Origin of the sequence: Vibrio sp. 1457 (assembly GCF_033340195.1) — a bacterium.
GTDB classification, from domain to species: domain Bacteria; phylum Pseudomonadota; class Gammaproteobacteria; order Enterobacterales; family Vibrionaceae; genus Vibrio; species Vibrio alginolyticus.
Window position 1 is genome coordinate 1 of the sequence record NZ_JAWOWA010000022.1, and the last position, 57671, is coordinate 57671.

At 43.3% G+C, this 57671-nt stretch carries 48 protein-coding genes, 1 pseudogene and 1 riboswitch (1 of these 50 running past the window's edge); of the genes and pseudogenes, 19 read left to right on the top strand and 30 right to left on the bottom strand.

The window, feature by feature from the left end:
- Positions 1-927 (bottom strand): annotated as a pseudogene (locus R7Z41_RS18785) (RTX toxin); the annotation flags it as partial.
- 152 nt (positions 928-1079) lie between these two features.
- Positions 1080-2516, bottom strand: coding sequence for an arylsulfatase (locus R7Z41_RS18790; RefSeq protein WP_225478180.1), 1437 nt, complete (start codon positions 2514-2516; stop codon positions 1080-1082).
- A gap of 247 nt (positions 2517-2763) precedes the next feature.
- On the opposite strand from R7Z41_RS18790, the gene R7Z41_RS18795 reads away from it, so the two are divergent.
- Positions 2764-4281, top strand: coding sequence for an arylsulfatase (locus R7Z41_RS18795; RefSeq protein ID WP_005377761.1), 1518 nt, complete (start codon positions 2764-2766; stop codon positions 4279-4281).
- A 107-nt stretch (positions 4282-4388) separates the two neighbouring features.
- On the opposite strand, the gene R7Z41_RS18800 is transcribed toward R7Z41_RS18795, so the two are convergent.
- The 3 genes from R7Z41_RS18800 to R7Z41_RS18810 all read right to left on the bottom strand — a co-directional run bounded on the left by R7Z41_RS18800 (position 4389) and on the right by R7Z41_RS18810 (position 8026).
- A complete protein-coding gene (locus R7Z41_RS18800; RefSeq protein WP_225478179.1) occupies positions 4389-5387 on the bottom strand; it encodes an HAD family hydrolase in 999 nt (332 codons plus the stop codon).
- Between the two features lie 162 nt (positions 5388-5549).
- Positions 5550-6647, bottom strand: coding sequence for a hypothetical protein (locus tag R7Z41_RS18805; protein WP_065274487.1), 1098 nt, complete (start codon positions 6645-6647; stop codon positions 5550-5552).
- A 53-nt stretch (positions 6648-6700) separates the two neighbouring features.
- Positions 6701-8026: an anaerobic sulfatase maturase gene (locus R7Z41_RS18810; RefSeq protein ID WP_065274486.1), complete on the bottom strand. Its 1326-nt coding sequence runs from the start codon at positions 8024-8026 to the stop codon at positions 6701-6703.
- Positions 8027-8264: 238 nt separating this feature from the next.
- On the opposite strand from R7Z41_RS18810, the gene R7Z41_RS18815 reads away from it, so the two are divergent.
- Positions 8265-8993 (top strand): formylglycine-generating enzyme family protein, encoded by a 729-nt coding sequence (locus R7Z41_RS18815; protein ID WP_372081184.1) that lies wholly within the window; start codon positions 8265-8267, stop codon positions 8991-8993.
- A 45-nt stretch (positions 8994-9038) separates the two neighbouring features.
- Here the strand turns inward: R7Z41_RS18815 and R7Z41_RS18820 are convergent, their stop codons facing one another.
- Positions 9039-11369: a tetratricopeptide repeat protein gene (locus R7Z41_RS18820; protein WP_206970117.1), complete on the bottom strand. Its 2331-nt coding sequence runs from the start codon at positions 11367-11369 to the stop codon at positions 9039-9041.
- Between the two features lie 389 nt (positions 11370-11758).
- Here R7Z41_RS18820 and R7Z41_RS18825 point away from each other — a divergent pair, with 389 nt between their 5' ends.
- Positions 11759-13324, top strand: coding sequence for an arylsulfatase (locus R7Z41_RS18825; RefSeq protein ID WP_005377767.1), 1566 nt, complete (start codon positions 11759-11761; stop codon positions 13322-13324).
- Positions 13325-13512: 188 nt separating this feature from the next.
- On the opposite strand, the gene R7Z41_RS18830 is transcribed toward R7Z41_RS18825, so the two are convergent.
- The 7 genes from R7Z41_RS18830 to R7Z41_RS18860 form a co-directional block, all read right to left on the bottom strand.
- The gene (locus R7Z41_RS18830; protein ID WP_005377768.1) at positions 13513-14934 is read right to left on the bottom strand and encodes an aspartate kinase; all 1422 of its coding nucleotides are present in this window, start codon (positions 14932-14934) and stop codon (positions 13513-13515) included.
- An 86-nt stretch (positions 14935-15020) separates the two neighbouring features.
- Positions 15021-15407 (bottom strand): ectoine synthase, encoded by a 387-nt coding sequence (locus tag R7Z41_RS18835; RefSeq protein ID WP_005377769.1) that lies wholly within the window; start codon positions 15405-15407, stop codon positions 15021-15023.
- Between the two features lie 14 nt (positions 15408-15421).
- Entirely contained in the window at positions 15422-16687 is a 1266-nt protein-coding gene (ectB, locus tag R7Z41_RS18840) for a diaminobutyrate--2-oxoglutarate transaminase (protein ID WP_017820939.1), read from the bottom strand.
- A gap of 34 nt (positions 16688-16721) precedes the next feature.
- Complete coding sequence (ectA, locus tag R7Z41_RS18845) at positions 16722-17255, bottom strand: diaminobutyrate acetyltransferase (protein ID WP_005393379.1); 534 nt, start codon at positions 17253-17255, stop codon at positions 16722-16724.
- A gap of 314 nt (positions 17256-17569) precedes the next feature.
- A complete protein-coding gene (locus R7Z41_RS18850; RefSeq protein ID WP_005377772.1) occupies positions 17570-19228 on the bottom strand; it encodes a BCCT family transporter in 1659 nt (552 codons plus the stop codon).
- Between the two features lie 193 nt (positions 19229-19421).
- The gene (locus R7Z41_RS18855; protein ID WP_225478177.1) at positions 19422-20171 is read right to left on the bottom strand and encodes a 3'-5' exonuclease; all 750 of its coding nucleotides are present in this window, start codon (positions 20169-20171) and stop codon (positions 19422-19424) included.
- Positions 20168-22048: a DUF294 nucleotidyltransferase-like domain-containing protein gene (locus R7Z41_RS18860; RefSeq protein WP_225478176.1), complete on the bottom strand. Its 1881-nt coding sequence runs from the start codon at positions 22046-22048 to the stop codon at positions 20168-20170. Before R7Z41_RS18860 ends, R7Z41_RS18855 begins: the two co-directional genes overlap by 4 nt.
- 438 nt (positions 22049-22486) lie before the next feature.
- Between R7Z41_RS18860 and proV the strand changes: the two genes are divergently transcribed.
- The 6 genes from proV to R7Z41_RS18890 all read left to right on the top strand — a co-directional run bounded on the left by proV (position 22487) and on the right by R7Z41_RS18890 (position 28903).
- The gene (proV, locus tag R7Z41_RS18865; RefSeq protein WP_005377777.1) at positions 22487-23674 is read left to right on the top strand and encodes a glycine betaine/L-proline ABC transporter ATP-binding protein ProV; all 1188 of its coding nucleotides are present in this window, start codon (positions 22487-22489) and stop codon (positions 23672-23674) included.
- Positions 23675-23678: 4 nt separating this feature from the next.
- Entirely contained in the window at positions 23679-24764 is a 1086-nt protein-coding gene (gene proW / locus R7Z41_RS18870) for a glycine betaine/L-proline ABC transporter permease ProW (protein ID WP_005377778.1), read from the top strand.
- Positions 24757-25764 (top strand): glycine betaine/L-proline ABC transporter substrate-binding protein ProX, encoded by a 1008-nt coding sequence (gene proX, locus R7Z41_RS18875; protein WP_005385703.1) that lies wholly within the window; start codon positions 24757-24759, stop codon positions 25762-25764. The genes proW and proX overlap by 8 nt, the downstream gene beginning before the upstream one ends.
- Positions 25765-25958: 194 nt before the next feature.
- Positions 25959-27908, top strand: coding sequence for an LTA synthase family protein (locus tag R7Z41_RS18880; protein ID WP_318136394.1), 1950 nt, complete (start codon positions 25959-25961; stop codon positions 27906-27908).
- 146 nt (positions 27909-28054) lie between these two features.
- On the top strand, positions 28055-28420 hold the full coding sequence (locus tag R7Z41_RS18885) for a VOC family protein (protein WP_005377781.1): 366 nt from the start codon (positions 28055-28057) through the stop codon (positions 28418-28420).
- 99 nt (positions 28421-28519) lie between these two features.
- The gene (locus R7Z41_RS18890; RefSeq protein ID WP_005377782.1) at positions 28520-28903 is read left to right on the top strand and encodes a hypothetical protein; all 384 of its coding nucleotides are present in this window, start codon (positions 28520-28522) and stop codon (positions 28901-28903) included.
- Between the two features lie 89 nt (positions 28904-28992).
- Here R7Z41_RS18890 and R7Z41_RS18895 read toward each other — a convergent pair whose 3' ends face one another.
- On the bottom strand, positions 28993-29727 hold the full coding sequence (locus tag R7Z41_RS18895; protein ID WP_017820934.1) for a chromosome segregation ATPase: 735 nt from the start codon (positions 29725-29727) through the stop codon (positions 28993-28995).
- 31 nt (positions 29728-29758) lie between these two features.
- Positions 29759-29917 carry a hypothetical protein gene (locus tag R7Z41_RS18900; protein ID WP_005377784.1) on the bottom strand — a complete coding sequence of 53 codons (159 nt, stop codon included), beginning with the start codon at positions 29915-29917 and terminating at the stop codon, positions 29759-29761.
- A gap of 527 nt (positions 29918-30444) precedes the next feature.
- Positions 30445-30544, top strand: a riboswitch (glycine riboswitch).
- A gap of 123 nt (positions 30545-30667) precedes the next feature.
- Between R7Z41_RS18900 and R7Z41_RS18905 the strand changes: the two genes are divergently transcribed.
- Positions 30668-32044, top strand: coding sequence for an alanine/glycine:cation symporter family protein (locus R7Z41_RS18905; protein WP_225478174.1), 1377 nt, complete (start codon positions 30668-30670; stop codon positions 32042-32044).
- 118 nt (positions 32045-32162) lie between these two features.
- Here the strand turns inward: R7Z41_RS18905 and R7Z41_RS18910 are convergent, their stop codons facing one another.
- Both R7Z41_RS18910 and R7Z41_RS18915 read right to left on the bottom strand, forming a co-directional pair.
- Positions 32163-32729, bottom strand: a complete 567-nt coding sequence (locus R7Z41_RS18910) for a threonine transporter RhtB (RefSeq protein WP_318136395.1) — start codon at positions 32727-32729, stop codon at positions 32163-32165.
- Positions 32729-33364 (bottom strand): LysE family translocator, encoded by a 636-nt coding sequence (locus tag R7Z41_RS18915; protein ID WP_017820932.1) that lies wholly within the window; start codon positions 33362-33364, stop codon positions 32729-32731. The genes R7Z41_RS18910 and R7Z41_RS18915 overlap by 1 nt, the downstream gene beginning before the upstream one ends.
- A 223-nt stretch (positions 33365-33587) precedes the next feature.
- Here R7Z41_RS18915 and R7Z41_RS18920 point away from each other — a divergent pair, with 223 nt between their 5' ends.
- Entirely contained in the window at positions 33588-35060 is a 1473-nt protein-coding gene (locus tag R7Z41_RS18920; RefSeq protein WP_005377788.1) for a carboxypeptidase M32, read from the top strand.
- 70 nt (positions 35061-35130) lie between these two features.
- Here the strand turns inward: R7Z41_RS18920 and R7Z41_RS18925 are convergent, their stop codons facing one another.
- The 3 genes from R7Z41_RS18925 to R7Z41_RS18935 form a co-directional block, all read right to left on the bottom strand.
- On the bottom strand, positions 35131-36081 hold the full coding sequence (locus R7Z41_RS18925; protein ID WP_085569628.1) for an LpxL/LpxP family Kdo(2)-lipid IV(A) lauroyl/palmitoleoyl acyltransferase: 951 nt from the start codon (positions 36079-36081) through the stop codon (positions 35131-35133).
- A 420-nt stretch (positions 36082-36501) separates the two neighbouring features.
- Positions 36502-36837, bottom strand: a complete 336-nt coding sequence (locus tag R7Z41_RS18930) for a DMT family transporter (protein WP_169644527.1) — start codon at positions 36835-36837, stop codon at positions 36502-36504.
- Between the two features lie 123 nt (positions 36838-36960).
- Positions 36961-37347, bottom strand: a complete 387-nt coding sequence (locus R7Z41_RS18935; RefSeq protein ID WP_005377791.1) for a DUF6559 family protein — start codon at positions 37345-37347, stop codon at positions 36961-36963.
- A 340-nt stretch (positions 37348-37687) separates the two neighbouring features.
- Between R7Z41_RS18935 and metA the strand changes: the two genes are divergently transcribed.
- From metA to R7Z41_RS18970, 7 genes are all read left to right on the top strand, one after another.
- Complete coding sequence (metA, locus tag R7Z41_RS18940) at positions 37688-38629, top strand: homoserine O-acetyltransferase MetA (protein ID WP_158159640.1); 942 nt, start codon at positions 37688-37690, stop codon at positions 38627-38629.
- 179 nt (positions 38630-38808) lie between these two features.
- Complete coding sequence (gene pilW / locus R7Z41_RS18945; protein ID WP_225478173.1) at positions 38809-39534, top strand: type IV pilus biogenesis/stability protein PilW; 726 nt, start codon at positions 38809-38811, stop codon at positions 39532-39534.
- A gap of 267 nt (positions 39535-39801) precedes the next feature.
- On the top strand, positions 39802-40731 hold the full coding sequence (locus R7Z41_RS18950; RefSeq protein ID WP_053303129.1) for a phosphate/phosphite/phosphonate ABC transporter substrate-binding protein: 930 nt from the start codon (positions 39802-39804) through the stop codon (positions 40729-40731).
- Positions 40731-42887 (top strand): GGDEF domain-containing phosphodiesterase, encoded by a 2157-nt coding sequence (locus R7Z41_RS18955; protein ID WP_225478172.1) that lies wholly within the window; start codon positions 40731-40733, stop codon positions 42885-42887. Before R7Z41_RS18950 ends, R7Z41_RS18955 begins: the two co-directional genes overlap by 1 nt.
- A gap of 156 nt (positions 42888-43043) precedes the next feature.
- The gene (locus R7Z41_RS18960; RefSeq protein ID WP_225478171.1) at positions 43044-46241 is read left to right on the top strand and encodes a response regulator; all 3198 of its coding nucleotides are present in this window, start codon (positions 43044-43046) and stop codon (positions 46239-46241) included.
- A gap of 9 nt (positions 46242-46250) precedes the next feature.
- Positions 46251-46727, top strand: a complete 477-nt coding sequence (locus R7Z41_RS18965) for a hypothetical protein (protein WP_017633987.1) — start codon at positions 46251-46253, stop codon at positions 46725-46727.
- 1 nt (position 46728) lies between these two features.
- Positions 46729-47820, top strand: coding sequence for a sulfate ABC transporter permease (locus tag R7Z41_RS18970; protein ID WP_225478170.1), 1092 nt, complete (start codon positions 46729-46731; stop codon positions 47818-47820).
- A 146-nt stretch (positions 47821-47966) separates the two neighbouring features.
- Here R7Z41_RS18970 and R7Z41_RS18975 read toward each other — a convergent pair whose 3' ends face one another.
- The 4 genes from R7Z41_RS18975 to R7Z41_RS18990 form a co-directional block, all read right to left on the bottom strand.
- Entirely contained in the window at positions 47967-48278 is a 312-nt protein-coding gene (locus tag R7Z41_RS18975) for a hypothetical protein (protein WP_130546067.1), read from the bottom strand.
- Positions 48279-48480: 202 nt separating this feature from the next.
- Entirely contained in the window at positions 48481-48915 is a 435-nt protein-coding gene (locus R7Z41_RS18980) for a DUF962 domain-containing protein (RefSeq protein WP_005377800.1), read from the bottom strand.
- A 120-nt stretch (positions 48916-49035) separates the two neighbouring features.
- Complete coding sequence (locus R7Z41_RS18985) at positions 49036-49389, bottom strand: MmcQ/YjbR family DNA-binding protein (protein ID WP_017633985.1); 354 nt, start codon at positions 49387-49389, stop codon at positions 49036-49038.
- Positions 49390-49412: 23 nt separating this feature from the next.
- On the bottom strand, positions 49413-49895 hold the full coding sequence (locus R7Z41_RS18990) for a MarR family winged helix-turn-helix transcriptional regulator (RefSeq protein ID WP_017633984.1): 483 nt from the start codon (positions 49893-49895) through the stop codon (positions 49413-49415).
- 110 nt (positions 49896-50005) lie between these two features.
- Here R7Z41_RS18990 and R7Z41_RS18995 point away from each other — a divergent pair, with 110 nt between their 5' ends.
- On the top strand, positions 50006-50893 hold the full coding sequence (locus R7Z41_RS18995; protein WP_064376927.1) for a DMT family transporter: 888 nt from the start codon (positions 50006-50008) through the stop codon (positions 50891-50893).
- 132 nt (positions 50894-51025) lie between these two features.
- Here R7Z41_RS18995 and R7Z41_RS19000 read toward each other — a convergent pair whose 3' ends face one another.
- From R7Z41_RS19000 to R7Z41_RS19025, 6 genes are all read right to left on the bottom strand, one after another.
- Positions 51026-52348: an EAL domain-containing protein gene (locus tag R7Z41_RS19000; RefSeq protein ID WP_318136396.1), complete on the bottom strand. Its 1323-nt coding sequence runs from the start codon at positions 52346-52348 to the stop codon at positions 51026-51028.
- Between the two features lie 519 nt (positions 52349-52867).
- Positions 52868-54139 carry a 4-aminobutyrate--2-oxoglutarate transaminase gene (gene gabT / locus R7Z41_RS19005; protein ID WP_206970059.1) on the bottom strand — a complete coding sequence of 424 codons (1272 nt, stop codon included), beginning with the start codon at positions 54137-54139 and terminating at the stop codon, positions 52868-52870.
- 14 nt (positions 54140-54153) lie between these two features.
- Positions 54154-55581, bottom strand: coding sequence for an NAD-dependent succinate-semialdehyde dehydrogenase (locus tag R7Z41_RS19010; RefSeq protein WP_206970057.1), 1428 nt, complete (start codon positions 55579-55581; stop codon positions 54154-54156).
- A 54-nt stretch (positions 55582-55635) separates the two neighbouring features.
- Positions 55636-56718: an agmatine deiminase gene (gene aguA / locus R7Z41_RS19015; RefSeq protein ID WP_017633979.1), complete on the bottom strand. Its 1083-nt coding sequence runs from the start codon at positions 56716-56718 to the stop codon at positions 55636-55638.
- 12 nt (positions 56719-56730) lie between these two features.
- Complete coding sequence (aguB, locus tag R7Z41_RS19020) at positions 56731-57597, bottom strand: N-carbamoylputrescine amidase (RefSeq protein WP_206970055.1); 867 nt, start codon at positions 57595-57597, stop codon at positions 56731-56733.
- A gap of 17 nt (positions 57598-57614) precedes the next feature.
- Positions 57615-57671 carry the end of an NAD(P)/FAD-dependent oxidoreductase gene (locus tag R7Z41_RS19025; RefSeq protein ID WP_206970034.1) on the bottom strand. It continues 1221 nt past the right edge of the window, so only the last 57 of its 1278 coding nucleotides appear in the window; the start codon falls outside the window, past its right edge — the gene reads right to left on this strand; the stop codon is at positions 57615-57617.

The following is a 57671-nucleotide window of genomic DNA, read 5'->3' on the forward strand; positions in this document are numbered from 1 at the left end:
ACCTTCAGACAATCCAGAAAGGTCAACGTCGTCCAGAGACCAACTTCCACCAGTCACCACCGTTTCTAAGTTTATGATCGCTCCTAACGAGTCGGTTACCGTAACTTGGATACGCTGGCCATCTTCAATGTTTTCAATCGTTCCTTCGAGGCGAGTAGTCGCGATTTCGTACTGATTTAAATACTCATCCCCTCCACCATCAAAATTGACATTCACCGTTGCAAGCGTATCTTTAATGGTCGTATCGACGGCGTTCAGGTTGTTGCCATAAATGTCAGAAACCACAGAAGTCACCGTAAGCGGCCCTTCGGTAAGGGAAGACAGATCAACGCCTGATAGGGTATAAGCCTCATTCTCTACGGTCGTTGTAACAGTAATGGAATTATTGAGGCTGTCGGTAATGGTGATAGTAACAAGCCACTCATTGCTTATCTTGAGTGCGTCACCTTGAATCGTGACACTAGGAACTTCAAACTGGTTTTCGTATCCATCACCGCCATCAAGAATATCCACCGTTAATATAGCATCGGGATTCAACCGCTCAGGAGCCTGAGTCTCAGAAGTTGGGTTCTCTCTTTCTTGCACTGCTGGCCTAGTAACATAGCCATTAGAAACGAGTTGCTCAGGTAAAACAGCGCGAATATAGGCAACAAAACTTAACCCACCAGAAGACTCACTAAAATCTCGAACGCTCTGATTAAAAGTGGATTCAATACCGTTTTGAGATGCAATTAAAAGATCATTCGAACTCGATTCATCCTCACTTGTTGAATCTTCATTAAATGCAATATCGAGAATGTCAGTATTAAGAACAACCACCTCTACTTCTGGAACTAATTGTTCGTTAGGCAACATTTGGATCCAAGAACCGTCACTTAAAACCGCCCAAAGAACATTACCGACTTGAATGTAGAGTATTGGCTGCATAATTCGCCCCATATGAAACAACGAAGTTTAAGTATGGTCGACGAATGTGACTGTTCAAATGAAACTAGAAAAAACATGGCCCTAAATGGCTCTAATGAGATATTGAACCAAAAACATACCTCATGCATGCGAGAAAGAGCCATTGGGGTAAACTACTTCTGGCGTAACCCATCCACTGGAAATTGATTGAAATTCCCCTTGCTACAATCGGGCTCATATCCAAATGGAGCAGGGAAAGGAATCGTATCGCAGCTTGTTGAAACGGAAGATTCAAACTTTACTCTCTTTCCTATCATGATAGGAAATAACCATGTGGCATTATTTCTTAAATCAAACTCCTCTTTAGGGTCATCAATCAAATTGTATATTTCAGGGATCTGTAATGGGCGCCCTTTCTCCGGCATGATATCTTGATCAATAAAGTGCATCTTGTAATTTTCCCACTTATAAGCGTAGGTTTCAGATCCATTGTTAACGATGAAACCATCTCGATTAGACTTTTCACTATCTCCCTTTAAAAAGGCCCACTGATCAATACTATCTATTGTTCTATCGCTTGGTAATTTGTATCCACCGACATGAGAAAGTGAGGCAAATAGATCCACAACATGGATAATTTCATCACTCACTCTGCCCGGTTTGATGTGGTTAGGCCAAGAGGCAATAAATGGTGTTCGGAGAGAGCCTTCAAGAGCCGTAAAGTACGCACCACGCCATGGTCCGCTAGAGCCTTGGTATGGCATATGCCACTCTGGACCGTTGTCAGAAAACCAAATCACTAGTGTATTATCTTTAATTCCTGCTTTTTCTATTGCACCAATAACTTGCCCAGCTCGAAAATCTATCTCAGCTAACACATCTGAGTAATTTCCTTTGCCTGTTTTACCAATAAAATCAGGATGAGGTAGCGTCGGTAAATGTGGTTGAGTAAAAGTAATTACAGAGAAAAATGGCTTATTCTCTTTCACATTTCGATTTATAAAATCTGTGGCATGTTCAACTAGCTCACTGTCAATCGTTCTACGTGAGTCCAAATTATATTCTTTGACCCCTTTAGGATCCTGCCCTGCTCTAGCTGAAAGGATTTGAGGTTTAGGTAATATAGCTTTATAACCGGGTTGAGAGCTATATTCTGACTCATCCGTCGTATTTGCAATGCCATACCATTCATCAAAGCCTTGATCCGTTGGAAAGCGCCCTTTTTGGTCTCCCAAATGCCATTTCCCGTAAAGGCTCGTGTTATATCCTTGTTCCTTAAACTTCTCTGCAATGGTTATCTCCCAGTTCACCATACCGTAAGGCACTCCCCAAACAACCTTATCTGTCCCAGATCTAAGCGCTCGCCTCCCCGTCATGAATGAGGAGCGAGTTGGCGTGCATTGCGGTTCCACATTAAAATTAGTAAGGCGTACACCTTCTCTAGCAAGTTGATCTAAGTTTTTAGTTTCAACACCTCTGGTACTCCCATAGGAACTTAGTTCCCCCCACCCAAGGTTATCAACCAACATTACCACGACATTTGGTGTCTCTTCCGCAACCACTTCTAACGGGATACATAGAAACAGGATAGTTGCTAGTTTATTTTTCATAGTGTCGCCTTTCATTGAAATTCAATCCTGTAAGTGCGTCTTATCACACTTAAAACACACTAAAGTCTAGTCCATGTTAGTTAACATTTTTGAAAAACAGGGATTACTTGGAAGCAACAAAAAACCTCTACTATATTCAACTGACTACATTGTCTCATTTGGTGTCATCTCACTCGACTTCGCCATGATGAACACAATTAGTAACGTTATATAACGATAATGGATTCATTTATCGCGGAGGATTTTCATGCGAAACTCGATTAAAAAGGTAATGGCATTGGTCGGTACATTAGCTGCGTCCACAGCCTTTGCTGCCGATAAGCCCAACATCCTTGTGTTCTGGGGTGACGATGTAGGTGTATACAACATTAGTGCATATCACAATGGTATGATGGGAGGGAAGACTCCTAACATTGATAAAATCGCCAATGAAGGTGCCATTTTCACAGACGCTTACGCACAACAGAGTTGTACTGCCGGACGAGCCTCATTTATTCTGGGTCAACATCCGTTTCGTACCGGTCTATTGACTATTGGTATGCCCGGCGCAAAAGAGGGTATTCAATCGAAAGATCCTACTATCGCAGAGTTACTTAAAAATCACGGCTATGTGTCTGGTCAGTTTGGTAAAAACCACCTTGGTGATCAAGATGAGCACCTACCAACTAACCATGGGTTTGATGAGTTCTTTGGTAACCTATACCATTTAAACGCGGAAGAAGAGCCTGAGTCTGAGTTTTATCCAAAAGATCCAGAGTTTCGTAAAAAATTCGGACCTCGAGGCGTGTTGAAGGCGACTGCGGATGGCAAAATCGAGGACACAGGTCCCCTTACTCGTAAGCGTATGGAAAACGTAGACCGAGAGTTCATGGATGCTAGCTTGGCCTTTATGGAAAAAGCAGTAAAAGAAGACAAACCATTCTTTATTTGGCATAACTCAACCCGTATGCACGTCTGGACACATTTGAGTGAAGAATATCAAGGGAAGTCAGGTTACGGCTTATACGCCGATGGCATGATGGACCTAGATGATCAAGTAGGTGTCATGCTTGATAAACTTGAAGAGCTAGGCGTAGCAGATAACACCATTGTTGTTTTTAGTACTGATAATGGCGCTGAGAAATTTACCTGGCCAGATGGTGGTACTACACCGTTCAAGGGCGAAAAAGGTACGACTTGGGAAGGCGGATTCCGCGTTCCGATGATGGTACGCTGGCCTGGAAACATTAAACCAGGAACGGTTATCAACGATATCTTTTCACAAGAAGACTGGATGCCAACTCTACTCGCAGCTGTGGGCGAACCTGATGTGAAAGAAAAACTATTGAAGGGTCATAAAGCAGCGGGCAAAACCTTTAAAGCACATTTAGATGGCTACAACCAACTTGATCTGCTGACTGGTAAAGCTGATGAAGGCGCACGCAAAGAAATCTTTTACTTCGATGCTGGTGGTAATTTAAACGCCGTTCGTTATAAAGACTGGAAGATCCACTTCAGTATTATGGAGGGTGCCATTAATGAGGCATACCGCAAAACACCTAGTTGGCCTTTGATTGTAAACCTTCGTATGGATCCATTTGAGGTCGGTCCAGATGCAGCACTTTACGTCAGACATTTTTACGCTGATCAAATGTGGATGTTCGTTCCTGCTCAAGCTATCGTGCGTAAGTTCCTAGAGACATTTAAGGAGTTCCCTGCAACGAAAGGTAGCTCGTTAAGTATTGAAAAAGTGGTAGAAACAATGACACAGCAACCTAGAAACTAGACCCTAGGTATCGAAGCTATTGTGGAATTAACTAAGGCCTCAATTGTGAGGCCTTTTATTTCGTTGCAATTGTTTGGTTGCAGCAAGTTATGGTCAAACAAAGATTATCATTTAGTGCTCTCTTTAAACACTTGATTCCAATCTTGTTTCATATCGACAAATAGCCAACCTTGCTCTTCACCTACTTTAAACGATTTATCTAACTTACCAACATGCGAATCTTTATCATACGCCCATTCACGCTTGTCATCCGTGTGATGGATAATCGCAGAAAATCTTGGACCTGAACCTGCTTTCGTCCACTCTAACATCTGTAAATCACCATCAGAATTACCAAACGCCATTACCGGACGTTTGCCAATGAAGTTTTGAATCGTCACAGGCTTTACTGCTTTGTCATTGACAAAGTCTATTTCCGGCATGCGTTGGATGGTAGGTTTTCCATCAACACTTTGATATTCCGCCTTTAACGTCGTTCCCACGATGTTTTGCGTTGGAATGCCGTATACTTCCGGCGCCCAAACGCGCATAAATTCAATTCCGCCTCCAGAAACGATGTAGGTCTGATAGTCGTTCGCTCTTAAATAGTCGAGCAGTTCGAGCATAGGTTGATAGACCATTTCAGTGTATGGTCTACCCGTTGTTGGATGGACAGCCGTTTTCAACCATTCCTTAACTTCTTGATGAAACTGTTCAGTAGACATTCCAGAATGGGTTGCCATAACAAGCTTCATTACACCTTCGAGTCCTTGTTTACCAATCCCCTCCATGTCATCTTTTAATGCGGAAGCAAAGGGTTCGGTTGTCTTCCAATCAGGATGCTCAGAGGCCATTTCTTTTACTCTATCGATCGCAAAAAACAACTGTAGATAAACAGGCTTTTCTGCCCAAAGTGTTCCATCATTATCAAACGTCGCGATTCGTTGGCTTTCAGGAACATAGGAATCCGAACCTTGGGTCGTTGTTTTCGTAACAAACGCCATAATAGCTTGCTTAGCGTCAGTGTTGTTCCATGACGGAAGTGGATCTTGCATATCAGCAGCAACAGCGTAACTAGACAGAGCAAAACCTGTTGCTAAGACAATCGTCTTTAACTTTATAGCCATCTTAATTCCTTATATTGAGGTGCTAGGTGCGAATCCAATCAAAAGTATAGTTCAATTGAAACAGGCGCATATTGAACTGAAATATGCAACGGCCACCAAAAAGTGACAATGTCACCAATCTAGTCCACTATTTTATTAAAATAGAAACATGGAATTTAACGATTAGAGTTTAAATTCATTGGCTTCAACTGATGTAGGGGCACTTTTACGTCCCTTTTTCTGATTGAGCTCTTCAATAACATAGTCGGGAGCGACCTTCGTTAGCTCTGTTAAACAGTCATCCGTTTTAGGGTTGCCGTATCTAACATAGATGTCACACACGGCATACAATTGTTCTGGAGCACCGGATATCAAATACGCTTGCTCAAAAGCGTTGACAGACTTCTTCAAGTCTAACTCTTCTTGCAGAACACCATTTAAGTACCAAAAGTAACTGTTCGTCTTTGCCATCGTCGCAGCTTTGTCTATTTCAAACGCCGCTTCTTTCTTTTTGTCTAATCTAACCAAAGCGAGAGATTTAGAATAATGCAGCGAGGCATCTTCTGAATTTAGCTTGATACCCTCGTCAAGCACGTTGATAGCTTTTTGGTCTAGCTGTTGCGCTCGGAAGTTGTCTGCATAGCTTAACCAAACTTGAGGGTTGTTTGGCTCAAGCTTAGTTAACTCTGGGTATATCAGCGCCGCTTTATCCCAATCACGATGCCAACGGTAAACGTCTGCAAGTAATAACTTGGAAACATTATCGTTCTTACTGGACAAGTGTGCTGTCAGCTCTGAAACAGGCCCCTCAAGTGACTGCTGTTGCTCCGAACTCAAATTGGCGTAATCTCGAACGAGGTTAATCGCTGCTGTAATTCGCACCATGGCGGCGTCATCACTCAATAATGGTGAAATCAAACGCCAACGGTGCTCAATCATATATGGCTGTGCTCCCACGATCGCAGCTTCGCGAATACCTGCATCTTCATCCTGCAACCCACGGGCAACTGCAACCAATGCATTTTGGCTTGGATAGTTGGCTAACTCACGTAAAGCATCAATACGTTTTTCTGAAGACAACTTTTTATTTTGCGCATCATAAGACAGCTTTTCGACTCGTTGCGCCGGTGTCATTTGAGCTTCTTGTGGAGTGACAACCGTTGTCGGCGATACCTGGTCTGGGTCTAGCAATGTTGTTTCTTGTGCCACTGCTGTTTGACTCGCAGCAATGCCGATCGAGATCACGAGTAATGATTTAGAGAGCAGCTTAATTTTTTGCATTCAATAACCTATATTCTTTCATTTCCGGGCCTGTAGCAGGCGTAGTGACTATCTTAAAACTTCGTTTCAAACACAGTCTGTGTTTGAGTAGCTTGCTGGCGTAGAATCTGGTCACTGTATTTACCGTGAACCACTGGGTTACCTGTCGCTCGTAAGATGTACGCCATCGACTGATCAACATGGGTAAAAAACTTCTTCCAACCCGCGCAGAGATAATTAAGACCAGGCTCACCTTGCCTAGTACGGATAAAACGGTTTTTGGGACATTCTCCAAAACATGCAAATTGATAATCACATTGAAGGCACTGTTGGGGCAGCGTACGACTTTTAGCAAACCCAAATTTCTGCTGCTCAGAGCTATAAGCGAGCGTATCGAGCTTTTCGTGATGAATGTTTCCAACCTTATATTCTGGGTACACGTAATGATCACACGCAAACACATCACCATTAGGCTCCATTGCTAAGCCCTTCCCGCAGATTTCACCTAACGTACACAGTGGGTTTTTTCTGCCCATCCAGGTTTCGATACTGGCTTCAAAGTACTGCACAAACACGTTGCCGATATCGTGTAAAACCCATTCATTGAAAATCGCGATCAGAAAATTTCCCCATGCTTCATCCGCAACGCAAAAAGGCTCAATAACGGCATCTTTATGACCTGGGATCAACCGTTTATCTCCTTGCTTTAGTTGCTCGTTTGGCTCCCAAGTTTGAGGGGCGGTTGTTCTGAATGTTTTCTGCTCAACTATTGGAATAAACTGCATTTGAGGGGAGCGTACTTCATCTCGCAAGAATCGGTACACTTCAAGTGGGTTACGTCCGGTCAAGTTGTTAACACAAGTGAGCGTAGCAAACTTTACTTCGTGCTTATGTAATAATTCAACCGCATTCATAACTTGCCGGAATGTGCCTCTACCAGCTCGGTTTGTTCGGTAAGCGTTGTGCATCATTTCTGGGCCATCAATGCTTAAACCGACGAGAAAGTTGTTCGCCTTTAAAAACTCACACCATTCATCGTTAAGCAGTGTGCCATTAGTCTGGAGATCATTGGAGATCGTAATGCCATCGGGACGGTATTTATTCTGTAGCTCAACAATTGTCTTGAAATAATCCAAACCTAGCATTGTCGGCTCACCACCCTGCCAAGAGAAAATGATTTCAGGTGTATTCTGTCCCGCTATATATTGACGGATATAGGTCTCTAGCGTTTCCTCATCCATGACTGGTGAGCAGCCTGGCTTGTACTCAAGTAAATCTTGTTTGTTTAGGTAATAACAATAGGTGCAATCGATATTGCACACTGCACCGATAGGTTTCGCCATGACATGTAATCGCTTGGATGCTTTTCCATTGAACTGCGGACCTTGAGTTATGTGCATTCATCACCTTCTTAGTTGCTAGCCTGTGCCCAACGGCGTTAAGACTAATCATTAAGTTAATCGCCTAGTGTGATGATAATGTTCAATTATTCGTGGCGCTTGTTATAGTGTGTATAACTGTTTTTCATAGACTTGCTTGATAAAATTCTTTGATCATAAATGTTGATGGAGCTCCCCTATGAAGCATTCCAAAAGTAATACTCTTTACCTTGGTGCCGCTATTTCGATTTCGCTAATTATGACTGGATGTGCAACAACACAACCTAGCCCTCTTGCTCAAAAAATCGCTCAAGATATGGTTCTTATTGAAGGTGGACAATTTATGATGGGCTCGGATAATCCATCAGCAAATAAATCCGAGCGCCCGGCTCGCACCGTTCGCGTGGATGATTTCTATTTGGCAAAATTTGAGGTAACCCAAGAGTTATTCGAATCGGTTACAGGCTCTTCTCTGAGTTATTTTAGAAACCCAAATACGCCCGTGAATAACATTAGCTGGCAACAAGCCAATTATTTTATAAAGAAATTGAATGAAAAAACGGGAGAGCACTATCGTTTACCCACCGAAGCAGAATGGGAGTTTGCAGCGAAAGGGGGGAATCTAAGTCAAGGATTCACTTACGCGGGGTCTGATGATATTAACGACGTTGCCTGGTATGCCAGTAACTCAAACAATAAGGCACACAAGGTAGGTCAGAAAAAACCGAATGAGCTTGGCTTATACGATATGACGGGTAATGTTGGTGAGTTTGTTATTGATGCGTTTGATGAAGGCTATTACAAATCAGCACCAAGTGATAATCCGGTAAACGCAAAAGATGAAAAAGAAAGCCTGGCACACAAGTCTGTACGAGGTGGTAGCTTTGCCTATGATGCTGACGAATCCGAAAACTATCGTCGCGATTTTGCTAGCCAGTCAGTCATCATGTCCGACATGGGGCTGAGATTAGCGAAAGACGCTGATTAAACCAAGTAAGAAAAAGTGGAGCGATAAAAGCTCCACTTTTGGTAATTAGCTCCTATTGACCCCAACAATAGAGGCTTTAAGCTGATCAATAGCTTGTTTAGGTGCATAGTGACTAAGCTCTTGTATGCACCTATCGAAAGCAAAAGCGACAGCACCTTTTTTATGATTTCTCGCTAGAACCTCGCATTGAGCAAACAAGTGTTGTGGATTGCCACCGACTTCAAATGCTGTATGCAACGCTTTACTGGCTTCTAGAACATCGCTTTTTTCTAAAGCTAGACCGTACACGTACCAATAATGCGCATTAGTTTCACCAATTTCTGCGGCGCGTCTAAGTAGCTTTTTCGCATCATCGGCTTTGCCTTGACGTAACAAAGAAAGACCTGCGCTGTATGGTAATGTGCTGGATTTAGGTTGAGCTTTCATCCCTTGTTGTAGCACCGTGATCGCAGCTTCTTCTTTACCTAGGTGGCGATACAAATCTGCTAGGTTAACGTAGCTATTTTCGAAGTAGGGTTCGATGCTGATCGCTTGTTTATACAGCTCGGCCGCTTTGTCGATTTCACCTAAGCTGCGGTACACATTCGCCAAATTGGTTCTTCCGAAACCACGATCGGCATTAAACTCTTGAATTTCCATGTACTCTTCTAAAGGCGATTTAATTATATCTTTTTGTAAAGGGGTCATTTGTGCGTAGTTCGCAACCAGCGCCGAGGCAGCTTCCGCTCTCACTGAAAGCACCGGGTCACCAAGTAATGGCTCTAGAATCCGCCACCGGTCATGAAATTCATAACCAGACGAGCCTGAAATTGCCCCTAATCGAACCATTTCATTCTCATTCTTAACGGCCCTAGCCAAAGATACTGTTGTATTTTGGTCAGTGTTGCCCCCCATTCTCTCCAGGGCTGAAGCACGAATAATGTCTTTTAACGACGAATCCTGAGCAGAGTATGCCAACGCATTTGCTGCTCCTTGATGACCAATTGAATCCGCATAAAATGCGACAGCAAAATGTTGTTGATTACGATACTTCGAATTCGGGTACCATTCTGCTATCTGTTCATCGGCCCATTGATTGCTTTTATCTTCATGGCATGACATGCAAACATTGGGCGTTCCAATGTGTTTGCTCAAATCCGGTCGTGGAATATGCCAACTGTGGTCTCTACGAGGATCGACTTGCATGTAAGTCGTTTCTGGCATGTGACAAGTCGTACATTGCGATGCTTCAGATTCAGCCTTATGAAAGGTATGCTTTTCAGGTGTATATTCCGATGCAATATGGCATTGCGAACATACTGCCTCTTCTGGGATCGTTAACTCTGCCGTGTGTGGATCATGGCAATTAGTGCACGTGACCCCTTTCTCCGCCATTTCAGATTGAAGAAACGAACCATAAACATAATCTTCGTCGTAAATCTGTCCATCATGATAGTAGAGTTCAGGTGTTATAAGGCTTAAGCGATATTTATCAAAAAAGGAACCTTTAACATGATCACCTGTTTCATTTAACTGGGTTCGGCGACTATGGCATTGAGCGCATGTTTGCACTTGATTGGTTGCTTCAATTGATTTCGGCTGTAACGTACTATGGCCTTCCTCAAACACCCAATCCAACACTGCTTTAGACAAATTTCGATCAAAGCCATAATGGCTGTCATGCTCAAAAGAAGTGCCAGCATTTTTGTATTTCTTGGCCAGTTCTATGTGCTGACTAGCGGGACCATGGCATGCTTCGCATCCCACATTAATCTCTGACCATGAGCTGTTGTAAGTGTTTTTGTCAGCGTCGTAATTCTTCTTTAGGTTCGTTGAATGGCAATCAGCACACATAAAGTTCCAATTTTGCCCGGTATTGGTCCAATAGAATTCATCCGTTGTTGTCGTTTCTGGATAAAGATGAAACCAACGCTGTCCCCCTTCAACTTTAGCTCTTGTGTCCCAAGCAAAAGGAATAAGCTGCACGCGGCCATCTTCAAACTCGACCATGTACTGCTGTAATGGCTCCCAGCCAAATGTATAGCTGATCTTATAGTCATGCCATTGCCCGTCAGCACCTTGAATATTGACCCAAAATTCGTCGCCTTTTTTAAAAAAACGATTAGGCATTCCTTTGTGTGTTACAACATGGTTATCAAAATTACCACGCACAGAGGTTGTACTTGCATGCTTCATGGCCATATCGTGATGTGACCCTTTCCAGGCCTCCACTTCGTTTTGGTGGCAATCTATACAAGCTTGTGTGCCAGCATATTCTGGATTTAAGCCTGAAGGAATATTTGGTTTCTCTGTTAATAACTCTTGAGAAAAAGCCATAAAACTGACAACAACGTTGACCAGCAATAAAATGCGAAACCGGCCTGCCCACTGACTCATAGATATCCTTATATTTATAATGTACAACCTAAATCAATATAGACACTAAATCACTGGTTATACAAATAATTACAAGCAATACATAACGACTTTAGTATTGCTTTAGGACCGTAAAACAAGCGAGCATCCTATTGTTTTTCATTTCCATCCCCCTCTTCTACTACGCAATAAAAATAAGGCTCTTCAGTGATCTAAATCTACTTTACGAATCTCTACAAACTAACAGAACAATCCTATTTCTTCTTAATTAACAAATGGTTACAACCTAGCAATAACTTATGGTTATATCGAGTATAAGAGGATTTTTCTATATACATCATTAACTTATGCAGCAACTAAGCATAAGGCTCACTTGTGCTTATCTTTACTCTCAACAATCTGGAGTTTTTATGGCAAATCAATTGAGCAAAATCGCTGTAGGCGCAGGACTGTTAGCGGCGTCCAGTGCTGCTATGGCAGCCGACAAACCGAATATTCTGGCAATTTTTGGTGACGATATCGGCTACTGGAATATCAGCGCATACAACCAAGGTATGATGAGTTACAAAACGCCAAACATCGACCGTATCGCGAATGAAGGTGCGTTGTTCACAGATCACTACGGACAACAGTCTTGTACTGCTGGTCGCGCGGCCTTTATTACGGGTGAAGAGCCATTTCGTACGGGTTTGTTAACAATTGGTATGCCAGGCTCTGACCACGGCATACCTGATTGGGCGCCAACCATTGCAGACCTGTTAAAAGAACAAGGTTACATGACGGGTCAATTTGGTAAAAACCACTTAGGTGACCAAGATAAGCACTTACCGACAAAACACGGCTTTGACGAATTCTTCGGTAACTTATATCACCTAAACGCAGAAGAAGAACCTGAAACTTATTACTACCCTAAAGACCCAGAGTTTCGTAAAAACTATGGCCCTCGTGGTGTCATTAAGTCTTATGCCGACGGTAAGATTGAAGACACTGGCCCGATGACACGAAAACGTATGGAGCACGCAGATGAAGAGTTCCTAGAGAGCTCTTTGGCATTTATGGAAAAAGCAGTTAAGGCGGATAAACCCTTCTTTATTTGGCATAACGCCACTCGTATGCACGTTTGGACTCGCTTGCAGGAAAAATACCAAGGTAAATCAGGTGTAAGCATTTATGCCGATGGTATGCTGGAACATGATGATCATGTAGGTGTTTTACTCGACAAGCTGGATGAGCTAGGTGTTGCAGACAACACTATCGTTATCTACTCAACGGACAACGGCGCAGAAACCATGACTTGGCCAGATGGTGGCGCAACACCATTCCATGGTGAAAAAGGTACAACTTGGGAAGGCGGTATGCGTGTTCCTCAACTGGTTCGTTGGCCAGGCGTCATTAAGCCAGGAACCAAGATCAATGAAATGATGGCACACCAAGACTGGTTGCCTACATTATTGGCAGCTGCTGGCGTACCTGATGTAAAAGAAAAACTGGCAGAAGGCTACAAAGCAAATGGCAAAGAATGGCGTGTGCATTTAGATGGTTACAACTTCATGCCATACTTTGAAGGTAAGGAAGAAAAAGGCCCTCGTGAGTCGCTGCTTTACTTTACGTCTAATGGTGAATTAAACGCTGTCCGCTGGAATGACTGGAAACTTCACTTTGCAACGCTTGAAGGGAACCTAAGTAACGCCGTTCGTTTTGCTCCGAACTGGCCTAAAATCATCCACCTACGCGCTGACCCATTCGAAAAAGGCCCAAGCGAATCACAAATGTACTTGCGTTGGATGGCTGACAACATGTGGCTATTTGTACCTGTACAAGACGTTGTGGGAGAGTTCTTTAAAACACTTCCAGAATACCCAATGCAACGTGGCACAGCGATGAACCCTGCTTCACTAAACTACGACTCTCTAAAAATGCAAGAGAAGCTGCAACAACTAGACAAAGTTGAACAAGAAATCAGCAAGTTTAAGTAAACTAAGTTAACGTTAGTTAATCAGTAACATAAGCCAGCAGACCATTCTGCTAGCTTATGTGTATCGCCACATAGGAACTTACTTAAATCGCCTGTTTAGCCTATACAAAGTGGGCATTGTGAGTACAAACTGAAAAACAAAAAAAGGAGAGCTAACCTGCTCTCCTTTATATTTTAACCGTGGATAAACTAAGCCACATTAACCGATTTAGCTAAACTGCTACTTTGGAAAAACTCATCATGCAATGCGCAAATCGCGTGCTGGTATTCCTTATCACCGACAACAAATTGAACATTTACATTTCTCAATGATGAGTGCAGTGCAACTGGCGTAACGCCATTATTCATCAATGCAAGCACACCTTTCGCCAACGTCTTGTTGGTATCAATTTGAGAACCGATGGCTGAGATAAGCGCGACCATACGACCTTTAATCGAGGCATTCGGATAACGTTTCTCGGCTTTATACAATACTTTGTTTAAGCTATCAGTACTGCCACCTAGATAGTAAGTAATTGAGTTAGCGTTCATCTCTTTACCAACCAAACTTACACGAGCATCGGAGATGATTTCCATCAATTCGTAACTAACGTTATCGGCTTTTCCTACCATTGCTTGGTCAAACAAATGCAGTGCAAATACTTTCTCTTTACCTGCGATGATCTCGACTTTGTCTTCTTCTGGGCGGTAGCTTGAAGAGATCAAAGTACCTTCGTGTTCAGGTTCGAATGTATTTTTAATCTGTAGCTCAATACCACTTTCACGTAAACCCGCAGCGGCATTTGGGTGAATCGCTTCCATGCCAAGGTTAGCAAGTTGGTCTGCTACGTCATAGTTTGTACTACCAATTGGTAATACTTTTTCAGGGCCAACAACGCGTGGGTCTGCTGAGCTCAAGTGGTACTCTTTGTGAATTACTGCTAAATCCGCTTTTGTTATTGCTGCAATTCGGCTAAATGTCATCTCACTATAACCTCGGTCATAAGTGTGCATTAGGCCCTCTTTACAGTAAGCATAACCTGTCACGATTGGCAGTTCTTTTGATACATCGATATCAGCAAACGCGTCACTGATCGACTCATCAAGGCTTCTTGGCGCTTGATTATCCCAACCAGACAGGTCAACGAACTTAGCGTTAATACCCATATTTTTTAGTTTTAGTGCTGTGTTGTAAGCACTATGTGCCTCACCGATAGACGAGAGAAACTCTCGAATTTGAGGCAAGTACTGGCGCAACGAAAATTGACCGTACTGACAGGTTTCTAAAATATTCGCGATACAGTTTTTCGCTTCAGCAATGCGGGAGCGAATGAATTTATCCGCACGGATACGATTCATTGGGTCCGCAAAAATATTTTCATTGGTCAGCAACATACGGCTTTCAACGTACGCTAACGCTTCTTCCCATTTGTCGTCGCGTTTCGCGATAAGCTGATAAACGCCTGGTTTACTGGTTTTTTTACACTCGAGCAGCGCATCGGTCATACCACCGTATGCAGATACGACAAAAATACGATTGTATGGTGTTTTGGGACGAAGAATAATATTGTCGAGAACAGCATCAAATGCTGTCATTGATGTACCGCCGATTTTTTCTACGGTAAATGTCATGATAAGCCTTTTTTGATTGGTAACTTTAAAAAGAAAAAAGAAGAGATAGTAAAGTGTGGGGTGGCAAAGCACCCCACCATCATCTTTTAGTCAACGAGAGGATAAACACCGTTTTCATCGTGCACTTCAGCGCCAGTAATCGGTGGGTTAAACACACACGCCATTACCATTTCTTTATTCTTATAAGCTCTCAAGTAGTGCTCATCGTGTTTATCAAGGATGTATAATGTACCTGGTTTGATTGGGTACGTTTCTCCACCTACAACTTCAATCTCACCTTCACCACTCATACAAAACACCGATTCAAGGTGGTTTTGATAGTGAATATGAGTTTCTGTATCTTCATAAATCGTTGTGATGTGGAAAGAGAAACCCATGTTGTCGTCTTTCAACAACATGCGGACACTTTCCCAGTTATCTGAAACAACACGTCGTTCGCTGTTGCGGCATTCATCTAGAGTTCTGACGATCATAATTAAAATCCTTATTAAGATGCTTGTTTGAAATGTTTCGCAGCGATAGTCTCTACTGCATTTTCAAAGATGCTTAGTCCTTGATCTAGCTCTGATTCGCTGATGGTTAGTGGACAGAAGAACTTCACAACTTCATCGTCTGGACCCGCTGTCTCTATCACCATTCCATTCTCGAAACAGTTTTTCGCAATTTCAGATGCCATGTCACCATTGATACATTCAATACCAACCATCATGCCGCGGCCTTTTTTCTGCACAAACATTTGAGGAAAGCGACGAACACAACGGTCAATCACTGCACTTACCTTGTCTGAACACTGCTTGATGTGTGTTTCAAAATCATCGTTTGCCCAGTAAATTTCTAGTGCTTTTGCAGCAGTAATAAAGGCGTGATTATTGCCACGGAACGTACCGTTATGCTCGCCTGGCTTCCACTGGTCAAGCTCAGGCTTAAGTAATACGACAGCCATCGGCAAACCGTAACCACCGATCGACTTCGATAGCGTCACGATATCCGGTTGGATACCAGACGGCTCGAAACTAAAGAAAGTACCAGTACGTCCGCAACCTGCTTGAATGTCATCGACAATCACAAGAATGTCATTGGCTTTACAGATTTTGCTCAAACGTTGTAACCACTCGTTTGAAGCAGCATTTAAACCACCTTCACCCTGCACAGTTTCAAGAAGTACAGCGGCTGGTTTATCCATACCTGCAGAGTTATCATTTAGCATGGTTTCGAACAGCGCGAGACCATCTACGCCAGCGTAACCTTCAAATGGAATACGAGTGACGTTACTTAGACTAGAACCGTTACCTTGTCTGTGATGCTGGTTACCCGTTGCAGCCAGTGCGCCAGCAGTACAACCATGGAAGCCGTTAGTAAACGCAACGACGCTGTCGCGGCCTTTTACTTTTTTAGCCAGCTTCAATGCCGCCTCAACAGCGTTAGTACCTGTTGGGCCCGTAAACTGAACCTTGTAATCCAAGTTTCTTGGTTTAAGGATGTAAGTATCCAACGCTTCCAGAAACGATGCTTTCGCTTCTGAGTGCATATCCAAACCGTGAGTAATGCCGTCCATTTCAATGTACTCAAGCAACGCTTGTTTTAGTACTGGATTGTTATGGCCGTAATTTAGAGATCCCGCTCCAGCAAGGAAGTCTAAGTATCGTTCACCTTGTTCTGTTTCTAGCCAGCAGCCTTTCGCTTTACGAAAAACGACCGGGAAATTGTTTGAATATGAGCGTACGTTGGATTCCTGCTTTTTGAAAATATCCATGATGAGACCGTTTTTAATTCCTATTGTTTGAGGATTATTTGAGAGGAATGCGATACAAATATTCTGTATCGTGTTTGCCTTTAAAGTGGGCTTCTTCATCCAAAAATGTGCTTACTTGGCCAGAATTGCCGTTCATCGCATCTAACTTTTTGAATAGTGCCCAAGAGGCTTTATTATCTTCCGTGATGGTAGTTTCTACCGATTTAACACCGCCTAATTCCTCTCGGGTGAGAAGTTCTTTCAACATGCGGAATGCTAAACCATGACCTCTAAAGCGAGGTGAGACTGCAACTTGCCAGACAAATAAAACGTCTTGCTCGTCTGGTTTCTGATAACCGGAAATGAAACCTGCGATTTCGCCTTTTTGCTCAACCAAAATACTGGTTTTGCTGAAATGCGTAGACTGTAGGAAATTGCAATAAGATGAGTTCATGTCCAATGGAGGACAGTCTGCAATTAAGCTGTAAATGTCGTCACCATCAGAGATTTTAGGCTCACGAAAAATCCATTTTTTACTTGAGTCTTCTCCAATCTCTGGATAAAGGACCCAAGGTGCTGATGTGATCATGTGAAAATACATATCCTTTGAGGTCTAATTAAATTTCCTTTTTATTATGGGCATCCCTCGCGACTAAAAATCAAATAATCCGCCTTTTTATCGGTATTTTTGTGATTCGCATCACAAAAACAAGCCTATTAACCAAAAGTTAAAATAGTTCGAGGTCTAATTTATTAAATAGTCACCTAAATGCGCAGTACAAAAAACAACCAGAATAAGACCATTTTCCATGCTGTTCATTTCTCAGAGAAAAATAGAAATCCAAAAAAAAGCGGCATGCTTTCGCATACCGCTTTTATCAATAATTTAATTGCTGATACTAGTTATTTTGATTTCTTAGAAACCGCCTTTGGACGAGGTTCATCCATCAAACCTTTTATCAAAGATACCGTTGCAACAAGCAAAACAATAGTAAATGGTAAACCAGTCGTCACCGCCATTGCTTGAGCAGCAGCTAGACCACCACCCAACATCAATGCAATCGCAACCAAACCTTCAAACGTACACCAGAACACGCGTTGTGGCGTTGGTGCATCGACCTTACCGCCCGCAGCAATAGTATCAATAACCAGTGATCCTGAGTCAGAAGAGGTAATGAAGAACACCACGACTAAGATAATGCCGACAAAAGATGTTATCTCAGCCAATGGCATAACATCTAACATGGCAAAAAGTTTTAAAGGTAGTTCTGCGTTAAACACCGCCTCGTAGCCATCATTAACGTATTGGCTAATTGCGTTACCGCCAAAAGCCGTCATCCATAACACACAAACTGAAGATGGGATAAGAATAACGCAAATAATAAACTCACGAACTGAACGACCGCGAGACACACGTGCGATGAACATACCCACAAATGGTGACCAAGAAATCCACCACGCCCAGTAAAACGCCGTCCAGCCTTGAGAGTAATTCACATCCTCTCGTCCAAATGGCATAGATAAGGCAGGGATATTAGCCACATAGGAAACGATGTTCTCGAAGAAACCAGTTAAAATCGCAATCGTCGGGCCAACAACAATAACAAATAGCAATAGCAGCGCTGCAAGACCCATGTTGATTTCAGATAAGATTTTCACGCCCTTATCGAGTCCAGCCACAACAGAGATTAAAGCGAGCGCAGTAATACCAATAATCAATATAACCTGCGTGGTATTGGTCATTGGGACATCAAACAGGAAGTTCAAACCCGTTGCGGCTTGAGACGCACCGTAGCCTAGCGATGTTGCTAAACCAAAAACCGTCGCTACCACTGCAAGAATATCGATAATATGACCAGTCCAACCCCATACACGCTCACCAAACAAAGGGTAAAAAATTGAGCGCATGGTGAGTGGCAAACCTTTGTTAAATGAAAAGATAGCCAGTCCAAGAGCCAAGAGCGCGTATATTGACCACGGATGAAGTGCCCAGTGGTAAATCGTCGCAGCCATCCCTAATGCTGAAGCTGCAGTTGCGTCGCCCTCTGCACCACCTAGCGGTGCCCAGTCAGTACGTACACCATTCTCAACGCTCACGCCACCAATTGCAGAACTAAAATGGGACATCGGTTCTGATACACCGAAGAACACAAGACCAATACCCATACCCGCAGCAAATAGCATTGCCAACCATCCAGCATAGGAGTAATCAGGTGTTGCTTCAGTACCACCGATTCGCACACGGCCCAATGGTGTGAAGATCAATCCGACACAGACAATGACAAAAATATTACCTGAAGCGAGAAAAAACCAGTCTAAATTGTGCAACAAACCCGCTCGTAGGTCTGCAAAAAACGGCTCTACCTGTTCTCGGAATAATAGTGTTATCACAACAAACATGACGATTGCTAAGCCAGAAATTGCAAAAACACGGTTGTGAATATCAAGGCCAAATGGGCCTACCTTTAGCGCAACGTTATCCTGACCAATTTGATAGTCAGTATCTATTGCGTTTACTTTTCCATCGGGGCGTTGAATGCCACCGTTATTATCGGTGCTCACGGATAATCTCCTTAAAAATACGTGACCAAGTTTAAATTACTTTCGTCGGAGTTCGAGTAATGAAACGTCTTCATCACTACCAAGCACATGTTCATAAAACATTGTTCTTATAAGCGGTTACTCAATCCGCCATCATAATCTTAAAGCCCCCCTATCTCTCATTGCATTTTATTGTTTTCACCATAAATAACGCCTATTGCCAAACCGAAGATATTGGCATGTTTCGATTAAAGTGATACTGCAGTTGTGCTTGAAACAGCTCCGCAGTTGCTAACGCATCCGTCAGGGCATGGTGAGGTTGATAAGCAGGGAGGCCATATCTTTCACGAGCGTGCCCTAATCGTACAGAACCGGGTTTCTTGCCTTTCAACTTATTGATAAAACCTCTGCATTCACGGCGTTGTATCGCATACTCAATATCTAACGTATCAACAACAGGAAACTGTATCCCCTCTCCGATGCTATTTAGCAAGGCGTTATTAAAGAACTGCCTTTCAATGTTCTTGTAGTGAACAAGTACCACTTTGCCTAACAACGCATCCAATATTTCACCCAAGATCTGAGACAGCTGCGGAGCGTTTTTAACCTCAGAGTCAGTGATACCGTGAATAATGACAGACTCGTGGTTTAACTCTCTGTTTGGGTTAACGACCCAATGAGCAGAACCATTACATTGAACACGATCAATAGTGAACGGCACAAGTCCGATCGTGAGAATGACATCCTCTTCCGAGTTCAATCCTGTTGTCTCAAAGTCTACCGAGACAAATGGCACTTGTTCAATTGGTGTTTCCCCATTTACCATCGGTGTCGAATAGTAGCGTTTGAGCCTCTCGTCTTTCGCTTCTTTAGCGAGTTGCTTGAACAACATTGACCACTCTGGCGTCTGGGATGTATCCAACAAGGGATGTTCTTTTTCTGCCTTTTTTGAGAACCACATCATTTGCTACTTCTCTGGTATCGAAACTTAATGAAGTTCTGTGCGTTACTTAGAATTTGAAATGCTGCTTTTAAGTTTCGACGTTCAAATTCAGACATGTTCTCCGGCTCAATGTTGTTGTCTGGCTCTTCTCCATTTTCTATATCAAGGGCTTGGTGACGAATTCGAACCATGTAGATTAGCTCCATCGCATCCCTTAAATCCAAACCTCGACCTTTCGGTAAAATGCCAGCATCATTAATGTCATCTAAACGGTCGAAAGAGTTTTGCGATCGCGAACCGATTGCCAGAGAATGCACCCGTATTAAATCGGCCAACGGAGCCGTCCCCCTTCGCTTCAAGTTAATCGAGTTGCGATGACGACCATCTTTCTCCATCACAAAGTCTTTGAAAAAGCCCAGTGGAGGCGTCCTACGTATTGCGTTATACGCCATACAAGCAAGAAAGCGGTTATTTCTTTTCGCTCGTCTCACAATAAAGCTGCTTAATTGCTCCGCCCATTTCACTCGCCCATGCACACCGAGGAGATCAAAAAAGATATTACTATTTAACAATCTCTCAGGGGTTGGATTGTCTATCCAGTTTCCAAAGCATTCTTCCCATTCTGCACGAGTTTTTCGCCATTCTGGGTTGGTAGCCATAATGTCTCCAGTACAATAAGCATAGCCGCATGCCGCTAAACCATCACAAACAAATTTAGCAAACTTTTCAAAGTACTCTCCGTGAATCTCAACGTCATAACTGTTATCGAGAATAAGCGCGTTATCTTGATCCGTTACAATTAACTGCTCATCCCTCGCCATTGAACCCATTGCGACTAAACAATAAGGAATGGGCGCAGGGCCAAACTCTTGCTCAGCTAATTCAGCGAGGCGTTGTTTGAAACTACTGCCTATAACCGACATGGCTCGACCAATCATGTGCGCGTTGGCATCTTCATTGACCATTCTTACGAAACAGTCTTTTACTTGTTCAGAAACCTGCTTGAGATCCTCGACACTGGTTTGCTGAAAAATAGAGCTCACTAGCAATAGGCTGTTCTGAGATTCATAACGAACGATGTCCGTCATGCCAATAATTCCTATCGGCTTTTTATCTTTTAAAATTGGTAAATGATGCACGTTGTAACGCAACATGGTTAACATGGCCTCAAACACATAGGCGTTATAATCCAATGAAACCACGTCATAACTCATGACCTCACTCACTGGAATATTGGTATCAATACCTTGAGCTAGTACGCGAATGCAAAGATCGCGATCAGTCAAAATTCCAAGCAGCTGTTCGTCATCTTCTTCTGTGAGCTCCTCTGTCGGGCGAATAATGAGCAGAGAGGTGACATTTTCCTCTGCCATTAGTATCGCAGCTTCCTGAATTGAAGCCGTTGCCTCCAGAGTTACTGGATCTCTTGCTAAGATTTTACGTGCCTTAGCGGTGGTAAAGTCATTGCTTTCGGATCGGCTAGATATTGCGCTTCGCAAACGCGCGCTATCTTCCAGTTCCATGTAGTCCGCAAAGTTTTCAAACTCATCACAAAGTTCATTGAAGATGTTTTCCGGAATACAGTAAACGAGAGTGTCTTCTATCGCTTTGGCTGGCATCCGTACGCGGTTGTTCATCAACAACCCCATCTGACCAAACAGTCCACCAGCATCAATCCTGTTATAGAGTTCACCTTTACGTCGATAAATCTCTACCGCCCCACTTCTCACCATATACAAGTCGCGGATCGTATCTCCGAAGTTAAGGATTTTTGTTCCTTGCCGAAAGTATGCAACCTCGGTATTGAGAGCAATTTTTCTAAGCTGCTCTTCAGGTAGGTCATCAAAAGGTGGGTACTGGCTAATGAAATTGAGCACTTCTAACTGTTCGGCTTCCATTTTTTATTCCATACGTTGCCTAAACTACAGCGATAAATATCACCCTGAGTGAAATCAAGCAATAAATAAATCTAAGGATAACAGTACCTAACCGATTTCACAGGACCAAGTCTTAACCAAAAATTAGAGCTCTAACCTTTTTATATGTAGAGTTCTAAGCTATCACGGCTCATATCTATGCAAGCGAGTTGAGTTGAAATGTACAAAAAAATTCAAAATAAATTCAACCCTACGTCAGGGCAACGTTACAGCGAATAAAAACACATCACAAGCAATTGTTTTAAATATAAAAAACAAGAATTGAACATACCTTGCTCAACGAATTCTCTATGCACGGCAGAACTAGTTAACCAACCCCCTTTCGTTGAAAGTTGAACTAAAATTAATTAGAGTACAAATCGTTAAACAGTTATAAACACACGAAAAAGGACAGATAACATGGATCCCATACTGGAAGTTAAGGGACTGTATAAAGTGTTTGGAGAAGACCCAGAGAGAGCCTTCTCGCTTATCGACAAAGGCGTCGATAAAGACGGTATTTTTGAACAGACAGGTTTAACAGTCGGCGTAAACGATGTATCTCTCACCATAAATGAAGGGGAAATTTTCGTAATCATGGGCCTTTCTGGCTCCGGGAAATCCACCCTTGTTCGACTTCTTAACCGGCTCATTGAGCCGACTAAAGGCAGTGTTTATCTCAAAGGAAGAGATATCGCCCACATCTCCGAAAATGAACTTCGAGAAGTTCGTCGTAATAATATCTCAATGGTGTTTCAAAGTTTCGCACTCATGCCACACATGACGGTGATTGAAAATGCCGCCTTTGGTTTAGAACTTGCCGGCATCGACGTTAATGAGCGTCAGAAAAGTGCCCTTTCCGCCTTAGAAAGAGTGGGTTTAGACCCTTATGCAGAATCTTTCCCTGACGAATTATCCGGTGGTATGAAACAGCGCGTTGGTTTAGCGAGAGCGTTAGCTTGTGATCCAGACATCCTATTAATGGACGAGGCGTTTTCCGCTTTAGACCCATTGATCCGTTCTGAGATGCAAGATGAGCTTATTCGTCTACAGAACGATGACAAACGCACAATTGTCTTCATTTCTCATGATTTGGATGAAGCAATGCGCATTGGCGACCGTATCGCCATCATGCAAAACGGTGAGGTTGTTCAGGTTGGTACACCTGATGAAATATTACACAGTCCAGCAAATGATTATGTCGAAGCGTTTTTCCGCGGCGTAAACATCGCAAGTGTCTTGACAGCAAAAGATATCGCGCGCAAGAAGCCAGCGGCTGTTTTTAAGAAATCGGAAAATGACGGTCCAGGCTCTGCGATGCAGATTCTGATGGATCACGACCGTGATTACGGCATTGTCGTCGATAAATCTAGCCGATATTCCGGCATCGTATCTCTTGATTCACTACGTTTGGCTCATAAAGAAAACCGTTCGTTAGCCAGTGCTCAATTACCGGATGAAGTTACTCTTCAGCCTGATCAGTCAATTAATGACATTTTGGGTCTGGTTGCTGGTGTTCCTTATGCCGTGCCTGTCGTAGATGAGAAAGGAACTTACTTTGGTGTCGTGACTAAATCACGTCTTCTACAAACACTAGATAAGGATTAACACGATGTCTTCAGAGCAAACTAACAATGATCCCTGGTCAAATACTGCTCCTGCGCAAGATGATCCTTGGTCGCAAGGTACAGAGGCCGCGCCAAGTAATGATTGGCTCAACTCAGAAACTGTAGAGCAAGCGCCATTCGATATTATGAACCCATTCCAAGATGCGGTTTTACCCCTCGATAGCTGGGTAGAATCCGGTTTGAACTGGCTGGTGGAACATGGTCGACCTGTTTTCCAAGCAATACGAGTTCCAATCGACTTTATTCTAACGTCGTTTGAAACTGCTTTGGTGTCTACACCTGCGCCTATAATGGTACTCATTTTATTTTTGCTAGCGTGGCAGTTTTCCAATGTAAAACTTGGTTTTTCTACTCTTGTATCCCTTGTTTTCATCGGCCTAATTGGTGCGTGGTCACAAGCGATGACAACGCTAGCACTGGTGTTAACCGCCGTTTTCTTCTGTTTGCTTATAGGGCTACCAATGGGGATATGGTTGGCAAGGAGCCAAACCGCTGCCAAATTTGTTAGGCCAATATTAGATGCAATGCAAACGACTCCCGCGTTCGTTTACCTTGTGCCAATTGTTATGTTGTTTGGTATTGGTAACGTTCCTGGCGTAGTAGTAACGATCATTTTCGCCCTGCCTCCCGTTGTGCGCCTGACTATTTTGGGTATTCAGCAAGTACCTGAAGAGCTTATCGAAGCTGGCCACTCTTTCGGGGCAAACAAAAAACAGATGCTTTATCGCATCCAGTTACCGTTGGCGTTACCAACCATCATGGCAGGTGTAAACCAAACCTTAATGCTGTCACTTTCTATGGTAGTGATTGCTTCAATGATTGCTGTTGGCGGCTTAGGCCAAATGGTACTTCGTGGTATTGGCCGACTTGATATGGGTCTTGCTGCCGTTGGTGGCTTAGGCATCGTTATTCTTGCGATTTTGTTAGACCGTATCACCCAGGTGTTAGGGGTTAATGCGGGCAACACTAAACTTCGCTGGTATCACACAGGTCCTGTTTCATACCTATTAAAACTGAAAACAAAGACGAACCAAGACGATCTAAAACTTAGGAGAAACATCAATGAATAATTCATGGAAGAAAGCGCTCTCTGTTGGAGCTCTAAGTACTATCGCATTTTCAACTTATGGTGTGGCAAGTGAACTACCGGGTGAAGGTGTCACTGTTCAGCCTGTTCAATCAACCGTTGCAGAAGAAACATTTCAAACGTTGATCGTAAACCGCGCACTTGAAGAGCTTGGTTACGATGTTAAACCGACCAAAGAAGTGGACTACAACGTAGGCTACACCTCTATTGCTAAAGGTGATGCTACTTTCTTAGCGGTTGGTTGGTTCCCTCTTCACGCCGATAAGTACACGATGTCTGGCGGTGATGATAAGTTCTTCCGTAAAGGCCAATACGTAAGTGGTGCTGCGCAAGGTTATTTGATCGATAAGAAAACCGCGGAAAAATATAACATCACGAACATTGGTCAGTTAAAAGATCCAAAATTGGCGAAGCTATTCGATGCAAACGGCGATGGCAAAGCGGACTTAACTGGTTGTAACCCAGGTTGGGGTTGTGAAATGGTTGTTGAGCATCAGTTGGATGCTTTCAAACTTCGTGACACAGTAACACACAACCAAGGTAACTACGCAGCGATTATCGCTGATACGATCTCACGTTACAAAAAAGGCGATCCGATTCTTTACTACACTTGGACACCGTACTGGGTAAGTGGCGTTTTAGTTCCAGGGAAAGATGTTGTGTGGTTAGAAGTGCCATTCTCTTCACTTCCTGGTGAGCGTAAGGACATTGATACGACACTAGAGAACGGTAAGAACTACGGCTTCGAGATGAACTCTATGCGCATCGTTGCCAATAAAGAGTTTACAGAAAACAACCCTGCTGCTGCAAAGCTGTTTGAAATCATCAAACTAAATATCAATGATGTTAGTGCTCAGAATATGATGATGAGCCAAGGTAAGAACAGCTCAGCGGACATCGAGTCTCATGTAAATGGCTGGATCAAAGCGAACCAGAAAAAGTTCGACGCATGGGTCGAAGAAGCGAAGAAAGCCGCAATGTAATCATGCCTTTATCAACCTCTAGAGCCAGTTGGTGTTATCAACTGGCTCTTTTTTTACACAAACGCCCCTCCCCCTTACATAGACATACCAACACTTACACTACTCGACCATAAACCCACATTATAATTCACGTTTATTTCACGCTTGCTTTGCTAAAAACAACACAACATAACAATTAAACTATTCGAATAAATATGAAAAACTTATCAAGGAGCTCTGTGTGGGGGCCTTTGCAGCCAATTGCTGCCTTTTCTTTGTTTTCGCTTCTATTTCTGTCTATCTCAAGAGTTTTTCTAGCTTTTTGGCAGATTGACCGTATTGACTCTCTAAACGACTTAATTTACATCCTAGGTCAAGGTTTGCGCGTAGATATTGCAACGCTTTGCTGGTTATTTATTCTTCCAGCACTGTTTTCAACCTTCATGCCATTAACCGGTAAGATGGGAGAGTGTTGGAAGCGAATATTACGCATATGGATGGTTTTAGGGCTTTGGGTGCTTGTATACATGGAGCTCGCAACAGCGCCATTCATTCAGGAATACGACCTACGTCCAAACCGCCTGTTTGTGGAATACTTAATCTACCCAAAAGAAGTCTTGAGTATGCTCTGGACTGGCTACAAATTAGAACTGTTTATTGGTGCGTTAGGTACAGTTTTAACCATCACTTTAGGTTGGAAGTGGAGTAAGAAACTGACCGATAAGGCGCAGCAGGTCAACTGGAAATGGCGACCACTATTGGCACTGTTCGTTGTTCTTTTTGGGGTTTCTGGTGCTCGCTCATCTTTAGGTCACCGCCCGCTAAATCCTGCTATGGTCGCCTTTTCTAACGATCCACTGCTTAACGACTTAGCACTGAACTCATCTTACTCATTGTTGTTTGCGGTTAATAGCATGAAGTCAGAAAAGAGTGCTGAGCAGTTCTACGGAAAAATGGACACTCAAAAGATGTTGGAATTAGTTCGCACTTCATCAACAAAGTCCGACTTCACCCCTTCATTACTCCCAACCATGAACAGTAACCCCGCGACTTACCAAGGTAAACATAAAAACTTAGTGATTTTGCTACAAGAAAGCTTAGGCGCCCAATTTGTCGGTGCTTTGGGTGGTTTGCCTCTAACACCAAACCTTGATGAACTCATGAAGGAAGGTTGGCAGTTCACACAAATGTACGCCACTGGTACTCGTTCTGTTCGTGGAATTGAAGCCGTAACCACGGGCTTTCCTCCATCTCCGTCTCGCGCGGTAGTGAAGCTGAGTAAAAGCCAAACGGGTTTCTTTACCATCGCGGACTTACTGAAAGCTCAAGGCTATCACACGCAATTTATTTACGGCGGTGAAGCCAACTTTGACAACATGAAAACTTTCTTCTTTGGTAACGGTTTTGATCAAATAGTAGAAGAAGACGATTATAACAACCCAAGCTTTGTTGGCTCTTGGGGTGTTAGTGATGAAGATCTATATAACAAAGCAAACGAAGAGTTTGAACGCCTTTCAAAAAGCGACAAACCTTTTTTTAGCTTAGTTTTTACGTCAAGTAATCATAGCCCTTATGAGTATCCAAAAGGCAAAATTGAGCCATACGATTCAGAATATATGACGCGTAACAACGCCGTTAAATATTCCGATTACGCTTTGGGCACTTTCTTTGAAAAGGCGAAAAAGTCATCTTATTGGGATGATACCATTTTCATTGTAATTGCAGATCATGATGCACGTGTTTCTGGCGCTAACCTTGTTCCAGTTAAGCACTTTCACATTCCAGCATTGATCCTTGGTAAAGGCATTCAACCACGTAAAGATGACCGCATAGCAAACAACATAGACATGCCGCCTACACTGTTATCTCTGATTGGGGTAGATGCTAAAACACCGATGATTGGTCGTGATTTAACGAAGCCACTGGCTCGCGAAGATGAACGCGCAATGATGCAATACGACAAAAACTTTGGTTATTTAACGCGCGACAATCTCGTTGTGCTTTCCCCTGGTGAAAAGATATCGACCCTGGCGTACGACTTTAAAGACCAAACCATGAAGCCGCTAGAGGTGGACGAATCTATTATCGAGCGTGCAAAAGCAAACGCATTATTTGCATCTAAAGCGTATCAAAACAACTGGTATTCTTCCAAACACACTCATTAATACCAATGATTCCGCTGATAAAAAGGAGCTAAACGGCTCCTTTTTCTTATTCTGTCACTTACCTTCGAGAATGTTCTACTGACAACTCCTGTCGTTCCTTTCCGTTAGATTGCCCCTACTATTTCTAATTGATTAAGGAACAAACCATGCTGACTATCAATTCATTCGTTCTCTACGTTGAGGACATCCACATAAGCCAAGTTTTTTATTCGAAACTGTTCGAACGCAAAGTCACGCAGTTGTCTCCAACCTTCGCCGCTATTCCACTGACCGAAGGCTTAACGTTGACACTCAAGCAAAGAGATAATCTTTCACCCTACAGCGGAATTAGAGGTGGTGGCACCGAGTTGTCTTTATCGGTGCCCAATAGTCATATGCTAGAGCGCATTTACAAGCGCTGGAAAGACCTAGGTGTTGAGTTTGTTCAACCACCAGCGACATCAGTGTATGGGTTAAATTTTATGGCTATCGATCCAGATAAGCATCGCATTCGCGTTTTCATAAATGAATAAAAATGCGTTAAAAATGCTTTTTACCCATTCCCAATGTGACTTCAATAAATTAGACTCAAGGAAACATCAAAAGCGGCGTAGTAATAAGAAGGAATGCCCATGAGCTCAAGTATGATCCTTAGCGAATCCCTAATCGAGAGCGGAAGAGATATCCCCCTCAAAGAACTGCTTTATGCAAAGCGCGTGCTGGATAACTACATGGCAGTAGCCAAAGAAAGTAGCCCGCTTGAGCTATTAACTGAGATGAAATCGGCAGCAAAGCAAGTAGAATACTTTACAACGACGAGTAACCCGTGTGAGGCTCGTAATGTCATCAGTCAGATGATTGATAAAATCGACACCGCGGAATCTTTTGCTTCGTTCAAAGCATTAGCAGGTAAGCCATCTCAAGCACTCAATGAACTAATTGAAGATCGAGCTCAGCTGATTAAACACGAACGAGAGCTCCTGCTCGCCTCAGGCTATGACGCCTCACGAATCTAATATACGCGACAGGCTAAAAGTCATAGCTAACAACGAAAAAGGATCTCTTAAAGAGCTCCTTTTGCTTTTCAAAACCGGATACAAAAGACTTAAAGGCCGATATCTTCCGTTATTGCTTTGATTTGTTTGAGGTCCATTTTATAGACTTCAATCATTTGATCGACCTGACTTAGTCGTGAATTAGCTTCATCATGTTTATCACACGCGTCCGACTTCACGTCCCAAGATTTGCCTTCTAAAAATACGTCACACTCTTTCTTGAGTTTCTCAATCTTAGGTAATAATTTCGACCGTTCTTTCTCGAGAGACTCTAATTCTTGCGAAATTTTTAGCTCTTTCTGGAATACTTCGCGGGACCGCTCAAACATAGTCGCTTGCATATCCGCTTGACGACTCAACTTCTCATTTTCTGACTTCGTCGTGTTGATCTTATCTGCCTGCTGCTTCAATTGAGACTCTAGTGACAAGTTGACCTTCTCGACCTCAGTCAACTGCTTTTGCAACTTCTTAAGTGCTTTCTGATGAGCTTCATCTTTCGCGGCGAGTAACTCACTAACTTGGTTTTGTATTTCTTGGTCAAGCGCCTCTTCACGCACTTTTACTTGAGATGCCAACTGGGTTTTATCTTGCGTTAGTGCTTGATACTTTTCTTCTAATACGTGGTAAGTCGATTCCCACTTGTTCGCAGTGACAACCGATCCAACAAGGCCACCAAATGCCAAGCCTAACACCGCAGCGATTGCGATATAGATATGCGTACGTTTGTCACGCTCTTCAATGACAACTACGTCGTCTTGCTCTTCCATTTTGTTCTGAGAACTCACCGTATACTACTCCAAGGACTCTTTTACTTTGCTAGCGGATCAATTCCGCAAACATAATTGATGCTGTATAAATCAGAAATGCGCCAATTAATGTTATAACGGTCGCTTTTTGGACTTTTTCATTGGTTCGATAACGAAACAGCACAAATGCTACTGCAATCAACACCGCAATGGCTAATAATCTGGTCATACCGCCTCCTTGTCCACTCATGAAAAACTGCCTAGGTCCGTAGACTGTTTCACAAAGATTCATTGTAACCCATTTATACGTACCATAAGGTCAACTTAGCGTAGATTTTAAAATAAGTGCTCCGATTTTCATCAATTTTGTGTTCTTAATTGAATAACTTATGTCGTAACGATCGAAACACATTTATCGTTCTGAAGTGTTTTTGGGTTCCATTCCCTAACCCAATAGATTTTATTTATGCCGTGACTCGCACAAAAAGATTGGCAAACATACCTTCATGAAAATAGATGAGGTTATTTCATTGAAAATAAATTGACATAGGGTGTTGAAATGGACCAAAAACATGATAGAGTTCACACGTTAATGATGACCAGCATCATTAACTAACCTTTACTCATTTAATTGAGTAATTGTTCCGATGAAGACTGCAGGAGAGTGGTTATTAATCAAATTTTAACATTTGATTAGCATAACTCGCCGAAGAATTAACTATTTCAGGTGCTACCTAGGTAGCGGGGACTGTAGTTGGAGGAACCTCTGGAGAGAACCGTTAAATCGGTCGCCGAAGGAGCAAGTCTTGCACTCACGCAAGGTGAAACTCTCAGGCAAAAGGACAGAGGAGTGGAAAGTTACAACCTAACTATTTTGGCTTGGCCTTCCCGCCTACAACCAATAGCTTAGTTCTTTTAGAGATCGTTGATCTCGTCCTTTCCCTCTTCTCCTTATTAGTTGTTTTATTAAGGGGAAATCATGAACAACCTACAATCTTTACTACAAACCATCGATAATTTTGTCTGGGGTCCACCGCTGCTTATTTTGCTAGTAGGTACAGGTGTTTACTTCACTTTTAGCCTTGGCTTGATCCAGTTTAAACACCTCCCTACAGGGCTAGCGATGGTATTCAGTAAAGATAAGTCATCTAATACTCAAGGTGACGTTTCTAGCTTTGCAGCTCTTTGTACTGCGCTCTCAGCAACAATTGGTACTGGTAACATTGTTGGTGTTGCCACAGCAATCAAACTCGGTGGACCAGGCGCTCTATTCTGGATGTGGCTCGCTGCCCTTTTCGGAATGGCGACTAAATACGCCGAATGTTTGTTGGCGGTTAAGTACCGAAGAGTCGATGATAAAGGCCAAATGATTGGTGGCCCAATGTATTACTTGCAATACGGTGTTGGCTCAAAAGCTCTCGCGATCATGTTTGCAGTGTTTGCTTTGGGTGTTGCTTGTTTTGGTATCGGTACGTTTCCACAAGTAAACGCGATTCTGGATGCAAGTGAGATATCTCTTGGTGTTAACCGTGAGCTATCTGCCTTTGTACTAACTCTTTTGGTTGCTTTCGTAACTTTGGGTGGCATCAAATCCATTGCTAACGTTGCAGGAAAAGTGGTTCCTACCATGGCTGTATTTTATGTGTTGGCGTGTTTAAGCGTGATCATCATGAATGCAGACCAATTGTTCAATGCCGTTGAATTAGTGCTGGTTTCAGCCTTTACATCAACAGCAGCGACTGGTGGTTTTTTAGGTGCAAGCATCATGCTGGCAATCCAATCAGGTATCGCTCGCGGTGTGTTCTCAAATGAATCAGGTTTGGGTAGCGCGCCTATGGCAGCAGCAGCAGCGAAGACAGACTCTTGTGTTAAACAAGGCCTAATTTCAATGACGGGTACCTTTTTCGATACCATCATTATTTGTACCATGACAGGCCTTGCTCTAATCCTGACCGGTGCATGGCAAAGTGACCTAGCAGGCGCCGCGATGACGACTCATGCTTTTGCGGTGGGTTTAAATGCAGATACATTTGGCCCTATGCTCGTCTCAATCGGTTTGATGTTCTTCGCTTTTACCACCATTCTTGGTTGGAACTACTACGGTGAGCGTTGCGTTGTGTTCCTGTTCGGAACTAAAGCTGTGCTTCCATACAAACTGATTTTCGTTGGCTTGGTGGCATCTGGTGCATTCCTTCACCTCGATATGATTTGGCTACTGGCTGATATCGTAAACGGTCTGATGGCAATTCCTAACCTGATTGGTTTGATCGCACTGCGTCACGTCGTACTGGCAGAAACCAAACTGTTCTTTAGCTCAACATCGCAATCAGGTGAAGTTGAAGCAGTGAAAGCTTAGTGAAACGACAGCTGTTCGGTCACAAACTACCAGTAACGGAGAGCAAAGCACATTAGAAATGGTAAAAACATAAAGCCCGCTATTATTTAGCGGGCTTTATTTATCTTCGGTTAAATGGTTAATCTCTCAACCATTGATGCTCAACGTTTTCTCCACGTTCTTCAAAAAACTTCGCATTTTTTTGCTTGAATTGATCCGCTTTCAACTCTGATAGCGGCCAGTCTAAAAATGCTTCTGTTACAAACGAGTCGCCGACACCAACCTCAATCGATTCCAGATGTTTCCCGATGTAGCGATAAAAGTAGCCTTGCCCAAACGCATCGCACACCATAGGTACATGCCTGACACGTTGATGATTGACAGAGACCGAAGCCCAAGTCGTCGTTTTAGGTTTACAGGTTTGCTCTTTTACAACGTCGACCTCAAATTTATTGTCCATAGTTGTCGAAACAAAAACGACAATAGCGTCATGCAAATACACACGCCTGAGCAATAACTGTTTAGTGTCTTGAGCTCGCGTTTGTTGTATTCCATTAGCAAAAGGCTCGAAGTAGCCCCAGTGCCAAGACCAGATCATGCCGCGTTGCGCAAACTGTACTTGTGGCCACGTATGCCAAGCAACAGCGGCACCTATCCCCACAATAAATACAGCGAGTAGTATCAACAATCGATAAATATTAAGCATTAAACGGGTTTTTCAATTAATAACTTCACACCAAGTGCGACTAATACTGCGCCCGTCGCGCCTTCCATCCACTTCATAAAGCTTGCATTCTTTAGTAGATTTTTAGCCGAGTTAAGCGCGCCAGCTAAACCACACTGCCAAACCATCGCAATAGCAAAGTGTACAGATGCCATCATCATTGATTGAAGCAAGGGTGAACCTTCTGGATTCACAAACTGTGGCAAGAAAGCCAAATAGAAGACCGCCGTTTTCGGGTTCAAGACGTTAGAAAGAAAGCCCTCTCTAAAAGAGCGCTTACCATTAAACACTTCGTGAATCTGCTCGGTCACGGTCAATCCATCTTTCGACGACATTAGCGCTTTTAAACTGCTCAAACCAAGCCAGATAAGATAAGCTGCGCCAATCATTTTTACGATTTGGAACAACTCTGCAGATTGCGCAAGAATCGCCGAGATACCAACCGCAGAAAAAAAAGCATGTACGAATAAGCCAAAGCAAATCCCTAGACTGGTTGTACATCCATCTTTTAGGCCCGATCGGCTAGTGTTACGGATAACAAGTGCAGTATCTAAACCTGGCGTTAACGTTAAAATCGTAATGGCAATAATAAATGCCTCGAAATTCAAAATATCCATATTATCGTGATAATTAATTGTCAATCCTTCATCAATACCGCCAATCCACAAGATTCGCAAGCTTCTTTTTTAAGAGAGCTATACAACTGGGTGAGTTTATGGACAATGGGTTGGAGTTAATTGTTAATTATTAGTAAATTAACGCAGGTTGCTTAGTGCAACACCATATGAAGGACCCGTTATCGGGTGTTTAGGGAAAGAACAAAAGAATAAGAGTAGTCACATGAACGCATTTACAAAACTCGTTGAACATTCCAAAAAAGTGGCAAATTTTGAGCATCTATCTGCCATCATAGATTGGGATCAAGCAGCGGTCATGCCACCTGGTGGCGCTGAAGCACGATCGAATGCCACGGCAGAGCTCGATGTACATATCCATTCTTTAATGACTCAACCGCACTTGGGAGAGCTTTTCGCTCAGGCAGAAGAAGAGACGCTGTCTACAAAAGAAAAATCTATCCTAAGAGAAATGAAGCGTGGGTGGCAGCAAGCTAACTTACTACCAGAATCATTAGTTCAAGCTCAATCTCTTGCTGGCTCCAAATGTGAACATGCATGGCGTACGCAACGTGGAGAAAATGACTGGGCTGGTTTTGAAAAGAACTGGGCTGAAGTCGTAAAGCTATCGCAGGAAGAAGCGCAAATTAGAGCCGAAGCAAATGGCACGACTCCTTATGATGCCATGCTCGATGTTTATGAACCTGGCACAACGTCTGCGTCGTTAGACATTCTTTTTGCTGACGTGAAAACCTGGCTTCCTACTTTGATCGATGAAGCGCTTGAAAAACAACAATCAGACAACATCTTATTGCCAACTGCACACTACCCTGCGGAAAAGCAAAAAGCGCTCGGTTTGGAAGTCATGAAACTGCTTCAATTCGATTTTGAACACGGTCGACTTGATGAGAGTACCCACCCATTTTGTGGCGGTGTACCGACAGATGTGCGTATTACGACACGTTATAATGAAAACGAGTTTGTCCAATCATTGATGGGGATTGTCCACGAAACTGGCCATGCTCGATACGAGCAAGGGCTACCAAAAGATTTATCAGGAACACCCGCGGGAGAAGCTCGCTCTATGGGTATTCATGAATCACAATCACTCTTCTTTGAAATGCAAATAGGACGAAGCAGCGCGTTTATCGATCACCTCGCTCGACTGGCTTCTAACCATTTTTCTGGTAGTGAATTCGAAAAAGACAATTTAGCCAAAATTTACACTCGCGTAGAAAAAGGCTTTATTCGCGTAGATGCTGACGAACTCACATATCCTGCTCACGTTATTCTTCGATATGAAATTGAGCGAGATCTCATGAACGGCGTAATCAAACATACAGATGTACCAGAACTCTGGAACGAAAAGATGAAAGCGTACTTGGGGCTATCAACCGAAGGAAACTTCAAAAATGGCTGTATGCAAGATATCCATTGGACAGATGGAAGTTTTGGCTATTTCCCGTCCTACACGCTCGGTGCGATGTACGCTGCACAATTTATGGCAGCAATGAAACAAACCGTCGATGTAGATGCGGTTATTCGTTCTGGCGACTTAGCTCCGATATTCAATTGGCTCTCGGAAAACATCTGGAGTAAAGGTAGCTTATTCACCACTGATGAGTTGGTAAAACAAGCCACGGGTGAAACACTGAATGCTAAACACTTTCAAGCTCACCTAAAAGATCGCTACTTATAAAGCGAAAAGAATAGAAAGTAAAAGCCCAAGGTTCGTACGTTCCTTGGGCTTTTTGTAGGCTCTCTATGTGTTATGCCAAGCTAGGGATGAGCCTAGGCTTGTACAAACAGTCCTCACCCTCTGGTCTAGTTTTAAACCGACGATGAAGCCACATATACTGACTCGGACTTGCCATGATTGATGTTTCAACTATTTGATTCACGAATGCGGCGGCGCGTTGATGATCCTCTTTCGGGAAACCTTCGACGGGCGCACTAATGGTTAGGGTATAGTGTCCGTCTTTTCCTCTTACCATCGTAAAAGGCACAATGGCGCAATCTGTAGAATCAACCAACAAACTTGTACCTGTCGTAGTACAAGCATTTTTAACGGCAAATAACGGTGCAAATGTCGAGCGTCGGTTACCATAATCGTGGTCCGGTGCATACCAAACCCGCTCACCCGTTTTAAGTGCTTCAAGCATGGCTTTGACGTTTTTACGATCAATCAGTGTACGATTAGAGCGAGAGCGTCCCTTATACTGAAAATAATCAAAGCACGGATTATTGTTTGGGCGATAAACACCGGTTCCAGACTTTTTAATGCCAAAAGCTCGAGCACCTAACTCTAGATTCATTGAGTGTACGGCCAACATTAATGCACCTTTGCCTGACTTCTCTAAAGCCTCTAGATGCTCCATGCCTTTTATCGTGACGTGTTTGTTTACCCGTTTATCTGACCAAAACCATGCCATTGCGGTCTCAAAAAGTGCGATGCCAGTATTGTCGATGTTGTCTTTTAGAATTGCTTCGCGTTGGCATTTTTCCATATGAGGGAAGCAAAGCTCAAGATTGCGTCTGATCGTAACTTGACGTTTTCTCATGAGTCGCATAGCTAAACGACCAATGTTGCGTCCCAAAGCTAGTTGAACTTTAAAAGGAAGGAGGCTAAGTAAGTACATCACGCTAATGATAATTAACGTTCCCCAGTAACGAGGCAAAAGAAATTCGGCCTTGAATGCAGGCTTTTTGTATTTGTTCATGTAAGTATTGTCAGATGTGCCCATCTATAAGTGATAAAAACAATGATAATGGACTGCACTTTTATCATTGATAACGCTAATAACATAAATTAAAGCGCGCGGATTCTATGGTTCTTCGACACACTACACAATAAGAACTTTGCAGAAATATGTAGGGAATGAAAAAGCAGTGAAGATGAGTCGCCACGTTAACATCTATCGGAGTGATTTATCTACTGCCCTTTCCTAAAGTTTGAAGAAACATAACTTTGTATTTTCAATGCGCTAAATAATGCCTGTTTTTCAATCACATAATGCGACCGTGATGAATGCAACAATAAGACATCATATCAATACTCGCCATTAGCGATTGAATTTGCACTAAAAAGCCGCAGCAATTTCTCGCTGCGGCTTCTTATTCACTTAACAAGTAGAGTGGCGTTATTCGTACCCTACTGTTTTGGATAATAAATTTACGATCAACACACCAGCGATGATAAACCCAATACCAACTAGGGCTGGTAAGTCTAGACGCTGTCCGTAAACAAAGTAACCAACCGTCGCAACCAAAACGATCCCAGCACCACTCCATATGGCATAAACAACCCCGACAGGCATTGTTTGCACTGTGACGGAAAGCAAGAAGAAAGCGATGCCGTAACCAATCAAAACGACTGTGCTCGGCATTACTTTCGTAAATTGCTCTGTTTTGGGAATATAAGAAGTGGCAATCACTTCACATACAATCGCTATCGACAGCGCCAACATTGGTGGCATAGAGACAAGCATTTTGAACATAAGGCATTAACGCTCAACAGAAATGTAACCGACAACATGTCCGGATAATTAGGCCGCGCATTATACCCAACTCATCTCACGATGGAATACCACTAACGATGTTTACACACCATCACTTTCGCTTACTTTTTGATGACCAGGTGAAAGGCTGACGTTTTGGTGCTGACGAGAAATTTCAAAGTAGATATGCATATCAATCGGCTCAGGTGTATTGAGTAGCATCTTACCTACTTCACGTTGGAAATGACCATAATTACCTAGCTCATCCGTTAGTTCTAGGAGCTCGTAAGAGGCTTCATCGGCAAACATTCCATACGCATACTGATAATGACTGATATCCTTGCTCTTATCATAACCCAGCTTTTGAAGAGCTTGATCAATCTCTTCCGGCGTATAAATGTCTTTATCACCAAACGAATGCAGTAGCACGCAAGGAACTTCTTGAGCGATGCTCTGAATCTTTGTCTTTCTCTTGAAAATACCGAACATAATGTCCTCCACTGACGATGTTTCCAAACATGCACATTAATGCAAAATGGTGAGCTGATTGTTTTTAGTATGGCTCATTAATTTGAGACTTCCTTACTACGAAGTCACCTTCACATATTAACGTGATCGCATAATTACCAGCAAATAGTACACACTGCGTTTCAAACCTATCTCATCAGAAACTCTGCTTTAGTCACAATTGTGTGACAACCCCGAGTACGGTTTACCATAATGTAAAGAGTAGATTGAAAAGTCGGATTTCGTATCGACATCTAAACTTAATTAAGTTAGCTTTAGAAGTATAGACGTCTAGATTGACTATGCTTAGGGAGAGAAAGTCGTGCCAATTAGAATTCCAGATCAATTACCAGCTACCGATGTATTAAGGACAGAAAACATCTTCGTGATGAGTGAAACGCGTGCAGCGAGTCAGGAAATACGTCCTTTAAGAGTGCTGATCCTTAATCTGATGCCAAAAAAAATAGAGACTGAAACTCAGTTTCTGCGTCTACTCTCAAACAGCCCACTACAGGTTAACGTCGAATTACTGCGCATTGATAACCGCCCGAGTAAAAATACGCCAACTGAACATTTAGACACGTTTTATCGCCAATTTGAAATGGTGCGAGATAAAAACTTCGATGGCATGATCATTACTGGGGCTCCATTAGGTTTGGTGCAATTTGAAGATGTCATTTATTGGGATCATCTCAAAACCATCATGGAGTGGGCAAAAGATCATGTGACATCCACTCTTTATGTTTGCTGGGCTGCGCAAGCAGGACTAAAGCTACTCTACGATCTACCTAAAAAAACGCGTAAAGAAAAACTTTCAGGCGTGTATCACCATCAAATCCATCATCAGTTTCACCCTATCTTACGCGGATTTGATGACACGTTTTTGGCTCCTCACTCGCGTTACGCAGATTTTTCGCCTCACTTTCTAGAAGAGCATACTGACTTAGACATTTTAGCGACATCGGATGTCGCAGGTGTGTACTTGGCCACCACAAAAGACAAGCGCAATGTCTTTGTCACAGGACACCCTGAGTATGATTCTCACACTTTACATAATGAATATATCCGAGATTTAAGCGAAGGTATGGAGCCCGCTATTCCTGTCAACTATTACCCAAACAACAACCCAGATAACCCACCAATTGCAAGCTGGAGAAGCCATGGACACCTTCTCTTTTTAAACTGGCTGAACTACTGTGTTTATCAGCAAACACCGTACGACCTCGAGCACTTCAGTGAAGATGCTTTCACTAAAGACGATTAGCTTCAAAATAAGCAAACAAAGCACTCATCATTACCGAAATGTAATATGTGAACCAAGCCGCCATATGGCGGCTTTTTCATAACAGTTTGCAAACCTGATCGCATAGTGTTTTTTCCTCAATAGGTTTTTGCTAAGTAATTCATATCATGCAGAAAGATTCAGGGATGTAGGGATAAAGAATGAAAACAGCAAAGCTCGGTGCACTAATATTATTGTCTCAGTTTGCACTCGTGGGTTGCGTGACGGTGAAAGAAGATGGAAGCCCTGTCGTTAAAGCCGATCCTGTGGCAATGGCAGAATCACGTATCGCACTTGGCTTAGGTTATTTAGACGGCGGTAACATGATTCGCGCGCATGATAACTTACAACAAGCCTTAAACCACGCACCTCAATACTATCGCGCGCAATTATCTATCGCTCACTACTACGAAACGGTTGGTGAAGATATTAAAGCCGAACAGATGTATAAACGCTCTCTACGCCAACACACTAAAAACGGAAATGTGCTCAATAACTACGGTACTTTTCTTTGCAAGCGAGGTGACTTCGAAAAAGCCGATCAGATGTTTAATCGAGCCATTGAGCAGCCTTATTACTACCTTATTCCAGCGAGCTATGAGAATGCAGCTTTTTGTGCGCTAAAATCACAAGATAAAGACAAAGCGAGATACTACTTTACTAGAGCTATCGATCATGATCCCCATAGACCAAAATCGATTTTGCAACTCGCTAAAATAGAAATTGATAGCGGTGATTATACTGAAGCTAGAATTCGATTAATGAGATTCAATCAAATGTATGGCGTGAAGAAGCCCTCTTTGCAACTCATGATTCAACTTGAACGCGCAGCAGGCAATGAAGCTCTCGAGAAAAAGTATCAAAAACAGTTGGAAAAATTTTCTTAGTACAAAATAGCGATACATAAGGCGCATTAGCTCACCGCCAATACAGCGCTTGACCAAGAATCCAGTGAATTCAGACTCACGGTGATACATTCATCCTGTACATAAACGTCAAATTCGGTACTATTTGAACGGAATAAGTGACCAAGTCACATTATAAAAAGTGCGCACACAACGAAATTTGTACATCATACTGTTTTTAAGATTGATTTCGGCACATTGATAAATACTAAATATTACTGACATGCACCAGAAGGAAGTTGAAGCCGGATGAAACCTGCCTGCACTCTGTTATTACTCACTTTGCTGAGTTCACCTTTTGTCGTCAGTGCACAAGAAAATATTGAGAAAACATTCACATTTGGCATTGTGTCCAATAAAGCCCAAAGCAAAATCAAAAAAGCGACGCCCCTTACTCAGTATGTAACTGAAAATATGACTGAATATGGTTACGCAAAAGGGGCGGTAAAGGTATTTAAAAATTATCGTCAGCTCGCGGTTGCGCTTGAAAATGGCACCGTTCAAATTGCAACGGCGACCCCCTTTAATGCGATGACCTTAGAAAAGGAGTCTAATAGCCAAGTTCTTGCTATACGATGGAAAAAAGGCCTGCAAAAATATCATACGGTGTTCTTTACTAATAAAGAGAGTGGCATTGAGTCACTTTCTGACCTGCGCGGAAAAACGCTTGTTTTCGAAAAGCGCACGTCTACCAGCAGCTATTACCTACCTGCGATTACATTGCTGAACCACGGAGAAAAACTGCAATACCTTCCCTCTCCTGATGACAAACCGGCCAAAGACAGTATTGGTTATTTATTCCTTGATGAGCAACTCGCTCAGTCAAATGAAATCAACCTATCTGTATGGGTATATAAACAGAGAGTTGCAGCAGGAGCATTCAGTAACTTCAACTGGAACAATCCCAAAGATTTGCCAGAGAACATGAAAGACAAACTAGCGATTTTTTCTCGTTCTGTTGAAATACCCAGGGATTTAATTCTCGCTTCTCCAAGCATGAGCCTAGAGCAACAGCGTAAAATCACGTCCATACTGCTTGATATGGATACAACTCACGAAGGCTCTCTCGCACTTAAAAAGTTTCAGAACACCAAAAAATTCAGCGCGCTTACTCCAGAAATGCGAGCCTCCTTAAGTACAGTGCGCAAGTCAGTTCACTTGTTACCGAAGGTGGATTGATGTTTAAAAAGCTCTCACTCGAAACCAAATACATTTGCTCGACAATGTTCGTTGTCTTGTTTGTTGTGGTGATAAATCTTGCGTTATACATGCACGGTTACGATGCATATTCAAATAGCTTAACTCAACAAATCACGAACAACTCTCAAGAAAAAACAGAATCTTACGTTAAGCAAAAAGGGTTGGTTTATGCAGAGCTATTATCAAAACAGCTTTTTGATCCACTCTATACAGACAATATCAGTCAAGCGTATGAGCAAATTAAGGCAACATTGAGCCAGCCAGATGTCTCGAAAATACATGTTGTTGACAATGAAGGGCTAATCTTTCACGACGGCACTACTCAGCTAAGGATGTTTGCCCAACCTCATCACCGCTCTCCTTTTATTTTGAAAGCAATAGAAGAATCCAGAACTCTCGTTTCCTTTTCCAAGCATCAGTTGGAGATCGCAGCGCCGATTCAGCAATCAAATATTACTCTTGGGGCGGTATATCTTGAGCTTAACTTGATACATCTACTGGAAGAGAAAGAACAGAACATTGAACAAGTCCAAGCGATTACCTCAAACGATAAACAGAAGATGTTTAACTTGCTGCTAACGATCAGTGGGATATCCGTTCTATTCGGTAGCATCATCGCTTATGCTTTGGGGCGGTCGTTAACTAAGCCACTCAAGCAACTAAAAGATCAATTTTCAGAGTCAAATACCCAAGCGCTGCCAGTCACCGACATACAAAGCAAAGATGAAGTGGGAGAACTTATTTCGGCGTACAACAAAATGTCAAACAAAGTGAACCGATACACCAGCCGAGTTGAGTTCATGGCGTACCACGATATTCTGACTTCCCTGCCAAACCGAGAAAAGTTACTCATTGATATTCAAACGCAAATAACTGACCACAAATCCCCCTCACTCGCGGTTGTGTTTATTGACTTGGATGACTTTAAGCACATTAACGATAACTATGGACATAACATTGGGGATAAATTGCTAGGCCATCTTGCCTCAGAGCTTCAAGGCCGTTTGCCGAGTTATTTTAAGCCGCTTTACCGCCTTTCTACCATCGTAAGTCGAGTAGGTGCGGATCAATTTGTACTGGCCTTTCCGTGCTCGGACAATCATGAAGCTAGAGAAAAAGCGAACGATATTCATCGCCAACTACTCTCTCCCTTTAGTTTGGAAGAGAACGATATTCAAATTACGGCAAGCCTCGGAATTGCTGTGTATCCAGAATTTGGTTCAAACGCTGAGTCTCTTTTACAGCTTTCCTCTCTTGCGGCGCAGGAATCTAAAAGACGCGGTAAAGACATTATGACGATATACGATTCCACGTTTGATGAAACGATTAAACAACGTTTATACATAGAACGAGAACTGCGTCGTTCAGTACGTGACTTGTCTCAATTCGAGCTGTGGTATCAACCACAATTTGATCTAAAAACCTATCGCCTAATTGGGGTCGAAGCATTGGTTAGGTGGAATCATCCCGAAAAAGGCTATATCAGTCCAGAATCGTTTATCCCGATCGCAGAGCAAAGTGATTTAATATTGGAGCTTGGAGAACATATCATTGAGACGGCAGTTGCTCAGCGGGCAATGTGGGCAGAACATTTCGGTACTGATTTTCACATTGCATTAAACTTGTCCCCAAGACAAATCTATCGCCAAGATTTAAGTCAATTATTTTCTAAGTATTTACGACGACATGATGTCGCCCCTCAAACCATTCATGTTGAAGTGACAGAGTCACTTTTTATTGATGATACAGAGAAAGCTCAATATGTGCTTAAAAAACTACAAAGTATCGGAGTGGAAGTTTGGCTAGATGACTTTGGTACGGGGTATTCAGCCCTTGCCTACCTACAACATATGGCTTTTGACGGGCTCAAGATTGATCGTTCATTTATCGCTCAAATCCGAAAAAGCGATCAAGACGATTCATTAGTTCGCGCGATTGTATCCATGGCTCACAACCTAAGAATGAAAGTAGTAGCCGAAGGCGTAGAAACTCAAACTCAACTCACACGAATGGAGTCTCTCCACTGTGACGTCGTACAAGGCTTTTTCTTAGGTAGGCCTGTACCTGCTGAGGAATTGATTGCATTTGAATACCAACGAGGGAGTGGCGCTCAAAGCGTCAATCACTTTGCTTAGAACGCCGTTTTGTTAACTATTGCCGCTTAGCGCGTTAGTACTCGTAATGCAATATCGGTCACACTTCCCCCACCTCATTAATATGAATTTTCTCTTAAAATCTAACATCTGAGATAAATAAACTACACTTTTCATATCAACTTCTTGGATATGGAAATGCGCGTGGTAGGAATCTTTTCTTGGAACAACCTGTCGGTAAAACAAAAGCTATTTGGGTTGGTTTTGCTGCCAATTTTATTGTTGCTTGTCCTCGCGGGTAAACATGTACAAAGCCTTTCTATCCAGGCTCAGGAACTACAAAAAGCACAGTTATTCTCTGTCTACATCGACCGCGTATCTTCGCTTTATCACCTACCGAATAACCCTGATGTAATAGATAAGCAACTAAAAACTCAGCAGATATCTCAATTGTTACGCGACACCGCTGCACCAGTATTCGGTGAAAACGCTGAGATACTAAACCAGTTGACAAGCTTTGAGGAAGCAACCCTCTCGATGCTCTCTTCGCAAAATCAAGAAGAAAAGTTAGATGCGGCAGAGTGGCGCGCTGATACGTTCAAAGAAATCCTCATGAGCTTAGACAAAGTCTATTTTAGAAATGTGAGTTATGAAACAAACACTCACCTTTCTTCTTTGATGCAACTTGAATGGTTGATGTTTTGGTCCACTGAAGAACATAGATTAAGCGAATATTTGATTCGATCTTCAGAGGAAAATAACGAGTATGACCTCACAACACAGGCTTCTATCCAATCTTTAATCCAGAACCAACAACTATTTCTAGAGCGTTTTGTGACGCTAAATGCCAATCAACAACAAGTAGATCTGCTCATTGAGACGTTTACGGGTGAAGTCTTTATCAAAAGCCAAGAGTTTCGTGCTTATTTATTGCAACCAGCTCAACTCAAATCATTAACCCCGGATGAGATTGATGCGGGGTTATCTGCACTCAACAAACGCTTATCGTTATTACAAAGTGTTGACGACAAAATGGAACAGCAGCTGAGTGATGATATATCAAAGACAATCAACACGACGACACAGCACCGCTTTACCTTTATCGCAATGATGAGCCTTTTAACGCTGTTGGTCGTAAGTTTAACGCTAAGATTGGTGCGAAAAGTTACTGGAAACTTGAATCTAGTCCTCAAATTTCTCAGTAACGAAAGCAATGAACAAAGTAACACTGAAAATTCACCTCTTGCTCAACTAATAAAGGGTAAAGACGAGCTGAGTAAGTTTGCTCGAGAGGTAAAAAAGCTTAGTGATGAGCGGACGTTGTCCAGACTAAAGCTCACACAAGCTAAAGAAGATGCAGAACAAGCAAAAGAAGATGCAGAACAAGCAAAAGATGATGCAATTAAGGCGAGTAAAGCCAAAAGTAGCTTTTTGGCCAACATGTCCCACGAGATCCGCACGCCGCTAAATGGCGTTATTGGTATCTCTGAAGTCTTATCCGATACTTCCCTGACTGCCACACAACGCGATTACGTCGATACGATTGAAACCTCCTCCCAACTGCTTTTGAGTTTAATTAATGACGTTCTAGACTTCTCAAAAATTGAATCTGGGATGTTGCTCATTAGTCCACATTCAACTTGTGTTCGAGAGTCTATCTATGACATTGCTTCTATCATTTCACCGAAAGCAAAGGAAAAAGGCATCGATGTGCAAGTCAACATTAGCCGTAACACGCCTTACCACGTAATGTTGGATGACCATCGTATACGCCAAGTTGTCATGAACTTCATGTCTAACGCGGTAAAATTTACCGAACAAGGCAGTGTAGAGCTATCGGTCATCACCCGCGAAAATAAAAATGGTGAAGCGGTCATCGAGTTTTCCGTTAAAGATTCTGGGATTGGTATTGATGCCCAGCAGCAAAAGAAAATATTTGCTCCATTTGCCCAAGAGGATAACTCTACTACCCGACAATTTGGGGGAACTGGACTTGGGCTTGCCATTAGCACGCAATTAGTTGAGCTAATGGGTGGAGAAATTCAACTTGAATCCGAGAAAGGTAAAGGCAGTCGCTTCTTCTTTGAACTAACTGCTCCTGTTGTGACACAAGAGTTTAACGCTTATCACGCTCTGAATCACAACGATATATGGATTGTATGCAGCAGTACTCAACTAGAACAAAAACTGCGTAACGAGTTAAGTTTTTTCAACATCAATATAACGCAGTCAGTAGATACCTTAAGTGCGTTGCCAACGTGGATTGATAACGAGCGCGTTATCGTTATTCATGTAGAAGCATCACCAAATGCAGCGGCGATGCATATCGATGAGATAGAAAGCCTTTGTAAACGAAACATTCGTGTCTGCCTCATCAAGCACCTTCATAGCCCACAATTCGACTTTAGAAACAGTATCAGCGCCTTGGTCACTCAGCCACTACTAGGGCAGCGCTTAATTAAAGCACTTGAAAGTTGTGCGGCAAATTTCTCGCACGCACAACAAGAGAGCACTTCAGCGCAACATGTTAAATCTCTGCCGAAAATTTTGGTCGTTGATGACAATACGGTCAATCAAAAAATCGCGGGGCTACACGTCACAAAAGCTGGCTTCGACTTTGATGTCGCAGTAAACGGACAAGAAGCGGTTGAGAAATTTCAACAGAATCAGTACAGCCTAATTTTAATGGACTGCATGATGCCCGTAATGGATGGATTTGAAGCCACCCAAATAATTCGTCAAATAGAAGTAAAAGAAAAACGCGCTTCCAGAATTCCGATTATTGCTCTAACGGCAAGTGTGGTCGATGACGATATACAAAAATGCTTTGACGTTGGAATGGATGACTATGTGCCCAAACCGTTTAAAGCAGGGTTGCTTAAAGAGAAGTTAGATAAGGCAATTGGGTTACGTGTTTCCAACACGACGCATGCTGAACCACACCAAGAGAACACTACTCCCGATACAACTCATGAACTACCTGCAAGTTCTAAGCAACCAGAAGCAACGGTAACGCCTATTCGCTCCGAACGTATCTTGCTTGTCGAAGATAATAGAGTAAACCAGAAAGTGGCTTCTCTATTGCTATCTAAAGCAGGTTATCAATTCGAAGTCGCTGAAAACGGGCAAATTGCAGTCGAAATGTTCCAAAAAGATGGAAAGTTTGATGTTATTTTGATGGATTGCATGATGCCCATAATGGATGGGTTCGAAGCTTCTAGGCAAATTAGAGCTTATGAAGCGAGTAAAGGATTAGCTAAGACGCCCATTATCGCATTAACAGCAAGCGTCGTTGATGATGATATTCAACGCTGCTTTGATTCAGGAATGGATGCCTACGTACCAAAGCCTGTGCGCAAAGAAAAACTGTTGTATCAAATTGAACAAGCAATGTAGGTGGATTCTATGAGTAGAAATCATTCTCGCGTTGCTTTTCCTTTGCGTTACATAAAACGCTATCTGTTTATTCTGATTGCCCTTCTTTCATTAAATTGCCAAGCTCTCGCTGCAGAGAGCTACGCCGTTTTCTCATTTAATGACGAATTCTCTCCGCTCACTGTCAATAAAGCGCGAAAGTTGTACAGAGGGAAGACGCAACTTTTACAAGGCCAGCGAATTGAACTCTCTGACTGGCCTGCGACATCAACAGAAAGAGCTGAGTTCTATCGTTATCTTCTCAACAAAAATTTAGCGCAAATGAACGCGCATTGGGCAAGCTTGTCTTTTTCAGGTAAAGCTAGACCGCCAAAAGTGATTGCACGCTCCAGCATTGATGACCTCATAGCATGGATGCAAGAGAAGCCGAATAGAATTGGTTATGCCCCAACATCGAGCGTCCCTAGTAATGCTCATGTTTTATGTGTGGTTAGCTCGGAGAATTGATATGAAAAAATATTTAACCATGTTATCGCTGAGTATCGCGACCTTTCCGAGCTCAGCCACGATTGAACTAACAGAACAACTTTCTTTAAGTGGTTTTGGCTCTACGTCGTGGGCAAAATCCGATAACCCAACTACGGTACTAGTTAACCGCTTTATTGGCGATGAATCTTGTTTCGATTGCGATACCACTTTCGGCATGCAGCTCGATTATTTTCACAAGGCATTTCGGGCATCCGCACAAGTCGTAAAGCGCCCGCAAGACCATTGGAGCTCGCCTCAGCTCGAGTGGGCGTATTTGGCTTATACCTATCAAAACATAGAAATACGAGGAGGACGCTTAAGACTGCCACTGTTTTTGATGTCTGAGTACAACTATGTCGGCCACGCTTTTACCCAAGCCCGCCCACCGAATGAGGTATATGACAGCATTCTAGGTATCACGGCTTATAACGGCCTATCTGCACGCTGGATTCATGACCTCAATGAGCAAGTCGTACTTACCGCCATGCCGTTTGTCGGGTTTAAAGACAATAGTGACGTAACCATCAATGAACGTACTGAATTGGAAATTGAGTCAAACAACACTGCAGGGATGAACTTAACGCTAAGCGGAGAGAGTTATCGTTGGAACTTTTCCTACCTCCACGGCGATTATGATCAAACAACGACGCTCTCTAACATTGAGCAATCCACTCCCGGTGGCGGAACCACAATCATTGACCGTCTAGTTGAAACAGAAAAAAACAACACGATCGATCTGTTTTCTCTAGGGTTAAGATACGAGCTCGATAACATTGTGATTATGGCAGAAGGACAGACCAGCAATCTTTCCTCATCTTGGTACGCGACAACAAGTTACAATGTAAACAAGTTGACTCCTTATATTGTTTACGGTCAGCAGTTTAATAGTCGGGATAAAAAAAGTGGAGACAGTTTCTTACTCGGATTGAGATACGACCTAGATTACAACGTTTCCCTAAACGCAGAATGGCAAAGGTTCAACACCTACAATAATAGCTCTGGCGCGTTTTCATCAGCCCCAAAGGATGACAGTGCGAGCCTTTATACGCTAATGCTCAACTTCGTTTTTTAATGTTTCTTACAGTACCAATTTCCACAACACTGGGGGCTGTTGTATTAAGAAGGCTTTTTGCAACACGTAACTAAACGCTAAATGACTGGAAGGGATAGAATCGATCAGATAGGTAAGTGGCAATCCAAACAGAGACAAAGGTTACTCTATTTCGGTTTGTTTTGATTGCCTTTTAACCGCTTTTCTTTGCGTCGCAGCGCCCGGAAAAACTTTGACTCTTCGTGGTACCAACCAAGCACACTAATTGGAAAACCCACGAGCATCATAATAAAAACATCCGCAGGGAGTTGTTCCCAAATGTCGCTTAAAGAACGCAGCTCTCCAAAAATGAACAAACCGATGACTTTACCAAGCAGTAATGCACAACAAATCATAAAGAAGGACTTTAATATATAGTGCCATTTGCCTTTTTTACGCTCTTCTCTCCAATAGGCATATTTATATTGTCGGTCGTACATTCATCCCCCTAAAGTAAACTTGCCGTAAGTTTAAGTATCTCGATAGCGTAAAGTGCGTTGGCACCTCTTTAATCATAGTGCGTATCTAAAGTGAATGCTTGTCGTGGCAATAAGAAGGAGAGGTATTCTGTAGTAAGAGCTACATAATCTCTGAACGTTATATGTCTTGTGTAATTCGGATGATGCCTGATTTTGCTTATCGCTAGTGTTTTCTGAACACCCAAATCGGGCCGATGAGTAGAAACTGTAAATCCTCAAAAAACGACGGTTTTTTACCTTCAATCTTGTGACCGATAAATTGCAATATCCACAATACACCAAACAAGAGCATAGAAATATGCAGAACGGGCAACATCAATACCTCTAGAGACCAAATAAGGCCAATGCACGCTAATGTGTAGCCGATCATCATCATGAATACGCTCAGAGACAAACGAAAATAGAAAACCCAAGTGGGGATCACTGCTACCCAAACCCAATTAAGTTCGAAGCCTAATAATGAAATCTGGGGAATCGACCAAATAAGTCCAACCACAGAAAGGTAAATACCTGGAACTGCGATTGTGTGAATCTTTTGGTTGATAGGGTTTTGGTGACTCTCCCCGTATTCTTTTAGCCATTCGGATAATGCTCGCATATCATTCCCCTTTTCCACCTTCTTATTCTTATATAGCCCGAGGATGAAAAAGGTGCGAATTTTTCCGTAAAAGGCTACGAGCAACGAGCGACAAAACAACAGAGGCCAGTGCGTTGCCGATTACTCACCAAGCAACGCTCGTTGTGCTTTCGGCAGCTTAGCAACGACAAGAGCATAAGAGCGTTCACACAAGTCTTGAATCAACCCATCCTCGACATCACCGTTAAAATAAACCGTTATCCAATGACGCTTATTTAAGTGATAACCCGGGATAATATCCGTAAACTGCGACGTTAAGACTTCTCCATCTTCTGGTTTTACTTTTACGCTGACATACTCCCGACCGTTTCTCTCTGCAATGATGGCAAACATCTTGCCTTTGATTTTGTATACAAGCGCTTCAGGCCCAAATGGGAAATCACTTTCTGCACACATGAAGGTACTTAAGTATTGTTCTAGTTCTTTGCTTTTCATATCCCCTACCTCCTTCTGCGTTCTCACTCAAATTGTGGCAATAGCAATTTTAACGCCTGGTTAACCTGCTCTTTTTCATTGCCTTCTAAACCATGCAATAACGATTGCTGAACGTCTACATGCTCCAAAATTAGCTTGTCAATTAAGGTTAAGCCTTGCTCTGTTAGTTCAACGGTGACGCTACGTCGGTCTTCTTTACTATGGGTTCTGGTAATAAACCCTTTCTTCTCAAGTTTATCTAAGCGATTAGTCATCGCACCCGAAGTGAGCATCATCGACTCTATTAACGCTGAGGGAGTAAGACAATATGGTGAACCAGCTCGACGCAGTGTCGCTAACACATCAAATTCACCCATTTTCAGGTCGTACTTCTTATGTAGCTCGGCGACCCTAGATTCCATGTGTTTTGCAATTCGCATTAGTCGACCCATTATTGCCATCGGTTCAGTGTCGAGGTCTGGCTTCTCCCTAGCCCACTGCTCTACCACTCTATCAATTGCATCCATTATTTCTCTCCAAACATCATATATTTTTTATTTTAACATAAAGATACTTTACAAAAAGCCACCTTGCCGATATCGTTACATTTAATTATCTCTACATAAAGATATTTAACATGAACATTTTACTTGCGATGATTCCTGCCTTTTTTTGGGGGACGACTTACGCTGTTACTCAGTTTACTCTACCGGACTGGCCTCCCGTTTTACTTGGCGCTCTAAGGGCACTGCCTGCGGGTCTTTTGTTGCTGGCAATAAAGCCCTCGTTTCCAAAAAGAAGTGAGTGGAAGGTGCTGCTTGTTTTAGGAACCATCAACATCGCTTGCTTCTTTGGTCTTATTTTTGTCATGGCGTTAACGCTTCCTTCTGCCATCTCTGGTGTTGGTATGGTTTCGGTCCCCGTTTTTGCGATGCTGTTTGGTTGGGCGGTCTACAAACGTCAGCCTAGTGGCATTCAAGCGATAAGCGGCGCAACTTTGATTGCTTTAGCTTGGTTCTTATTTGATCCTAGCTCTATTTCTCTCGACCCCGTGGGCTTACTTGCGATGATCTCCGCCATTATGTGCATCGTGATAGGAAGTAGCGTAACAAAGTCACTAGGTACAAAAATGCACTGGTGGACAGTGTTAACATGGCAGCTCATTTTGGGTGGCGTGATTATGTCTATCGCAACAAGTGTGCTGGCGATAAACAATCCAGAGCCATATGTTACGGTCGTTCAGGACGTATCCATGACGAATATTCTAGGGTTACTGTGGGTAATTATTCTGAACACCGCATTAGGGTATGGCATGTATGTATGGTTATTACAGCGGATGTCGGTCGTAGATTTTACCTTTGGTGGTATTGCAAACCCAGTCGCAGGCATTGTTTCGGGCCTACTGCTATTGGGGGAAACGTTCACTCCTCTGCAATACAGCTTAATGCTAGGAATGATCGTAATGTCATTACTACCTCAGCTCATTACGTCAATCAAAACGAAAAGAGCCGCACTCTCCTCCTAAGTAACGTTAATTCCTAACACTCTAGAAGTAATGAGAGTGTTAGGAATCCTCAAGTGCAACCCCATCAGCAGAAATCAGCGCTAACCTAGGCAACTGACACCTTTAAAACGGTACGTTTTGACATTATGGCTGTTAAGCGCTTGCAAGGTTAGTCAGGGGCTCTGGTTTAGCGTAAACATAACCTTGAATAAGGTAAATCGCATGCTGAGCCAGATATTCGACTTGAGCCTGGCTCTCTACACCTTCTGCAATCATCTCACATTCCGCTTTGTTCGCTGCAGACACAATTGAGTCCAGCACTTTCAATTTTTGGTCGTCAGATCCTATTGGATCAATGAACATTTTATCCACTTTTACACACCGGATGCCCAAATCTTGTAGGTAAGAAAAGCCACCATATCCGGTACCAAAATCGTCAATTTTGAACTTGTAGCCTTTATTCGTTAAATACAAAATCTCTTTTTTCGCGGCCTCAGTGTCTTTTACTGGTATTCTCTCGGTCAATTCAAAATGAATTCTATTAGAGATTGGCCAATTTAACTCCGACAGTAACTTCGTTAATACACCTGACTCTAAATGGGAGGAAACAATATTGATGCTGACCCACGTATGCTCGGGTAAGTCACTTAAGTCTTGTATGATTTTACGAATAAGCTGATTGGTCATCGGGATAATCAGGCCACTTTCTTCTGCAGCACCAATAAACATATTTGGTGGCACCATTCCATCACGCCGCGACCATCGAATCAGAGCTTCATATCCTACTGTCTTACCATCGCGAGTATCGACAATCGCCTGGTAGTAAGGAATAAATTCTGCATTACTAATCCCATTTTCAATTAGACCTGTAATGGATTTTCTCAAGCTTTTACCAGATATGTATGCAAAGGCAGTCACAAGACCAGCAAGCACACTTACAAGACCGCCCCACAAAAGTACTCTTTCCTGAGCATAATTTTTAAGTTTTTCACCGCTGTATATCTTGATGAGCATGTTGGCTTGAGACTCTCCTGAAAAGAAAAACTCTTTTGAGAGTGCGCTTTCTTCTCCTGCAATATTCGCTTTGCCACGGCTTATCGTTAAATCACCAAATATTGGTTCATCATACTTAAACTCTACAAATAGGCAGTCTTTGCAAGGCGTTTTTATTACCTCGTTAACCCAACTGTTATCAAGCACCCAGAAAACTTCAACGTGTTCATTATCATAAATGACCATCCACTCTATTTGGTCATTCTGTTGCGGCAAAATAAGTGATGCGAAAAAGTTCTCATCCATCTGAAATCGTTCACTACTAGATGGGCGAGACACTTCACTACCAACCGTGGAACACGTTTTTCCGCCTTCTGTGGTCATCGCAATAAAACGAATGTAACGGTTATAAAAACGTGAGTCGCGTAAAGTTCTTACATCACTATCACTACAAGTAAAATCTAACTGAGCAATCTGCTTCACTATTGCTCCGTCCAAATAGGCAGACCTTTGATTTAAATAATCTACGTAAGCATCTATTTTCGACGCTTTTACCGAGTTGACGTAAAAGTTGGTTATCGAATGAAAGGCCACTACAAATATGGCGATGGGAACTAAGCCGAGTAAAATGGCATACCTTGTATACTTTGTTATCAAAGTTCGTCCTGCTAATCTGTCAAGCAACCTAAGTGGGATATGAATACTATCTCATTTTTATAGTCCAAAAAGTGAGGAATGACGCTCAATAAAATTATAGACTCAAGTGGCTTTCAGATGTCGGGATTTAGAATGCGAGCACCAAACCACACTCGAGGAGAACAAAGTAGCGACTAAGTGGAAAGTAAGGACGAACCCAATTGTTAAGTCATCCGTAATAAAAGTGACAACTTGGAGCTTGAGCAATACTTTTTAGATAGGCAGCAGATACGCTAAAAAACAAAAAGGAAACGATTGATGCCAACCGCTTCCTTGATTTGTTATTGCTATTTAAAAGCGCGTGAATTACGCCACTTCAAGAATCACTTTTTCCAACTTATCTAAGCCTTCGTTCAGTACGTCAGATTCGATGGTCAGTGGAGGTAACAGACGAATCACGTTCGCTTTTACTCCACAAGAAAGCAGGATAAGGCCGTTTTCTTGCGCTTTAGAAATCACCGATTTGGTCATCTCTTGTAGCGGCTTACCTGATTCTGGGTCAGTAAATTCAATCGCCATCATCGCACCCGTAGTACGGATTTCACCAATAGCAGGCACAGATTGTTGCAGTTTGGTCATACGTGCATTGACCACTTCACCGATGCCCATCGCTTTAGCACACAAATCTTCTTCTTCGATGATTTTCAGCACTTCAAGACCAGCAACACAACCGAGTGGCGAGCCTGCATAAGTACCACCTAAACCACCAGGCAGTGCGGAGTCCATTACATCCGATTTACCAACAACAGCTGAGATTGGGAAACCACCAGCAATGCCTTTCGCCATTGTCATTAGATCGGGTTCAATGCCTAGGAGCTCCGTCGCAAACATTTTACCGGTACGGGCAAAACCCGTTTGGATCTCATCCGCAATCAGCATGATACCGTGCTTGTCACACAGCTGACGCAAGCCTTGTGCAAACGCTTCAGGCGCTTTGTAGAAGCCGCCCTCACCTTGTACTGGCTCGAAGATGATCGCCGCAACACGTGATGGTTCAATATCACAAGCAAATAGATCGTCGATCGCTTGTAAGCTTTGCTCAACGCTGATGCCGTGAAACGCATTTGGGTAAGGCGCGTGGTAGATTTCGTTCGGGAAAGGACCAAAGCCCGCTTTGTACGGCGCAACTTTACCAGTTAACCCCATCGTCATGTTTGTGCGACCGTGAAAGCCGCCTTTAAACGCTATCACGCCGCTACGGCCTGTATGAGCGCGTGCCACTTTTACGGCATTTTCGACCGCCTCGGCGCCAGTGGTTAGAAAGATCGCTTTCTTCTTAGTCTCACCTGGTACAAGTTCTGTCAGCTTTTCAGCCAGCTCTACGAATGACGCGTATGGCGTAACCATCGCACACGTGTGTGAGAAATTGTCCAGCTGAGCTTTTACCGCTTCGCTAATGCGCTTGTGAGAATGCCCGGTGTTAGTTACCGCGATACCCGCTGCAAAGTCTATGTATTTGTTGCCTTCGATATCCCATACGTAAGCGTTTTCTGCTTTCTCGACGTAAAGTGGGTACAGTGCGCCCATGCCTTGAGCGATAACTTGGCTTCTTCTTTCGTGTAGTTGTTGGTTTGTCATTGTTTTGTCCTTAATTAGTTGCCGCCAAAGCAGAGATATTTCACGTCCATGTATTCATCGATACCTTGTTTTGCTCCTTCACGTCCGATACCGGACTGCTTAACACCACCGAAAGGAGCCACTTCAGTAGAGATCATACCTTCGTTAATGCCGACCATGCCGTATTCGAGCGCTTCTGCGATTTTCCAAACACGGTGAATGTTTTGGCTGTAGAAGTACGACGCGAGACCGTAGATGGTGTCGTTCGCCATTTCGATCAGCTGTTCGTCGCTGTCAAAACGAATCACTGGCGCGACAGGGCCAAAGATTTCCTCGGAAACAATCTTCATGTCGTGAGTAACGTCTTTGAGAACCACTGGCTGCATAAATAGACCATCGAGCTTTTTAAGTTCTGAAACCGGCTTCGCGCCTTGCTCGATAGCACCATCGATCAACGCTTGAATGCCTTGCTTCGCTGACTCGCTGATCACCGGACCAATGTTGACCCCCTCTTCCAATCCGTTACCGACGTTGAGCTGCTGAACCGCAGCGTCAAACTTAGCAACAAACTCGTCATACACTTTGCTGTGTACGTAGAAACGATTCGCACACACACACGTTTGACCTGCGTTACGGAACTTCGACGCCATCGCACCCGCCACGGCTGCATCAATGTCGGCATCATCAAATACGATAAACGGCGCGTTGCCACCGAGCTCCATTGAGGTACGTTTAATGTCCGCCGCGCTTTGCTGCATCAGCACACTACCAACTTGGGTAGAGCCAGTGAAAGACAACTTGCGAATCAACGGATGCGAAGTGAAGATAGCACCGACCTGACGGGAGTTTTCCCCCAATACCACTTGCAGAACATCGCGAGGGATACCCGCTTGATAGGCAAGCTCTGCGACCGCAAACGCAGACAGCGGCGTAGATTCAGATGGTTTTACGACAAAGCTACAGCCTGCCGCTAAAGCTGGACCTGCTTTGCGCGTGATCATCGCAATTGGGAAGTTCCACGGTGTAATCGCACAGGCGACACCAATTGGCTGTTTGATGGTCACCAAACGCTTGTCAGCACTTGGGGCAGGAATCGTCTCACCGTAGGTACGTTTCGCTTCTTCAGCAAACCATTCGATAAAACTCGCGCCGTAAAGCACTTCACCTTGAGCTTCAGCCAGCGGCTTACCTTGCTCTAACGTCATCAAACGGCCAAGGTCGGCTTTGTTTTCTAACAGGAGTTGGAACCAACGATTGAGCATGCCAGCACGCATTTTTGCTGGCAGTGCCGCCCACTCTTTCTGCGCCACACTGGCACGTTCAATGCCATTTAAAATGTCGTTTTCGGTTGAGACTGGTGCGTACCCGAGGAGTTCTCCGGTCGCCGGATTAGTCACTGCAATGCCCTGTTGTGGATTCGCTACCATAAACGAAACAAGGCTTTGGTTTTGTATCTGTTGCATGGTCATTCCTTTTGACAACTCATCATCGCCGCTAAGCTAGCGGCGAGTTTATGTTTAAGCAGGGATCTGCTGCGTAATGCAGTGAATGTTCCCTCCGCCAAGTAAAACCTCTCTCGACGGTATCGCGATGATTTGGTACTCCGGCATCGCGTTTTGCAAAATATCGATCGCCATAGCGTCGGTCTCTTCGTCCAGCATCGGCAAGAACACATGCTCGTTGACGATAAGAAAGTTGGCATAAGAGGCACTTAGGCGTTCGCCAGCTTGTCGACTCATTCCCGAACTGGCGTCAATGCCATTGGCTTCGCGCTCGCTGTAATGCAACGGACCCGGTAATGGCAAACGGACAATTTCAATATTGCGCCCTTTCGCATCGTGCTGAGATTTCAGTACTTGTTCCGCTTGACGAGATAACGCGTATTGCGGATCACTTGGGTCATCGGTCCAACTCAGTACCACCTTACCCGGAGCGATAACGTGCATCAGGTTGTCAACATGGCCGTCTGTTTCGTCATTGAATAAACCATTTGGCAACCAAATGACTTTTTCGATACCGAGATACGCCTTTAACTGCTCTTCAATTTGCGCTTTGCTCAACTGTGGATTTCGCCCCGGACTAAGTAAGCACTCTTCTGTGGTGTAAAGGGTGCCTTCACCATCGGTGTGAATCGCCCCACCTTCAAGTACAAACGGTGCGCGGTAATGATCAATACCGATGATGTCGCACACCGAACCAGCGACAAGATCGTCCTGCTGCCAGTTGTCGTAAAGGCCGTTGTATTCGCCGCCCCACGCGTTGAATTGCCAACTAATCCCACGGCGCTCGCCCGCTTGGTTAACAAGCACGGTCGGCCCGATGTCTCGCATCCACGCATCGTTAAATGGGATTTCCACCAAACGTACATCTGAGTGAAGCATTTGACGCGCTCGGTCAAAGTTGTGCGAGCACACCGCCACACACACTTTGGTCACTTCCGCGATTAAGTTCGCGATTCTGGCGAAGGTTTCTTGCGCGGGTAATGCGTCATCACGCCAATTGTCTTTCCTTTCTGGCCACGCTAGCCAAACTTCACTAACCGGCTGAAACTCAGCCGGAAAATAGAAGCCATCCTGCGCTGGTGTTGTCGATAACTTCATTTTAACGTCTCTTTAAACAGCTAGTTTGCCAACGCTGGTGTAAAGGTCTGGACGACGGTCGCGGAACAAGCCCCACGCGTGACGCGCTTTCGCTGTCGTAGCGAGGTCGATTTCTGCGTAGATGATGGTTTCACCTTCACGCGGTGCTTCGGCAATTTTTGCACCAGTGTGGTCAGTGATAAAAGAAGAGCCGTAGAACGTCGTCTCGATACCATCATCGACTTCAGTGCCCACTCGGTTTGACGCAATCACTGGAACGAGGTTTGCTGCCGAGTGACCTTGCATTGTACGTTGCCAGTGGTCACGTGAATCCAGTGTCGAATCTTGAGGCTCAGAACCGATTGCAGTTGGGTAAAAAATCGCTTCCGCGCCGTGCAGAGCCAAGCTGCGTGCAAGCTCTGGAAACCATTGGTCCCAGCAAATGCCAGCACCGAACTTACCGAACTTGGTTTGCCACACTTTGAAACCGGTATCGCCAGGGCTAAAGTAGTATTTCTCGCTGTAGCCCGGGCCGTCAGGAATGTGTGACTTGCGGTAGTTATCTAATACCGTGCCATCGGCATCTATCATCACTAGCGAGTTAAAAAACGTGTTGCCCGCTTTTTCAAAGTAGCTGACTGGAATAACCACGCCGAGCTCTTTAGCCAACGCACTCATCTCTTTAATAAGACGACAATTCTCCGTTTCTTCTGCAAGCTCGAAATACTTTGCTTCCTGTTTTTTGCAGAAGTAAGGCGCAGCGAACAGCTCTTGCGGAAGAATCACGTTCGCACCGTTTTGTGCTGCTTCACGAATCGCCTTTTTTGCTTTGGCCAAGTTGTCTTCCAGATCCCAGCTTTTCGTCAGTTGAAGGGCTGCAAATTTCACCACTTTGCTCATTGGATATTCCTTATCTCTTAAATCGCCAGTTTGTCACGTAGGTTGTAGTAAGCCGCACCCATTGCCGTAAACGG

What these genes read in the sequence shown, in the direction of transcription:
- R7Z41_RS18935 (WP_005377791.1), bottom strand. Translation starts at nt 37,347, where the DNA reads ATGTTCGGTATTTTCAAGAGAAAGACAAAGATTCAGAGCATCGCTCAA.
- R7Z41_RS18950 (WP_053303129.1), top strand. Translation starts at nt 39,802, where the DNA reads ATGAAACCTGCCTGCACTCTGTTATTACTCACTTTGCTGAGTTCACCT.
- R7Z41_RS18985 (WP_017633985.1), bottom strand. Translation starts at nt 49,389, where the DNA reads ATGAAAAGCAAAGAACTAGAACAATACTTAAGTACCTTCATGTGTGCA.
- R7Z41_RS18830 (WP_005377768.1), bottom strand. Translation starts at nt 14,934, where the DNA reads ATGACATTTACCGTAGAAAAAATCGGCGGTACATCAATGACAGCATTT.
- R7Z41_RS18855 (WP_225478177.1), bottom strand. Translation starts at nt 20,171, where the DNA reads ATGATGTGGTTCTCAAAAAAGGCAGAAAAAGAACATCCCTTGTTGGAT.
- R7Z41_RS18970 (WP_225478170.1), top strand. Translation starts at nt 46,729, where the DNA reads ATGAAAAAATATTTAACCATGTTATCGCTGAGTATCGCGACCTTTCCG.
- R7Z41_RS18900 (WP_005377784.1), bottom strand. Translation starts at nt 29,917, where the DNA reads ATGACCAGATTATTAGCCATTGCGGTGTTGATTGCAGTAGCATTTGTG.
- R7Z41_RS18920 (WP_005377788.1), top strand. Translation starts at nt 33,588, where the DNA reads ATGAACGCATTTACAAAACTCGTTGAACATTCCAAAAAAGTGGCAAAT.
- R7Z41_RS18825 (WP_005377767.1), top strand. Translation starts at nt 11,759, where the DNA reads ATGGCAAATCAATTGAGCAAAATCGCTGTAGGCGCAGGACTGTTAGCG.
- R7Z41_RS18955 (WP_225478172.1), top strand. Translation starts at nt 40,731, where the DNA reads ATGTTTAAAAAGCTCTCACTCGAAACCAAATACATTTGCTCGACAATG.
- gabT (WP_206970059.1), bottom strand. Translation starts at nt 54,139, where the DNA reads ATGACAAACCAACAACTACACGAAAGAAGAAGCCAAGTTATCGCTCAA.
- R7Z41_RS18930 (WP_169644527.1), bottom strand. Translation starts at nt 36,837, where the DNA reads ATGCCACCAATGTTGGCGCTGTCGATAGCGATTGTATGTGAAGTGATT.
- R7Z41_RS19010 (WP_206970057.1), bottom strand. Translation starts at nt 55,581, where the DNA reads ATGCAACAGATACAAAACCAAAGCCTTGTTTCGTTTATGGTAGCGAAT.
- R7Z41_RS18925 (WP_085569628.1), bottom strand. Translation starts at nt 36,081, where the DNA reads ATGAACAAATACAAAAAGCCTGCATTCAAGGCCGAATTTCTTTTGCCT.
- ectA (WP_005393379.1), bottom strand. Translation starts at nt 17,255, where the DNA reads ATGATCACATCAGCACCTTGGGTCCTTTATCCAGAGATTGGAGAAGAC.
- R7Z41_RS18905 (WP_225478174.1), top strand. Translation starts at nt 30,668, where the DNA reads ATGAACAACCTACAATCTTTACTACAAACCATCGATAATTTTGTCTGG.
- R7Z41_RS18995 (WP_064376927.1), top strand. Translation starts at nt 50,006, where the DNA reads ATGAACATTTTACTTGCGATGATTCCTGCCTTTTTTTGGGGGACGACT.
- R7Z41_RS18885 (WP_005377781.1), top strand. Translation starts at nt 28,055, where the DNA reads ATGCTGACTATCAATTCATTCGTTCTCTACGTTGAGGACATCCACATA.
- R7Z41_RS18835 (WP_005377769.1), bottom strand. Translation starts at nt 15,407, where the DNA reads ATGATCGTCAGAACTCTAGATGAATGCCGCAACAGCGAACGACGTGTT.
- R7Z41_RS18975 (WP_130546067.1), bottom strand. Translation starts at nt 48,278, where the DNA reads ATGTACGACCGACAATATAAATATGCCTATTGGAGAGAAGAGCGTAAA.
- R7Z41_RS18880 (WP_318136394.1), top strand. Translation starts at nt 25,959, where the DNA reads ATGAAAAACTTATCAAGGAGCTCTGTGTGGGGGCCTTTGCAGCCAATT.
- R7Z41_RS18990 (WP_017633984.1), bottom strand. Translation starts at nt 49,895, where the DNA reads ATGGATGCAATTGATAGAGTGGTAGAGCAGTGGGCTAGGGAGAAGCCA.
- R7Z41_RS18815 (WP_372081184.1), top strand. Translation starts at nt 8,265, where the DNA reads ATGACTGGATGTGCAACAACACAACCTAGCCCTCTTGCTCAAAAAATC.
- R7Z41_RS18820 (WP_206970117.1), bottom strand. Translation starts at nt 11,369, where the DNA reads ATGAGTCAGTGGGCAGGCCGGTTTCGCATTTTATTGCTGGTCAACGTT.
- R7Z41_RS18980 (WP_005377800.1), bottom strand. Translation starts at nt 48,915, where the DNA reads ATGCGAGCATTATCCGAATGGCTAAAAGAATACGGGGAGAGTCACCAA.
- proV (WP_005377777.1), top strand. Translation starts at nt 22,487, where the DNA reads ATGGATCCCATACTGGAAGTTAAGGGACTGTATAAAGTGTTTGGAGAA.
- ectB (WP_017820939.1), bottom strand. Translation starts at nt 16,687, where the DNA reads ATGGATATTTTCAAAAAGCAGGAATCCAACGTACGCTCATATTCAAAC.
- R7Z41_RS18800 (WP_225478179.1), bottom strand. Translation starts at nt 5,387, where the DNA reads ATGGCTATAAAGTTAAAGACGATTGTCTTAGCAACAGGTTTTGCTCTG.
- aguB (WP_206970055.1), bottom strand. Translation starts at nt 57,597, where the DNA reads ATGAGCAAAGTGGTGAAATTTGCAGCCCTTCAACTGACGAAAAGCTGG.
- proW (WP_005377778.1), top strand. Translation starts at nt 23,679, where the DNA reads ATGTCTTCAGAGCAAACTAACAATGATCCCTGGTCAAATACTGCTCCT.
- R7Z41_RS18910 (WP_318136395.1), bottom strand. Translation starts at nt 32,729, where the DNA reads ATGCTTAATATTTATCGATTGTTGATACTACTCGCTGTATTTATTGTG.
- R7Z41_RS18860 (WP_225478176.1), bottom strand. Translation starts at nt 22,048, where the DNA reads ATGGAAGCCGAACAGTTAGAAGTGCTCAATTTCATTAGCCAGTACCCA.
- R7Z41_RS18960 (WP_225478171.1), top strand. Translation starts at nt 43,044, where the DNA reads ATGCGCGTGGTAGGAATCTTTTCTTGGAACAACCTGTCGGTAAAACAA.
- pilW (WP_225478173.1), top strand. Translation starts at nt 38,809, where the DNA reads ATGAAAACAGCAAAGCTCGGTGCACTAATATTATTGTCTCAGTTTGCA.
- R7Z41_RS18790 (WP_225478180.1), bottom strand. Translation starts at nt 2,516, where the DNA reads ATGAAAAATAAACTAGCAACTATCCTGTTTCTATGTATCCCGTTAGAA.
- proX (WP_005385703.1), top strand. Translation starts at nt 24,757, where the DNA reads ATGAATAATTCATGGAAGAAAGCGCTCTCTGTTGGAGCTCTAAGTACT.
- aguA (WP_017633979.1), bottom strand. Translation starts at nt 56,718, where the DNA reads ATGAAGTTATCGACAACACCAGCGCAGGATGGCTTCTATTTTCCGGCT.
- R7Z41_RS18915 (WP_017820932.1), bottom strand. Translation starts at nt 33,364, where the DNA reads ATGGATATTTTGAATTTCGAGGCATTTATTATTGCCATTACGATTTTA.
- R7Z41_RS18810 (WP_065274486.1), bottom strand. Translation starts at nt 8,026, where the DNA reads ATGCACATAACTCAAGGTCCGCAGTTCAATGGAAAAGCATCCAAGCGA.
- R7Z41_RS18890 (WP_005377782.1), top strand. Translation starts at nt 28,520, where the DNA reads ATGAGCTCAAGTATGATCCTTAGCGAATCCCTAATCGAGAGCGGAAGA.
- R7Z41_RS18805 (WP_065274487.1), bottom strand. Translation starts at nt 6,647, where the DNA reads ATGCAAAAAATTAAGCTGCTCTCTAAATCATTACTCGTGATCTCGATC.
- R7Z41_RS18795 (WP_005377761.1), top strand. Translation starts at nt 2,764, where the DNA reads ATGCGAAACTCGATTAAAAAGGTAATGGCATTGGTCGGTACATTAGCT.
- R7Z41_RS18965 (WP_017633987.1), top strand. Translation starts at nt 46,251, where the DNA reads ATGAGTAGAAATCATTCTCGCGTTGCTTTTCCTTTGCGTTACATAAAA.